This window comes from Streptosporangium sp. OZ121, assembly GCF_051918885.1.
GTDB lineage: Bacteria > Actinomycetota > Actinomycetes > Streptosporangiales > Streptosporangiaceae > Streptosporangium.
In genome coordinates, this window is record NZ_JBPXMC010000021.1 from 112,459 (window position 1) to 164,374 (window position 51,916).

The 51,916-nt window shown below is 68.9% G+C and carries 47 protein-coding genes and 1 pseudogene (1 of these 48 cut by a window edge); 22 read left to right on the top strand and 26 right to left on the bottom strand.

The window, feature by feature from the left end; translation table 11 throughout:
* From folP to dacB, 7 genes are all read right to left on the bottom strand, one after another.
* Nucleotides 1-300, bottom strand: the 5' end (the start) of a protein-coding gene (gene folP, locus ACTOQ1_RS30250) for a dihydropteroate synthase (RefSeq protein ID WP_440071357.1). Its footprint begins 552 nt before the window's first position; only the first 300 of its 852 coding nucleotides appear in the window; it begins with the start codon at nucleotides 298-300; its stop codon lies off the left edge, out of view.
* A 470-nt stretch (nucleotides 301-770) separates the two neighbouring features.
* Complete coding sequence (gene folE / locus ACTOQ1_RS30255; protein WP_440071410.1) at nucleotides 771-1,361, bottom strand: GTP cyclohydrolase I FolE; 591 nt, start codon at nucleotides 1,359-1,361, stop codon at nucleotides 771-773.
* On the bottom strand, nucleotides 1,358-3,367 hold the full coding sequence (gene ftsH, locus ACTOQ1_RS30260) for an ATP-dependent zinc metalloprotease FtsH (protein ID WP_440071358.1): 2,010 nt from the start codon (nucleotides 3,365-3,367) through the stop codon (nucleotides 1,358-1,360). The genes folE and ftsH overlap by 4 nt, the downstream gene beginning before the upstream one ends.
* A 280-nt stretch (nucleotides 3,368-3,647) precedes the next feature.
* Nucleotides 3,648-4,205: a hypoxanthine phosphoribosyltransferase gene (gene hpt / locus ACTOQ1_RS30265; RefSeq protein WP_440071359.1), complete on the bottom strand. Its 558-nt coding sequence runs from the start codon at nucleotides 4,203-4,205 to the stop codon at nucleotides 3,648-3,650.
* A gap of 12 nt (nucleotides 4,206-4,217) precedes the next feature.
* Entirely contained in the window at nucleotides 4,218-5,231 is a 1,014-nt protein-coding gene (tilS, locus tag ACTOQ1_RS30270; protein WP_440071360.1) for a tRNA lysidine(34) synthetase TilS, read from the bottom strand.
* A gap of 270 nt (nucleotides 5,232-5,501) precedes the next feature.
* Nucleotides 5,502-6,596 carry a zinc-dependent metalloprotease gene (locus ACTOQ1_RS30275; RefSeq protein WP_440071361.1) on the bottom strand — a complete coding sequence of 365 codons (1,095 nt, stop codon included), beginning with the start codon at nucleotides 6,594-6,596 and terminating at the stop codon, nucleotides 5,502-5,504.
* A 51-nt stretch (nucleotides 6,597-6,647) separates the two neighbouring features.
* Nucleotides 6,648-8,024, bottom strand: a complete 1,377-nt coding sequence (gene dacB, locus ACTOQ1_RS30280) for a D-alanyl-D-alanine carboxypeptidase/D-alanyl-D-alanine endopeptidase (protein WP_440071362.1) — start codon at nucleotides 8,022-8,024, stop codon at nucleotides 6,648-6,650.
* 122 nt (nucleotides 8,025-8,146) lie between these two features.
* On the opposite strand from dacB, the gene ACTOQ1_RS30285 reads away from it, so the two are divergent.
* Nucleotides 8,147-8,644, top strand: a complete 498-nt coding sequence (locus ACTOQ1_RS30285; protein WP_329087576.1) for an inorganic diphosphatase — start codon at nucleotides 8,147-8,149, stop codon at nucleotides 8,642-8,644.
* A 187-nt stretch (nucleotides 8,645-8,831) separates the two neighbouring features.
* On the opposite strand, the gene ACTOQ1_RS30290 is transcribed toward ACTOQ1_RS30285, so the two are convergent.
* From ACTOQ1_RS30290 to ACTOQ1_RS30325, 8 genes are all read right to left on the bottom strand, one after another.
* On the bottom strand, nucleotides 8,832-10,118 hold the full coding sequence (locus ACTOQ1_RS30290) for an NlpC/P60 family protein (protein WP_440071363.1): 1,287 nt from the start codon (nucleotides 10,116-10,118) through the stop codon (nucleotides 8,832-8,834).
* A gap of 471 nt (nucleotides 10,119-10,589) precedes the next feature.
* Nucleotides 10,590-12,530: a hypothetical protein gene (locus tag ACTOQ1_RS30295; RefSeq protein ID WP_440071364.1), complete on the bottom strand. Its 1,941-nt coding sequence runs from the start codon at nucleotides 12,528-12,530 to the stop codon at nucleotides 10,590-10,592.
* 291 nt (nucleotides 12,531-12,821) lie between these two features.
* Nucleotides 12,822-13,640 carry a hypothetical protein gene (locus tag ACTOQ1_RS30300; protein ID WP_440071365.1) on the bottom strand — a complete coding sequence of 273 codons (819 nt, stop codon included), beginning with the start codon at nucleotides 13,638-13,640 and terminating at the stop codon, nucleotides 12,822-12,824.
* Nucleotides 13,641-13,703: 63 nt separating this feature from the next.
* On the bottom strand, nucleotides 13,704-15,314 hold the full coding sequence (locus tag ACTOQ1_RS30305) for an ABC-F family ATP-binding cassette domain-containing protein (RefSeq protein WP_440071366.1): 1,611 nt from the start codon (nucleotides 15,312-15,314) through the stop codon (nucleotides 13,704-13,706).
* A gap of 245 nt (nucleotides 15,315-15,559) precedes the next feature.
* Nucleotides 15,560-15,763 (bottom strand): DNA-binding protein, encoded by a 204-nt coding sequence (locus ACTOQ1_RS30310; protein WP_440071367.1) that lies wholly within the window; start codon nucleotides 15,761-15,763, stop codon nucleotides 15,560-15,562.
* Nucleotides 15,764-15,911: 148 nt separating this feature from the next.
* A complete protein-coding gene (locus ACTOQ1_RS30315; protein ID WP_440071368.1) occupies nucleotides 15,912-16,679 on the bottom strand; it encodes an alpha/beta fold hydrolase in 768 nt (255 codons plus the stop codon).
* A 55-nt stretch (nucleotides 16,680-16,734) separates the two neighbouring features.
* Complete coding sequence (locus ACTOQ1_RS30320; RefSeq protein WP_440071369.1) at nucleotides 16,735-17,220, bottom strand: nuclear transport factor 2 family protein; 486 nt, start codon at nucleotides 17,218-17,220, stop codon at nucleotides 16,735-16,737.
* 12 nt (nucleotides 17,221-17,232) lie between these two features.
* The gene (locus ACTOQ1_RS30325; RefSeq protein ID WP_440071370.1) at nucleotides 17,233-17,709 is read right to left on the bottom strand and encodes a sigma-70 family RNA polymerase sigma factor; all 477 of its coding nucleotides are present in this window, start codon (nucleotides 17,707-17,709) and stop codon (nucleotides 17,233-17,235) included.
* A 223-nt stretch (nucleotides 17,710-17,932) separates the two neighbouring features.
* Between ACTOQ1_RS30325 and ACTOQ1_RS30330 the strand changes: the two genes are divergently transcribed.
* From ACTOQ1_RS30330 to ACTOQ1_RS30350, 5 genes are all read left to right on the top strand, one after another.
* On the top strand, nucleotides 17,933-19,843 hold the full coding sequence (locus ACTOQ1_RS30330; protein WP_440071371.1) for an ABC transporter ATP-binding protein: 1,911 nt from the start codon (nucleotides 17,933-17,935) through the stop codon (nucleotides 19,841-19,843).
* Complete coding sequence (locus ACTOQ1_RS30335) at nucleotides 19,843-21,669, top strand: ABC transporter ATP-binding protein (RefSeq protein WP_440071372.1); 1,827 nt, start codon at nucleotides 19,843-19,845, stop codon at nucleotides 21,667-21,669. The genes ACTOQ1_RS30330 and ACTOQ1_RS30335 overlap by 1 nt, the downstream gene beginning before the upstream one ends.
* 102 nt (nucleotides 21,670-21,771) lie before the next feature.
* On the top strand, nucleotides 21,772-22,590 hold the full coding sequence (locus ACTOQ1_RS30340; RefSeq protein ID WP_440071373.1) for an alpha/beta fold hydrolase: 819 nt from the start codon (nucleotides 21,772-21,774) through the stop codon (nucleotides 22,588-22,590).
* A complete protein-coding gene (locus ACTOQ1_RS30345; RefSeq protein ID WP_440071374.1) occupies nucleotides 22,587-23,024 on the top strand; it encodes a GbsR/MarR family transcriptional regulator in 438 nt (145 codons plus the stop codon). Before ACTOQ1_RS30340 ends, ACTOQ1_RS30345 begins: the two co-directional genes overlap by 4 nt.
* 702 nt (nucleotides 23,025-23,726) lie before the next feature.
* On the top strand, nucleotides 23,727-27,056 hold the full coding sequence (locus ACTOQ1_RS30350; RefSeq protein WP_440071375.1) for a hypothetical protein: 3,330 nt from the start codon (nucleotides 23,727-23,729) through the stop codon (nucleotides 27,054-27,056).
* 253 nt (nucleotides 27,057-27,309) lie between these two features.
* On the opposite strand, the gene ACTOQ1_RS30355 is transcribed toward ACTOQ1_RS30350, so the two are convergent.
* Nucleotides 27,310-27,717: a RidA family protein gene (locus ACTOQ1_RS30355; RefSeq protein ID WP_440071376.1), complete on the bottom strand. Its 408-nt coding sequence runs from the start codon at nucleotides 27,715-27,717 to the stop codon at nucleotides 27,310-27,312.
* A 143-nt stretch (nucleotides 27,718-27,860) separates the two neighbouring features.
* On the opposite strand from ACTOQ1_RS30355, the gene ACTOQ1_RS30360 reads away from it, so the two are divergent.
* Nucleotides 27,861-28,241 (top strand): winged helix-turn-helix transcriptional regulator, encoded by a 381-nt coding sequence (locus tag ACTOQ1_RS30360; RefSeq protein ID WP_440071377.1) that lies wholly within the window; start codon nucleotides 27,861-27,863, stop codon nucleotides 28,239-28,241.
* 113 nt (nucleotides 28,242-28,354) lie between these two features.
* On the opposite strand, the gene ACTOQ1_RS30365 is transcribed toward ACTOQ1_RS30360, so the two are convergent.
* Both ACTOQ1_RS30365 and ACTOQ1_RS30370 read right to left on the bottom strand, forming a co-directional pair.
* On the bottom strand, nucleotides 28,355-28,672 hold the full coding sequence (locus tag ACTOQ1_RS30365) for a hypothetical protein (RefSeq protein ID WP_440071378.1): 318 nt from the start codon (nucleotides 28,670-28,672) through the stop codon (nucleotides 28,355-28,357).
* Nucleotides 28,669-29,043 carry a hypothetical protein gene (locus tag ACTOQ1_RS30370; protein WP_440071379.1) on the bottom strand — a complete coding sequence of 125 codons (375 nt, stop codon included), beginning with the start codon at nucleotides 29,041-29,043 and terminating at the stop codon, nucleotides 28,669-28,671. Before ACTOQ1_RS30370 ends, ACTOQ1_RS30365 begins: the two co-directional genes overlap by 4 nt.
* An 831-nt stretch (nucleotides 29,044-29,874) precedes the next feature.
* On the opposite strand from ACTOQ1_RS30370, the gene ACTOQ1_RS30375 reads away from it, so the two are divergent.
* The 5 genes from ACTOQ1_RS30375 (at nucleotide 29,875) to ACTOQ1_RS30395 (ending at nucleotide 33,805) form a co-directional block, all read left to right on the top strand.
* On the top strand, nucleotides 29,875-30,129 hold the full coding sequence (locus ACTOQ1_RS30375) for a GntR family transcriptional regulator (RefSeq protein ID WP_440071380.1): 255 nt from the start codon (nucleotides 29,875-29,877) through the stop codon (nucleotides 30,127-30,129).
* Nucleotides 30,130-30,316: 187 nt separating this feature from the next.
* A complete protein-coding gene (locus ACTOQ1_RS30380) occupies nucleotides 30,317-31,159 on the top strand; it encodes a helix-turn-helix domain-containing protein (protein WP_440071381.1) in 843 nt (280 codons plus the stop codon).
* 11 nt (nucleotides 31,160-31,170) lie between these two features.
* Complete coding sequence (locus ACTOQ1_RS30385; RefSeq protein WP_440071382.1) at nucleotides 31,171-31,371, top strand: DUF397 domain-containing protein; 201 nt, start codon at nucleotides 31,171-31,173, stop codon at nucleotides 31,369-31,371.
* A 377-nt stretch (nucleotides 31,372-31,748) separates the two neighbouring features.
* Nucleotides 31,749-32,891 carry a helix-turn-helix domain-containing protein gene (locus ACTOQ1_RS30390; protein WP_440071383.1) on the top strand — a complete coding sequence of 381 codons (1,143 nt, stop codon included), beginning with the start codon at nucleotides 31,749-31,751 and terminating at the stop codon, nucleotides 32,889-32,891.
* Nucleotides 32,892-32,941: 50 nt separating this feature from the next.
* Nucleotides 32,942-33,805, top strand: coding sequence for a hypothetical protein (locus tag ACTOQ1_RS30395; protein ID WP_440071384.1), 864 nt, complete (start codon nucleotides 32,942-32,944; stop codon nucleotides 33,803-33,805).
* 89 nt (nucleotides 33,806-33,894) lie between these two features.
* On the opposite strand, the gene ACTOQ1_RS30400 is transcribed toward ACTOQ1_RS30395, so the two are convergent.
* The 3 genes from ACTOQ1_RS30400 to ACTOQ1_RS30410 all read right to left on the bottom strand — a co-directional run bounded on the left by ACTOQ1_RS30400 (nucleotide 33,895) and on the right by ACTOQ1_RS30410 (nucleotide 38,029).
* A complete protein-coding gene (locus ACTOQ1_RS30400; RefSeq protein WP_440071385.1) occupies nucleotides 33,895-36,114 on the bottom strand; it encodes a transglycosylase domain-containing protein in 2,220 nt (739 codons plus the stop codon).
* A gap of 140 nt (nucleotides 36,115-36,254) precedes the next feature.
* The gene (locus tag ACTOQ1_RS30405; protein ID WP_440071386.1) at nucleotides 36,255-37,022 is read right to left on the bottom strand and encodes a MerR family transcriptional regulator; all 768 of its coding nucleotides are present in this window, start codon (nucleotides 37,020-37,022) and stop codon (nucleotides 36,255-36,257) included.
* 167 nt (nucleotides 37,023-37,189) lie between these two features.
* Complete coding sequence (locus ACTOQ1_RS30410; RefSeq protein WP_440071387.1) at nucleotides 37,190-38,029, bottom strand: oxidoreductase; 840 nt, start codon at nucleotides 38,027-38,029, stop codon at nucleotides 37,190-37,192.
* A gap of 123 nt (nucleotides 38,030-38,152) precedes the next feature.
* On the opposite strand from ACTOQ1_RS30410, the gene ACTOQ1_RS30415 reads away from it, so the two are divergent.
* Complete coding sequence (locus ACTOQ1_RS30415; RefSeq protein ID WP_440071388.1) at nucleotides 38,153-38,698, top strand: TetR/AcrR family transcriptional regulator; 546 nt, start codon at nucleotides 38,153-38,155, stop codon at nucleotides 38,696-38,698.
* A gap of 182 nt (nucleotides 38,699-38,880) precedes the next feature.
* Here ACTOQ1_RS30415 and ACTOQ1_RS30420 read toward each other — a convergent pair whose 3' ends face one another.
* Nucleotides 38,881-39,324: an ester cyclase gene (locus ACTOQ1_RS30420; RefSeq protein WP_440071389.1), complete on the bottom strand. Its 444-nt coding sequence runs from the start codon at nucleotides 39,322-39,324 to the stop codon at nucleotides 38,881-38,883.
* Between the two features lie 438 nt (nucleotides 39,325-39,762).
* Between ACTOQ1_RS30420 and ACTOQ1_RS30425 the strand changes: the two genes are divergently transcribed.
* From ACTOQ1_RS30425 to ACTOQ1_RS30435, 3 genes are read left to right on the top strand one after another with little or no spacing between them, the layout of a single operon-like run.
* Nucleotides 39,763-40,248 carry an STAS domain-containing protein gene (locus ACTOQ1_RS30425; protein ID WP_440071390.1) on the top strand — a complete coding sequence of 162 codons (486 nt, stop codon included), beginning with the start codon at nucleotides 39,763-39,765 and terminating at the stop codon, nucleotides 40,246-40,248.
* Nucleotides 40,248-40,967 carry a GAF and ANTAR domain-containing protein gene (locus ACTOQ1_RS30430; protein ID WP_440071391.1) on the top strand — a complete coding sequence of 240 codons (720 nt, stop codon included), beginning with the start codon at nucleotides 40,248-40,250 and terminating at the stop codon, nucleotides 40,965-40,967. Before ACTOQ1_RS30425 ends, ACTOQ1_RS30430 begins: the two co-directional genes overlap by 1 nt.
* A gap of 55 nt (nucleotides 40,968-41,022) precedes the next feature.
* Nucleotides 41,023-41,778 carry a GAF and ANTAR domain-containing protein gene (locus ACTOQ1_RS30435; RefSeq protein ID WP_440071392.1) on the top strand — a complete coding sequence of 252 codons (756 nt, stop codon included), beginning with the start codon at nucleotides 41,023-41,025 and terminating at the stop codon, nucleotides 41,776-41,778.
* A 128-nt stretch (nucleotides 41,779-41,906) separates the two neighbouring features.
* On the opposite strand, the gene ACTOQ1_RS30440 is transcribed toward ACTOQ1_RS30435, so the two are convergent.
* The 3 genes from ACTOQ1_RS30440 to ACTOQ1_RS30450 all read right to left on the bottom strand — a co-directional run bounded on the left by ACTOQ1_RS30440 (nucleotide 41,907) and on the right by ACTOQ1_RS30450 (nucleotide 44,973).
* A complete protein-coding gene (locus tag ACTOQ1_RS30440; protein WP_440071393.1) occupies nucleotides 41,907-42,275 on the bottom strand; it encodes an STAS domain-containing protein in 369 nt (122 codons plus the stop codon).
* Between the two features lie 424 nt (nucleotides 42,276-42,699).
* Nucleotides 42,700-43,221 (bottom strand): ATP-binding protein, encoded by a 522-nt coding sequence (locus ACTOQ1_RS30445; protein ID WP_440071394.1) that lies wholly within the window; start codon nucleotides 43,219-43,221, stop codon nucleotides 42,700-42,702.
* 537 nt (nucleotides 43,222-43,758) lie between these two features.
* Entirely contained in the window at nucleotides 43,759-44,973 is a 1,215-nt protein-coding gene (locus ACTOQ1_RS30450; protein WP_440071395.1) for an XRE family transcriptional regulator, read from the bottom strand.
* A gap of 246 nt (nucleotides 44,974-45,219) precedes the next feature.
* Between ACTOQ1_RS30450 and ACTOQ1_RS30455 the strand changes: the two genes are divergently transcribed.
* From ACTOQ1_RS30455 to ACTOQ1_RS30475, 5 genes and pseudogenes are all read left to right on the top strand, one after another.
* Nucleotides 45,220-45,597, top strand: a complete 378-nt coding sequence (locus ACTOQ1_RS30455) for a hypothetical protein (RefSeq protein ID WP_440071396.1) — start codon at nucleotides 45,220-45,222, stop codon at nucleotides 45,595-45,597.
* A 2-nt stretch (nucleotides 45,598-45,599) separates the two neighbouring features.
* Nucleotides 45,600-45,854, top strand: coding sequence for a hypothetical protein (locus tag ACTOQ1_RS30460; RefSeq protein ID WP_440071397.1), 255 nt, complete (start codon nucleotides 45,600-45,602; stop codon nucleotides 45,852-45,854).
* Nucleotides 45,855-46,430: 576 nt separating this feature from the next.
* Nucleotides 46,431-48,182 (top strand): annotated as a pseudogene (locus tag ACTOQ1_RS30465) (IS481 family transposase); the annotation flags it as partial.
* A gap of 153 nt (nucleotides 48,183-48,335) precedes the next feature.
* Entirely contained in the window at nucleotides 48,336-48,881 is a 546-nt protein-coding gene (locus ACTOQ1_RS30470) for a hypothetical protein (RefSeq protein ID WP_440071398.1), read from the top strand.
* A gap of 167 nt (nucleotides 48,882-49,048) precedes the next feature.
* The gene (locus tag ACTOQ1_RS30475; RefSeq protein WP_440071399.1) at nucleotides 49,049-49,423 is read left to right on the top strand and encodes a hypothetical protein; all 375 of its coding nucleotides are present in this window, start codon (nucleotides 49,049-49,051) and stop codon (nucleotides 49,421-49,423) included.
* A 33-nt stretch (nucleotides 49,424-49,456) separates the two neighbouring features.
* On the opposite strand, the gene ACTOQ1_RS30480 is transcribed toward ACTOQ1_RS30475, so the two are convergent.
* Nucleotides 49,457-50,329 carry a GntR family transcriptional regulator gene (locus ACTOQ1_RS30480; RefSeq protein ID WP_440071400.1) on the bottom strand — a complete coding sequence of 291 codons (873 nt, stop codon included), beginning with the start codon at nucleotides 50,327-50,329 and terminating at the stop codon, nucleotides 49,457-49,459.
* Between the two features lie 112 nt (nucleotides 50,330-50,441).
* Here ACTOQ1_RS30480 and ACTOQ1_RS30485 point away from each other — a divergent pair.
* On the top strand, nucleotides 50,442-51,916 hold a 1,475-nt coding region (locus ACTOQ1_RS30485), incomplete at its 3' end, for a replication initiator (RefSeq protein ID WP_440071401.1).

The window sequence follows — 51,916 nt, forward strand, 5'->3', positions numbered from 1 at the left end:
CTCGGCCCGCATGGTGTCGACGCTGACGGTGACGCCCTCGCGGCTCAGCTCCCGGATGACCGGCTCGACCCTGGCCAGTTCCTCCTCCAGAGGCACCCGCGCGGCGCCGGGCCTGGTGGACTCGCCGCCGACGTCGACGATGTCGGCGCCCTGCTCGACCAGCTCCAGGCCGTGACGCACGGCCACCGCCGGGTCGAACCACCTGCCGCCGTCGGAGAAGGAGTCGGGAGTCACGTTGACCACGCCCATCACGAGGCACCGGCCCGCGTCCGGCAGCCCGGGCACACTCCACGTAGTCATGGCGACAAGCCTAGGCGTTGCGCCCTGTACGCCCGTCTCGTGGGTCCGGCTTGCGCCATAACGAATCCGCACACCCGTCACAGGGCGGACGGTCCTCGGCCGGTGTCCCGCCCGGGACGTCTGGCTGGCATGCGTTCTCCTCCACTCGGAGTCGGCGGCTCCGCGAGACCCTCGGGCGTGGCCGTCTCGATCCGAGAGTCGGAGAGAACCCGATCGGGACGCCCGGCCCTGCCGGGTGTGGCGATATTAGCCCGACCAAGGTCGGCTTGGGGGACTTTCCCCGCCCCGCAGCCCTTTCCGGCCGCCGGCCGGGCCACGGGTCCGGCCGCGGGCACGGCCACCGTCCGGCCGCCGGACCCGCCACACCCCCTCCAGCCCCTCCACAACGCGGAAACCCCGCCCGGACCGCCGATCGGCGGTCCGGGCGGGGTCACGTCCGTACGGGCTCTCGAAAGCACGCGGGACGGCGATCAGCGGATGATGAGGGCCATCGCCTCGGCGCGGGTCTTGTCGCTGTTGCGGAAGTCCCCGCGCACGGCCGAGGTGATCGTCTTGGCCCCTGGCTTGCGGACCCCCCGCATGGTCATGCAGAGGTGCTCGCACTCGATCACGACGATGACCCCCCGCGGCTCCAGCACGTTCATGAGCGCGTCGGCGATCTGGGAGGTCATCCTCTCCTGCACCTGGGGGCGCCTGGCGTACACGTCGACGAGGCGGGCGAGCTTGGACAGGCCGGTGACCTGCCCCTTCGCGTTCGGGATGTAGCCGACGTGGGCCACGCCGTGGAACGGCACGAGGTGGTGCTCGCAGGTCGAGTAGACCTCGATGTCGCGGACGAGCACCATCTCGTCGTGGTCGACGTCGAAGACCGTGGTCAGGACGTCCTCCGGGGTCTGCCCCAGCCCGGCGAACTGCTCCGCGTAGGCGCGGGCGACGCGGGCGGGGGTGTCCTGGAGCCCGTCACGGTCGGGATCCTCACCGATGGCGATGAGGATCTCCCGGACCGCGCTCTCCAGCCGGGCCGCGTCGACCTGGAGCGGCTTGGCACCCCCCACGTTCAGTTCACGTCCTTGGGCGAGGCGTCGGGGTGACCCGTCCCCGCCGGAAGGGCGCCGTTGCCGCCGGCCGCCTGCTCGCCCGTGGGGAGCGCGCCGTTGCCGGACTGCTCCTTGCGAGACAGGATCGGCGGACGGTTGGAGGGCAGCCGCTTGCCGTAGCCGGAGTAGGAGGGCCTCTTCTCCTTGACGACGACCGGGGCGAAGATCTGCAGCACCTGGTCGCGGGAGAGGGTCTCCTTCTCCATCAGCTCCAGCACCAGGTTGTCGAGCACGTCGCGGTATTCGACGAGGATCTCCCAGGCCTGGTCGTGGCCGGACTCGATGAGGCGGCGGACCTCCTCGTCGATCGTGGAGGCGATCTTCTCGGAGTAGTCGCGCTCGTGGCCCATCTCGCGGCCGAGGAAGACCTCACCGTTGCCGCTGCCGAACTTGCGGGCGCCGAGCTGCTCGCTCATGCCGTACTCGGTGACCATGCGGCGGGCGATGGAGGTGGCCTTCTCGATGTCGTTGGAGGCGCCGGTGGTGGGCTCGTGGAAGACGAGCTCCTCCGCCGTACGGCCGCCGAGGAGCATCGCGAGCTGGTCCAGCATCTCCGAGCGGGTCGCGAGGAACTTGTCCTCCATCGGCAGCGTCATCGTGTAACCGAGGGCGCGTCCGCGGGACAGGATCGTGATCTTGTGGACCGGGTCGGAGTTGGGCAGCGCGTGCGCGACCAGGGCGTGCCCGCCCTCGTGGTACGCGATGATCTTCTTTTCCTGGTCCGACATGACGCGGGACTTGCGCTCGGGGCCGGCCATCACGCGGTCGATGGACTCCTCGAGCAGCTCCATCGTGATCAGCTTCTCGTCGGCCCGCGCGGTGAGCAGCGCGGCCTCGTTGATCACGTTGGCCAGGTCGGCACCGGTGAAACCGGGCGTCCGGCGGGCGATGATGTCGAGGTCGACGCCCTCGGCGAAGGGCTTGCCGCGGCCGTGCACCTTGAGGATGCCCTTGCGGCCCTCGAGGTCGGGGCGGTCGACGGTGACCTGGCGGTCGAAACGGCCGGGACGCAGCAGCGCCGGGTCGAGGATGTCGGGCCGGTTGGTCGCGGCGATCAGGATCACGCCGCCCTTGACGTCGAAGCCGTCCATCTCGACGAGGAGCTGGTTCAGCGTCTGCTCGCGCTCGTCGTGGCCGCCGCCGAGACCGGCGCCGCGGTGGCGGCCCACCGCGTCGATCTCGTCGATGAAGATGATCGCCGGAGCGTTCGCCTTGGCCTGCTCGAACAGGTCGCGGACCCGGGAGGCGCCGACACCGACGAACATCTCCACGAAGTCGGAACCGGAGATGGAGTAGAACGGCACCCCGGCCTCACCGGCGACGGCCCTGGCGAGCAGGGTCTTTCCGGTTCCGGGCGGGCCGTAGAGCAGGACGCCCTTGGGGATCTTGGCGCCGATCGCCTGGAACTTCGCCGGGGCCTGCAGGAACTCCTTGATCTCCTGGAGCTCCTCGATGGCCTCGTCGGCACCCGCGACGTCGGCGAAGGTGGTCTTCGGGGTGTCCTTGGTGATGAGTTTCGCCTTCGACTTGCCGAAGTTCATCACCCGGGAGCCGCCGCCCTGCATCTGGTTCATGATGAACAGGAAGAACAGCACGATGAGAACGATCGGCAGGAAGCTCACCAGGAGCCCGAGAAGGAAGTTCTCCTTGGGCACGTCGACGTTGTATCCGCCGGGCAGCTTGTTGGCGGCCTCGGCCGTCTGGAGCCTGTCGGCGAGCTGCACGCCCTGGCCCGTCACCCACGAGGAGTAGTAGCGCTTCTTGTCGGTCAGAGTGACCTCGATGCGCTGGTCCTTGTCGATGATCTTGGCGTTGGAGACCTTGCCCTCGTCGATCCAGCTGATGATCTGGGAGGTGTCGCGTCTCTCGAAGTTGCCCTCACCGCCCCACATGGTGGTGACGAGAAGAAGCAGAACGACGATGCCCAGGATCCACAGCAGTGGCCCACGTGTAAATCGCTTGAGATCCATCCGATGCGGAACCCCGGCGGGCCCGTCCCTTCCTGACCAGAGCCTGGCAACCCCGGGCGAACCCGGGGTTCGCGGTATCCCTAACCGCTCCAACTGACTACCCAGAGACGGCGGGAGGCCACCTCTTCGGTTGTCCGAAGGTACACCGGCGTGGCGCGCGGGGTCACCGCGCGGACAGACCGGCTTTGCCCTACCAACGTACGTCAGGTAGGTCCGTGTTCCCCGCCGCTATGGGCAATGTCGCGTTTGTGGATGGCTCGCTTCGCGCAGGGCGTACTTTTCAGCCCGCTCCGTATACGTGAGGGGCGAGAGTTCCGATGAAGGGAAGGTTGCGGTAGCGCTCGGCGTAGTCGAGGCCGTAACCGATCACGAACTCGTTGGGGATGTCGAAACCGACGTACTTCACGTCGATCGGCACCTTGACCGCGTCCGGCTTGCGCAGCGCGGCGCAGATCTCCACCGAGGCGGGGTTGCGCGACTTCAGGTTGTGGACCAGCCACGACAGGGTCAGGCCGGAGTCGATGATGTCCTCGACGACCAGCACGTGGCGTCCGGCGATGTCGGTGTCGAGGTCCTTGAGCACGCGCACGACGCCCGACGACCTGGTGCCCGCCCCGTAGGAGGAGACGGCCATCCAGTCCATCTGCACGGGCAGGTGCAGGGCCCTCGCCAGGTCCGCCATCACCATGACCGCGCCCTTGAGCACGCCCACGATCAGCAGGTCCTCGCCCGCGTAGTCCTCGTCGATCCGGCTCGCGAGCTCCTTGATCTTGGCTTGGAGCTCTTCCTCGGGAATGAGGACCTTCGAGAGGTCCCGGCCCATATCGGCTGCGTCCACCTGGGATTTTCCTTACGAAACGGGGCTGGCTGGCTGTCTGGCGAGTATCAGGGTGTCATACCGCCGAACCGCGCCCACCCCCCCGGGCACCTCTACGCGCCGCTGCCCCCGCCACGCCGTGACCAGACGGTCGACCTGCAGGACGTGCGAGGCCGCCAGCGTGCCCGGCGGCGATCCCGCGTCGATCGCCGCCCTCCGCAACACCCTCCGCCGCACGGCGGCCGGGAGCTCCTCCAGGTCCCGTACGGCCACCGTCACCGTGCTGATATCGCTAAGAGCGCAATCCCGTACGGCGACGCGGGCGTAGACCTCCCCGGCCCAGGCGTCCAGCGCGTCGGCGTCGTCGCGGCACAGGGACGCGGTCCTGGCGAGCGCCTCGGCGACGCCGGGGCCGAGCTCGTCCTCCAGGGCGGGCAGCAGCCGCTCCCGGACCCGGACCCGGGTGTATCGGGGGTCGAGGTTGTGCGGGTCGTCCCACGGGGTCAGGCCGAGCGCCGCGCAGGCCGCCGCGGTCGTCGCCCGGCCGAGCTCCAGCAGCGGCCGCCGGTAGATTCCGGCCCGCGCGGGCATCCCGGCCAGTGACCGGGTGCCGCTCCCCCTGGCCAGCCCGAGCAGCACGGTCTCCGCCTGGTCGTCCCTGGTGTGCCCGAGCAGCACGGCCGCCGCCCCCAGGCGCTCCGCCGCCTCGGACAAGGCGGCGTACCTGGCCTGCCTGGCCGCCGCCTCCGGCCCTCCCGAGGTGCCGACGGAGACGGGCAGCGCCTCGGCGAGGTCGAGTCCCAGGCCGGGCGCGAGCCGCACGACGGCGCCCGCGCGCTCGCCCGAACCCTCCTGCAGGCCGTGGTCGACGCTGAGCAGGCCGGCGCGGAGCCCGGCGCGGGGCGCCGTGAAGCCCAGCGCGGCGGCCAGGGCCAGGGAGTCGGCGCCGCCGCTGCACGCGGCCAGCACCAGAGCGCCCGGCTCCAGGTCGCCCAGCGCGAGCCGTACGGCGCGCCGGATGTCGGCGACGGCGGGATGCGGACCCATGCCCGCCATTGTCCAGGCCCCGGACGGGACGGCGACACGACCACCCCGCTCACGGCCCGGCGTGACCGGCGGGGTGAGCGCGGCCAACGGAGTCAGCGCGGTCGGCGAAGTGAGCGCGGTCGGCGGAGTCAACGGGGTGAGCGCGGCCAACGGAGTCAGCGCGGTCGGCGAAGTGAACGCGGTCGGCGGAGTCAACGGGGTGAGCGCGGCCAACGGAGTCAGCGCGGTCGGCCGGACGGCCCGATCGGATCGGGCCGTCCGGCCGACCGGTCAGCCGACGGTGCCGCTGGCCTCGGGAATGGCCGGGGTGCCGATCACCCTGGCGATCCAGCGCTCCGGCTTGGCGATCTCCGCCTGGGTGGGGAGCGTCTCCGGCGAGGTCCAGATCTTGTTGAAGCCGCCGATGCCCACCTGCCCCACGACCGTGCGGACGAAGGCCGATCCCTCGGCGTACTGCTTCATCTTGAGGTCGAGGCCGAGCAGCCTGCGGATCGTGCGGTCGAGCCGGGAACCGCCCTCGCGGCGGTGGTGGAACTTGGCGCGGATGTCGGCGACCGAGGGGACCACCGAGGGGCCCACCGCGTCCATGACGTAGTCGCCGTGCCCCTCGACCAGGGTCATCACCGCGGTGAGCCGATCGAGGATCACCTTCTGCTCGGGCGTCTGGATCGCGTCGATCAGGTTGCCCTCCCCGCCCCTGACGACGTCCGTGAACGTGCCGGCGGCCGAGCGGAGCCGCTCCAGCAGCGCGGACAGATCGATGTCGGAGGCGAGCAGGAAGTCGGTCGTCTGCGTACTGACGTACTCGCGCAGCCAGGGCACGCCGGTGAACTGCACCCGGTGGGTCTCCTCGTGCAGGCAGACCCAGAGACGGAAGTCACGCGGGTTGACGTTGAGCTCCTGCTCGGCGTGAACGATGTTGGGCGCGACCAGGGTGAGACGTCCCGTGGGCGCCTGGCCGGTCGGGTCGGGCGGCAGGAACAGCTCGTACTGCCCCAGGACGCGGGAGGCGAGAAAGGCCAGCACCGCGCCCACCTCGACCCCGGTGACGCGCGAGCCCACCGCGCTCACGATCGCCGGCGTCTGGTTCCCCCGGGCGGCCATCCGCTCGGTGAGCGGCTCCAGCACCACCCGGAAGCCGTCGACGTTGGCCTTGATCCAGCCGGGCCTGTCGACGATGGTCGCGGGTTGCGGCGCGGTCTCGGTGTCGATTCGGGTGAACTCGCGGACGTGCCCCTCGGCCTCACGCGAGAGCCGCCGTAGATCGGCGACGGCCTGCCGGGCCTCCTCTCGGCTGACTTGCGGCCCGGGGCGCACCAGGCGCGTTCCGGTCGCTACGGCAAGATCCCAGTCGATCACCTGCATACCGTCCACCGTACGTGCTCTCCCGTCGACTCGCGCACCCGGAACCCGTGATCAGCCGGCGGCGACCGCGGCGGCGAGCCTGTCGAGGGCCGCCTCGGCCTTGCCCCAGCCCGGCGGGACCCTGTCCGCCATGAAGGCGAAGGTCACCATGCGTCCGCCCCGCGTGGTGGTCATGCCCGCCAGGGTGTTGACCCCGTCGAGGGTGCCCGTCTTGGCGCGGATCAGCCCGTAGGCGGAGCGGAGCTTGTCGAACCGGTGCCCGAGGGTGCCGCTGAAGCCGGCGACCGGCATGCCGCTGATGATCGGGTGCAGGCCGGGATTGGCCGGGGAGGCCGCCGCCGCGACCAGGCGGGCGAGCGCCTCGGGGGCGATGCGGTTCTTCGGTGACAGCCCGCTGCCGTCGAACACCCGCACGCCCTTCGCCGCGCCGAGCCGGGTCAGCACCTTGCCGACGGCCGCGGCGCCGCCGTCGAAGGAGGCGGGCTCCCCCTCCTTGATCGCCACGTGCCTGGCCAGCGCCTCCGACAGGTCGTTGTCGCTGAGCGTGAGGGCCCGCTCGACCAGGGCGTAGACCGGAGCGGAGTCGACCCGGGCGAGCTCCTGCGCACCGGCCGGGGCCTTGGACCGCCTGGCGGACTTGGAGACCGTGACCCCGTACTTCGACAGCAGTGACACGAACGCGGCGTGCGCCGTGCGGGAGGGGTCGGAGACCCGCTGGTCGCTTCCCCGCGAGACCCTGCCCTCGTCGATCATGAGCGCCGTGACGGGGGCGACGCTGCCCTCGGGGACGTAACCGGGCTTCCAGGTCGCGGCGGTACGCGGTCCCGTGTAGAGGGAGTCGTCGTAGGCCACCGTCACCTTGGACACGCCGGCTTCCTTGAGCGCCCTGGCGGTACGCGAGGCGAGGGTGGCGAGCGAGGCGGGCCGGGGATAGACCGTGTTTCCCGTGCTCCCCGCCGTCCTGGGACTCGCCAGGGTGGGATCGCCGCCGCCGACGAGGATGATCGAGCCGGGAGAGGAGCCCCGCACCACGCGGGTGCTCAGCCTGGTGTCGGGTCCCAGCGAGGCCATCGAGGCGACCGCGGTGACGACCTTGGTGGTGGAGGCGGGGGTGATGCCCGTGGCCGCGCCGCTGCCGAACAGCAGGGCGCCCGTCTCCGCGTCGAGGACCGCGGCGCCGACACTTCTCCCCAGGGCGGGGTCACCCAACGCCTCGGTCAGCCGCTCCGCCAAAGTACCCTTGGCGGGGAGAGGGCCGTTCCCCCCCGCGGCCAGCACCGGACCCGCGGTGATGACCGGGACGGGGGGCGGCTCGGCCGACGCGACGATCGTCTCGGGCTCACCTTCCACCAGCACATCGCTGGTGAGCAGGTGTGCCCCGGCCGCGACGACGAAGATCTGCAGCAGGACGAGAGTGACCAAGGCCACCCACCGCTCACGCCGCATTATCGTCGCCGTCCTCTCATCATCGGTATCCAAAAGGCATAAATCGCCTACGAGACATTAACGCCCAACCGGGGGTGCCCGGGGGCCTGAGTGGAGGAACCGCGGTGGAGTTCGACGTTCTCGTTGAGATTCCCAAGGGGCAACGGAACAAGTACGAGGTGGACCACGAGTCAGGCCGCATCAGGCTCGACCGCATGCTCTTCACCTCCACGCAGTACCCCGCCGACTACGGCTTCATCGAAGACACGCTCGGCGAGGACGGTGATCCACTCGACGCCCTGGTGCTGCTCCAGGAGCCGACCTTTCCCGGCTGTCTGATCAAGTGCCGGGCGGTCGGCATGTTCCGCATGACCGACGAGAAGGGCGGCGACGACAAGGTCCTGTGCGTCCCCGCCACCGATCCCCGGATGGAACACATCCGCGACATCCACCACGTGCCGGAGTTCGACCGCCTGGAGATCCAGCACTTCTTCGAGGTCTACAAGGATCTGGAGCCCGGCAAGTCGGTCGAGGGCGCCAACTGGGTCGGCAGGGTGGAGGCCGAAGAGGAGATCGTCCGCTCCATCAAGCGCGCCAAGGACGAGGTCCACGGAAAGCACTGATTCGTGACCGGATCATTGCCCGGTCTTCGGCCGGCCGCCCCTTGGCCGGTCGTCTTCCGGACGGTCGTCCTTTGACCGGTCGTTCATCGGATGATCGGTTTTCAGCCGGTCGTTCGTCGAACGGCCGGCCTTTGAACGGTCGCCCATCGGACGGTCGGTCCTTGGCCGGTCGGTCCTTGGCCGGTCGTCACGCGGGACGGGTCGCGCCGACGAGGTCGCTGCGCCACATCGGCGCGACCCTGACCACATCCCCCGTCTGCGGGGCGTGCACCATCAGCCCCCGGCCGATGTAGATCCCCACATGGTGGATGTCGCCGGGGTTCTGGGTGATCTGCCCGTAGAAGAGCAGGTCGCCCCGCTGGAGCTCGCTGAGCCGCACGTGCGGGCCCGCGGTCCACTGGGTGCCGGTCCAGTGGTCCATGACGACCCCGACCCGCTCCCAGGCCCGCATGGTCAGCCCCGAGCAGTCGTAGGCGGCCGGCCCGTCGGCCGCCCACACGTACGGCTTGTCGAGCTGGGTGAGCGCCCAGTCGGCGGCGATGTCGCCCCTGGCGGAACCGGCCGTCACGTTGAGCGCCCAGCGTGACGCGGGCTCTCCCGAGGCCACCGCCATCCGCGCCGCCTCGCGGCGCGCGGCGGCCGCCTGATACCGAGCGCGCTCGGCGTTCTCCCTCGCGATCCTGGCCTGCTCCAGGGCCGCCTCACGCTTCCTGGCGAGCAGGTCGGCGGCGCCGCGCGCCTCTTCGGCCAGCTTCTCCAGCCGCGCCTGCTCCTCCTTGATCCGCCGGGTCTCGTCGACCTGCCTGGCGACGGCCTCCTGTGCCGCGAGCTTCGTCTCCTCGGCCCTCGCCTGCGCCTCCCGTTGCACGGCGTAGGCGTCGTCCGCCTGCGCCTGGAGGATGGCGAAGACCTCCTGGGCCTCGCGTAGCTGCTTGAGCGTCTCCGCCTGCCCTCCGCCCATGTGGGCGAGGATGCTGGCCCTGCGCAGGTAGCCGTCGTCCGTGGGGCCGCCGCTGTCGGTCATCATGGCCATCATGGGCTGGGCGATGTCCAGCCCGCCGTAGTTCTGGGCGGTGATCGCGGCCACCGCCTCCCGGGCCTCCCCGACCTCGGAGCCCGCCGTCCTGGCCCGCTCGGCCGCCTGCTCGGCGAGCCTCTTGGCGCGAGCCGTCTTGACCAGCTCCCCGTTGTACGACTCGACGAGCCGCTCCGCCTGGGCGACCAGCTCCTCCAGCCTGGCCTGCGCCTCGGCGACCAGGACCGTGGTCGAGCCGAGCCTCTCCCCGCGCTCGCGGGCCAGTGCCCGCGCTTCGGCCACCTCGTCGGCCGACGGGCCCGACACACCGCCCGGCGCGGCGTCGCCCGGCCCCGGCCGGCCAGGAACAGCGCCGGCGGGGAGCCCCGGCCCGGCGATCAGGCAACAGGCGAGGCCCGCCACCGCGGCGGCATGACGGCGCCGTCTGACTGAATGCATGCGTCTCCCCCCGGAGTCCCCTTGAATACCGCGTGTCGCGGTCTCACCGCGTGTCGCGGTCCCGCCGCACGACACGGCGCGTCGCCGCGTGCCAGGCGGCGGCCTACCTCAACATTCCCGCTCGTCACTCTCCGCACACATGTCACTCACACCCCGTAGTCACCGCCCGCCACAATACCCCCGTCGGCAGGGGCCTCGGCCCCCGTATCTCACACCCGATCTCCTGTACGGCGGGTGCGCGGCGGTTTTCTCCCCGGACGTCCGTACGGCCCGCCCGGCGAAGGTCCGGGGCGGGCCGAGAGCAGGGGCCGGAGAACAGAGAACAGAGTTCGGAGTTCGGAGTTCGGAGGAGGCGCAGGCCGGGGAACGGGGACGGCAAGGGGCGGAGAACAGGCGGAGAACGGGGGAGGCAGGGACCGGGGAACGGGGAACGGGGAGGCGGCGGCAGACCGGTGAAGCCGGTCAGATCGATCAGGCCGGTATGGCAGCCGTCCCGGAGGGGGCGGGAGACTCCGGCCGCGAGGGCGGGGCGGCGGGATTCGTACCGGTGGAGGCCGATGGGGAGCCCCCCGAGGACCGGCCCCGACCTGGATCGCCCGACGGCCGCCCCTGACCCGCGCCGTCCGGGGTCCGCCCACGGCTCGCGCCGTCCGGGGTCCGCCCATGGCCCGAGCCGTTCGAGATCCGTTCCGGGCTCCGGCCACCCGGGCTCCCCCCGCGACCCGCGCCGTCCGAGGTCCGCCCCGGACCGGCGGGAGCCGGTCGGGAATCGTCGGGGACCTGCCGCGGACCGGACCTCGGGTGGCCGGGGTTCGCCCGCGGGCGTCGCGGATCGGCGTGCGACGGCCGGGGGTTCGCGCGCGGCGGCTCCGGATCGGCCCGCGGCGGCCGAGGGACCGCGCGCGGAGGCCTGTGCTCCCCTCTCGGGGGCCTCGGATTCGCCCGCGGAGGTGTCGGGTCCGCCTGTGGGGAGCCGGGATTCGCCCGTGGGGGCGCCGGGTCCGCCGGTCGGTGGGTGATCCCGCAGCGGCGGGAGGAGTGTCCGTGGTGGTCGCGGGACGGGGGGTGCCGGTCCGGCGTGCCGATCCCGGAAGATCCCGGCGACACGGGTGACACGGGCGACACGGGCAGGGACGGCTGGGCCGGGTTGTCCGCCGGAGCGGCCGGCCGGTCGGCCGGCCCGTCGGCAGAAGGTCCCTCACGGGCGGGATCGGCCGCTCCGTCGCCGGACGAGCCGTCACCCGGCCGCCGGGGCGAGGCCTCCGTCCAAGGGCCGGTCAGGTCCGGCATCCCCTTCTTGTCATCCCCGAAGGCGGGCCCGGTGGCACTGACCGGCGCCGTCATCCCGAGCGAACCGATCCGCTCGACGGCCACGCCCTCCCCGACGGGATCCAGCGGCGCGGACGTGCCGCCCCGCCGGGACTCCCCCGGTATCCGGGTGTCCGGAGGCTCCGCCACCGCCGGGAACGTACCCGAGGCGACGCCGGAACCCGAGCCTCCAGGGTCGACCACCGACTGGGCGAGGACCAGGGCCAGGGCCACCACCGCGGCGGCCGCGGCCGCCGCGCCGGCCAGCGCGTGGGGCCGGCGACTTCCGCGCCCCCTGCCGACGGGGAACCCGGCACCGTCGAGGGGGCCGGCCAGGCGGGCGACGTCGCGCCGGTAGGGGACCCGCTCGGGGTCGGTGAAGTGGCTCATCACCCACGCGCGCAGCGTGGGCGGGAGCGCGACCAGGGGGAGCAGGTCGAAGACCTTGGCCGCGGAGACCTGCCTGACCCGGTGCGGGGCGCAGGTGTCGCAGCGGTTCACGTGGCGGATGACCCGCTCGCGCGCCTCCGGCGTGAGCTCACCGGTGAAGCCGGTGAGCATGCGGGCCCGGCTCGCGCAGTCGTAGGGCCCCTTGCGGACGAGGACCTCCGCGGTGACGACGTCGCGCAGACGCTCCCTCGCCGACTCGTACAGCGCACCGGCGACCTTGGGGGTGACGTCCAGGACCGCGGCGAGGTCGATGGGCCCGAAGCCGTGCCGGCAGCTCAGGTCGAGGACCTCACGGTCGTCGGCCGACAGGCTCCGGGTGGCGTTCCACGCCATCACCCGCAGGTCCGCGTCGCCTCCGGCGGCGAACACCGGGGCGGGGACCGGCGAGTCGCGCCCCCCGGCGAGATGACGCCGTACGCACTCCCCCCGAGCGAGTGCGTACAGCCACGCCTCCAGCCGACGGGAGTCGGCGAGCGCGTGAATATGGGCCTCGGCGGCGATGAAGGTGCCGAGGAGCGCCGAATCCGCGGCGTCGGAGGTGGCGAGCATTGAGCGGCAGTATCGGTAGACGCTTTCCGCGTATGAGTCGTAGAGATCGGCGAGGGCTCCGGGGCTCCTCGCGCACAACGCCGCGACCAGGACACTGTCAGTCATGTAATCGAAGGTAAACGCCGGGTAACCGGAAATTCCAGCGATTCGCGTACGGTGACTCCGACTGTCTTCGCCATGTCAACGATTCGAGTAAAAACCTGCCACTAATAGCAATCATAAATATTGATGAATAGCCATTTAATCGAACTAATCATGCCTATTGGTACGCCAAGGAAGGACCGCCGGCCGTGGGCGGACGGTCACGGACGAGCGGTCACGGACGGACGGCCCAGGACCGACGCACGGACAGGCGGTCACGGACGAGCGGCCCAGGACCGACGCACGAACGAGCGGTCACGGACGAGCGGCACCCGCGAGGGGCGCCTGCCTGCCCCGGTCCTTGACGAACGGCGGCATCTTCGGCTTGACCGTGTTCAGGGGCAGCGAACCGCCGAGGGCGAGTTGTTCGAAGGGGCGGCTGCTCGACCCCCAGGTGCGCGCGGTCACCTCGGCGGAGGCGATGTCGCGGGTGTCCTCGACGCTCTTGATCTGCAGGATGAACCGGCGCTTCTGGCCCGCCTGGACGTTGTCCACGAACGTGCTCCCGCCGCCGAGCAGCTTGCCCCGCTTGTCGCGCAGCAGCGCGGTGACGGCCAGGCTGCGGGCCGGTATCACGTACGGGGTGCCGACGTAGCCGGTGACGAGATAGTCGCCGTCGGCCGTGCGGTCGGTCAGCACCTCGCGGACCGGGAAGGGCTGGAAGGCCGAGACGATCCGGCCCGCCTGGTGCCAGCGCGCCGGGCGGTACGCGATGCTCACGGCGGCGGGCTTGTCCTGGGTCACCACCTGGCCGGTGAAGGGGAGCGTCCCCGCGGGGGGCACGGCGTCCAGTGGCTGCTCCAGCCGGACGACCTCCTTGCCCTCGGAGTTCTTGGCCACCACGGTGGCCACGACGTGCTCGCCGAAGTGCCACGGGTTGGTGTTGGCGAGCACTCCGGCCCAGTTCACCACGTACCCATCATCGCCCTTGATGATGGACGAGGCCTGCTCCCTGACCGCGATCGGCTGGAGCGCGGCGGCCTGCTTCGTCTCCTCCTGGTCGTCGGTGCATCCGGCGCATCCGACGAGGAGGAGAAGGGCGAGGGCGCCGACGATTCGGGTGCTGTGCGTCACCTAGCCGTGATAACCGGTGACGGTCTCCCGCCCACCTGGACACGCCGGGAACGGCCCGAGTCTTTACCTCTGCCGGACAACCCTGGCCTCGTCCCATACCGGTTCGGATGATTCGTAGACCTTCCCATCCGCGCCGAAGACCAGATACCGGTCGAAGTCATCGGCGAACCAGCGGTCGTGGGTGACGGCGACCACGGTCCCGTCGAAGGCGTCCAGCCCTTCCTGGAGAGCCTCGGCACTGGCCAGGTCGAGGTTGTCGGTCGGCTCGTCCAGCAGCAGCAGGGTGGTGCCCGACAGTTCGAGCAGCAGGATCTGCAACCGGGCCTGCTGGCCGCCGGACAGCGTCTCGAAGCGCTGCTCGGCGATGGTCCCGGCCAGCTCGTAGCGGGACAGCACCTTCATCGCCTCGTTCTTGAGCCGGGCGTGCTCGGTCATCACGATCTCGCAGGGCGTCCGGCCGATGAGCTCGGGGCGGGCGTGCGTCTGGGCGAAGTGGCCGGGGACGACCCGGGCGCCGAGCCTGGCCACGCCGGTGTGCCTGACCTCCTCCCCGGCGATCAGGCGCAGGAAGTGCGACTTGCCCGAGCCGTTGGAACCCAGCACCGCGACCCGCTCGCCGTACCAGATCTCCAGGTCGAACGGCTTCATCAGGCCGGTGAGTTCCAGCTTCTCGCAGATCACCGCCCGCTTGGCGGTCCGTCCGCCCTTGAGCCGCATGCTGATGAACTGCTCCTTGGGCGCCGCCTCCGGAGGCCCGGCCTCCTCGAACCTGCGCAGCCGGGTCTGGGCCGAGTGGTAGGCGGCGGCCATGGTGTCCATGTACTTGGCCTTCTGCTTCAGCATGAGGACCAGGCGCTTGATCTTGGCGTGTTCCTCGTCCCAGCGCTTCTTCAGCTCGTCGAGGCGCTCGTTGCGCTCCCTGCGCGCCTGCGCGTACGAGCGGAAGCCCCCGCCGTGGACCCAGATGTTGCCCGACTCGACGGTGATGATCCGGTCGGCCGCGTTGGCCAGCAGCTCCCTGTCGTGACTGACCAGCAGCACCGTCTTGGCCGTCTCGCGCAGCGCCCGCTCCAGCCAGAGCTTGCCCGGCACGTCCAGGTAGTTGTCCGGCTCGTCGAGCAGCAGCGTCTGGTCGGGCCCCCGCAGCAGCGCCTCCAGCACCAGCCGCTTCTGCTCACCGCCCGACAGCGTGTTGACCTCGCGGTACTTGCAGTCGTCGTACGGCATGCCGAGGGCGGCCATGGTGCAGGTGTCCCAGAGCACCTCGATGTCGTAGCCGCCCGCGTCGGTGTAGTCGGTGATGGCCTGCGCGTAGCGCATCTGCGCCTTCTCGTCCTCGCGCTCCATCATCACGAGCTCGGCGGCGTCGAGCCGCTCGGCCGCCTCCCGCACGCGGCCCGGGGCGACGCTGACCAGCAGGTCGTGCACGGTCCTGCCGTCGCGGATGCTGCCGATGAACTGCCGCATGATGCCCAGGCCACCGGAGCTGGCGACGCTCCCGTCGACCGGCTGCAGGTCGCCCGCGATCAGCCGCATCAGGGTCGTCTTGCCCGCCCCGTTGGGCCCGACGAGCGCCGCCTTGACCCCCTCGCCGACCCGGAAGGACACGTCGTCCAGCAACGGCCGCCCATCCGGCAGGACGTATGTCAGATGGCCAACCTCAACGTGCCCCACGACGATTCCTCTCCAAAGGTCCTCGCGCAGCGTACCTGCCGTTTTCACTCACCGGCATCCCGATTTCCGCCGGGTACGGCGCGGCTCGGTGTCCCGGCAGGAGAGGGAACGCCGGGACCTGGGCCGGACGTCTCGCGTGTCGAGTGTGAACACCTCTGTGGCATACGGGCGTTCCGCGACAGCCGACCCGGGCGGCGATCCAGCGACGCGGGGGAGCGCCGCCAGATCACGGCTTCTCGCTCGGGTCAGCCGTCGCGGAACGACAGTCCACGCTCTTCGAGGGCCGCGCGGAGCGTGTTCATCGCTTTCGGCCCCATGCCGTGCAGCTGCATGACCTCGGCCTCTTTGAGCTCGGCGAGTTGCTCCAGGCGTGCGTAACCGGCTCCGGCGAGTGCCCGTCGCGCCGGAGCGGGCAGCTTGGGCAGATCGGCTTCATCTTCGGTTCCCATCGAGTCACTCCCTGTACTGAAGCATCTACTGACCTGTGTTTTCATCTGAGATATCTGGGTTGGGGCAGACCAGGGCGCCTTGTCGTGATCGCTCCCGACGGGTTTCCCCGGCCCGACACCCCAGGTCCCTGCCACGGCAAGACCTGAGTCAGGGTGCTCGCCTGATCGGCACGAAGGTGGGCACCGGATCCTTGGTCAGGAAGTCGGCGGCCAGTCGCGTGCACAGCTCCGGCTTCTCGTGCAGGAGCACGTGCGAGGTACCGGGTACGACGGCCAGTTCGGAGTCCTGGACGGCCCGGTAGAGCGCCAGCGTGTGCTCGAGGTGGATGATGTCGTCGTCGCCGGCCATCACCAGCGTTCTGCTGCTGATAGTGGACAACTCCTCCTCGCTCAGCGAGAAGGAGTCGCCGGCGGCCTCGACGATCTTGGCGACCACGACCGGGAAGTGATCGCGGCCGTCCGGTGAGACCTCGGCGTACGCGGCGACGACCTGCTCGGGCATCTCGCCTCCGGCCGACGGCGTGAGAATCCAGCCGCTGTGGTGGAAGCCCCCGCTGATGAGCACCAACCTGCGGACCAGGTCAGGACGGCGCAGGGCGATCACCAGCGCGACCATCGCGCCGCTGCTGTATCCGGCCAGGTGCACGGGCTCGCCGACGACCTTGTCGATGAAGGCGATCATGTCATCGACCATGAGGTCGAGGGTGATGGGACCCTCCACGTCGGGGGTGTGGCCGTGACCGCGGCGCTCGGGTGTGAAGATCTTGAAGTGGTCGGCGAGCGTGTCGAGGTTCCCCGTGAAGTCTCTCGCATCGCTGAAACCGCCGTGCAGCAGCACCAGCGGCTCTCCCCGGCCGTGTTCGTCGTACCACGTGCGCACGCCGTTGACCTCGACGTAGTCAGCCACTGTGATCATGTCCTCTCCGTGTCGTCCGACTGTCGACAGGTGATACGACGCGGACAACCGAAACTCATCGCGGAGCCGGCGGCAGGTCGAAGAGAGAGAACAGGCGCGGATCGTCGAGGTAGGAGGTCAGCCCGGTGAGCCGGCCCCGGGAGATCTCGATGACCTGGAGCGCGAACGGCCGGTACCCTCCCTCGCCGTCGGGTAGGTAGTGCCCGAACGCGGGCGTGCCGTTCGCCACGGTGGGGACGAGTCGCGAGCCCCTGCAGGGGCCGGCCGAGCCGACCAGCGCGCGGCGGATGTCCTTCCGGCCGCGAAGCCACCACCCGAACGGCGGCATCGACATCGTGGCGTCTTCGTGGAGCAGCGAGACGAGCGCCTCGACGTCGTAACGCTCGAACGCGTCGACGTAGCGGGCCAGCAGTGCCCGCTGCTCGCCATCCAGTGGCCGGTACGGTTCGGCGGCGGGCGGCCCGGCCTTTCCGAGCGTCGCGCGGGCCCGTTGCAGGGCGCTGTTGACCGAGGGAACGGTGGTGCCGAGAAGTTCGGCCACCTCGGCCGCCTGCTAGCACAGCACGTCGCGCAGGATCAGCACCGCTCGCTGGCGGGGCGGCAGGTGCTGCAGGGCGGCGACGAATGCCAGGCTGACCGTTTCCCGCGATACGGCGAGCTCGGCAGGGTCACCGTCCTCCGCCAGAACACGGCGGTCCGGGATCGGCTGCACCCAGGCGTGCTCGGGAAGGGGCGCTCCAAGAGCCGGCCCCGGGGACGAGGCAGGGCCGAGGTCCATGGCGCGGGCACGCCGCTGCGCCCCCTTGAGCATGTCGAGACAGATGTTGGTCGCGATGTGATGAAGCCATGTCCGTAGCGATGCCCTGCGCTCGTCGAAACGGTCGAAACCGCGCCAGGCGCGAAGCAAAGTCTCCTGGACCGCGTCCTCCGCCTCGAATGCCGACCCCAGCATCCGGTAGCAGTAGCCGGTCAGCTCCTTTCGGTGCCGTTCCAGCCGCGGCTCCCCCTCCGACGGCACGAGATCGCTCACACCACTCCCCTTCGCGGCCCGTTCCGCTCCAGGCTAAGTGCGAGGGGCATGCCGATCGTTGGGGATCCGCGGCCGACTACATCGAACGCAGAGTTCCCCCGCGCAGGGTGCCCGCCAACCGGTCTCTCGGACATGGGGTGGGGCGGGGTAGGCCGGGTCGGGCGAGGCCGGAGCGGAGGCGGGGCGGGGGCCGGAAAATGCGATGGGAAACGGTCGGTGCCCGGTGATAGAAAACAAGTTCGATCCCATCATCGATCCGCTCGGGGGCGAGCTCGTGGTCACCAGCAGTTCGGAGTTCTCCGTATCCGGCCGCCCGCACGACAGGCGGGGTCCGGTGCGCTGGCTCTGGTCCCATCTTCGCCGCCATCCGCTCCAGCTGACCGGTTTCCTCGGCGCATCACTGATCATGGTCGTGCTCAACGCCATGGTCCCCGGGCTCACCGGCGCGGCCTTCGACGCCGTGCTGGGTGAGGACGGCGGCGGGGCACGGGCACTGGGCGCGATCTCGCTGGGGCTGCTCGCGGTCGTGCTGGCGCGCGGCGCCTTCGACCTCGTGGCGCGGCTGGCCAGCGAGGTCCTGGCCAAGCGGCTGGAGCGGGACGCCAGGGACGAGCTCTACGTCAGCCTGCTCGGCAAGAGCCAGACCTTCCACAACAGGCAGCGGGTCGGCGACCTGATGGCGCGTGCGGCCAACGACATCCGGCAGCTCTCCACCATGATCAGTCCGGGCGTCGACCTGATCGTCGACTCCGGCCTGAGCGGCCTCGTGCCCCTGGTCTTCATCGCCGCGATCGATCCGCGGCTGCTGCTGGTGCCCGGTGTCTTCGCGGTCGCCTTCGTGGCCGCGCTCTGGCACTACATGAGACGGCTCAACCCGGTGGCGACCCGCATGCGGGAGCAGTTCGGCGATCTCAACGCCGGGCTGAACGAGGCCGTCCGCGGCATCGAGGTCATCAAGGTGACCGCTCAGGAGGAGCAGGAGCGGCGGCGGTTCCGGACACGGGCGCGGCGCTATCGCGACTCCTTCGTCCACAACGGCCTGGTCCAGGCCCGCTACCTGCCGACCCTGCTCTTCGCCTTCGCGATGGCCGGCTCGCTCTGGCACGGCCTCCACCTGCACGCCGCGGGCGCCGTCACGATCGGCGAGCTGGTCGCCTTCATGGGCCTGGTGGCCATGCTGGGCTTCCCGACCAGCATGTCGATCTTCACCTTCTCGCTGGTCCAGATCGGCATCGTGTCCTCCCGCCGGATCCTGAGCATCATGAACACCGAGACCGAGCTCGGGCAGCGCGCCGACGGCCACGCCGCGCCGATCGGCGGGGCGATCGTCTTCGAGAACGTGACGTTCGGCTACGGGGAGGACGAGCCGGTGCTGCGCGATGTGACGTTCACCGTGCGGCCGGGCGAGACCGTGGCGATCGTCGGCGAGACCGGCTCCGGCAAGAGCACCCTGGCGAAGCTGGTCCCCCGGATCTACGACGTCACCGCGGGCCGGATCCTGGTCGACGGCGTGGACGTCCGCGAGTGGGACCTCGACTCGCTGCGCTCCCAGATCTCCACCATCGAGCAGGACATCGTGCTGTTCTCCCGGTCGGTGGCCGAGAACATCGCCTTCGGGCTGGGCCAGCGGGCGGATCGGGACGCCGTCGTCCGGGCGGCCGAGGAGGCCCAGGCCGCCGAGTTCATCGGCGAGCTCGACGACGGCTACGACACGGTCATCGGTGAGCGCGGCATCACCCTCTCCGGCGGCCAGCGCCAGCGCCTGGCCATCGCACGGGCCCTGCTGACGGATCCGGCGATCCTCGTGCTCGACGACTCGACGAGTGCGATCGACTCCGCCACCGAAGACAGGATCCAGCAGGCCATCGGCCGCGTTCTCGACGGGCGCACCACCCTGCTGATCACCCACCGGCTCTCCCAGATCCGCTGGGCGGACAAGGTCCTGCTGCTCCGCCGCGGCGAGCTGGTCGACTACGGCACGCACGACGAACTGCTCACCCGGAGCCGTCTCTACCGGCGGATCTTCGCCCACTACGACGAGGTCGACGTGGCCGACGGCACCGACGGCACCGTGTCCGGCAACACCACCGACCCGGCCGTGGTCCTCGCGGGCGAGCAGGGAGCGCAGGGCTGATGGGCTTCATCATGGACGGCCTCGACGCCGAGGACTACGACCGCACCTACAGCGATCGTGACCTCCTTCGCCGGATCATGTCCTACTTCCGGCCGAAGCTGGGATCGATGATCCTGGTCGCGGTCATGATCGTGCTGTTCTCACTGAGCCAGGCGGCCATGCCGTTGCTGGTCAGCTGGGGTGTGGACGGGATCGAGGACGGCACGATCGGCGACGTGGGCTGGCAGCTCACCGCCGGTCTGCTGCTCGCCGGGGTGCTCGGCTGGCTGTTCAACTTCGTCCGCCAGTGGCACAGCGCGAAGGTGACCGGCGACGTCGTCCTGCACCTCCGCCAGGACGCGTTCGACGCCGTGCTCGAACGTGACCTGTCGTTCTACGACGAGACCCCGTCGGGAAAGATCGTCAGCCGGGTCACCTCCGACACCGATGACTTCGCCACCGTCTCCACCCTGACGATGGACCTGATCAGCCAGGTGCTGATGGTCGGCTTCGTCACGGTCCTGCTCTTCCTGCGCAGCGTCGAGCTAGCCCTGCTGACCCTGCTCGTGGTGCCGATCGTGACGGGCATCGCCCTGCTGTTCCGGCGGGTCGCCCGGAGCAGCACCCGCAGGGCACAACGCTCGCTGAGCCGGGTGAACGCCACCCTGCAGGAGACCATGGGCGGCATCACCGTCGCCAAGAACTTCCGCCAGGAGCAGCGGGTCTACGAGGAGTTCCGCCCCATCAACCAGCAGAGCTACCAGGTGACGCTCAGGCAGGGGTTCGTCTTCTCCGGCATCTTCCCCGTGCTCTTCCTCGTCGCCGGGCTGGCCACGGTCGCGCTCGTCCAACTGGGCGGCACCACCGTGCTCGGCGGCGGCCTGTCCGGCGGCGACTGGTTCCTCTTCCTGCAGGGCGTCTCGCTCTTCTGGTTCCCGCTCACCTCCATCGCCGCGTTCTGGTCCCAGTTCCAGCAGGGCCTGTCCGCGTCGGAGCGGGTCTTCGCCCTGATCGACGCCCCGCCCCGGGTCGTGCAGACCGACCCCCAGCCGGTCGGCAGGCTGGCGGGCCGCATCGAGTTCCGCGGCGTCACGTTCGGCTACGAAGCCGGAAGCCCCGTGCTGCGGGACTTCGACCTCACCATCGAGGCGGGCGAGAGCGTCGCGCTGGTCGGCCACACCGGTGCGGGAAAGTCCACGCTCAGCAAGCTGATCACCCGGTTCTACGAGTTCCAGGACGGCCGGTTGATGATCGACGATCGCGACGTCCGCACGCTGGACCTGGCCGGATACCGGCGGCAGATCGGCGCGGTGCCGCAGGTTCCGTTCCTGTTCAGCGGCACCGTCGCCGACAACATCCGCTACCCGAGGCCGGAGGCGGGCGACGAGGAGGTGCTCGCCGCGGCCGCGGCGGTCGGCGGGGGCGACTGGATCGACGCCCTGCCCGACGGCCTGCGGACCGACGTCGGCGAGCACGGCCGCGCCCTGTCCATGGGCCAGCGCCAGCTCGTCGCGCTGGCCCGCCTGCTCATCCAGGATCCGGCGATCGTGGTCCTGGACGAGGCCACCGCCAGCGTCGACCCGCTGACCGAGGCCCAGATCCAGGAGGGCCTGGACCGGGTGCTGGCCGACCGCACCTCCATCGTCATCGCGCACCGGCTGTCCACGATCGAGCACGTCGACCGCATCATCGTGCTCGATCACGGCCGGATCGTCGAGGAGGGCGACCACACCACGCTGCTGGCTCGCGGTGGTCACTACTGCCAGGTCTACAACACCTACTTCCGGCACCAGTCTCCCCACTACCGGCCCGGTTCCGGGTTCGTCTCCGTCGCGGGCTCCGCGTGATCCAGGCCGCTCGAACCGGGAGTCCTTCCGGCGTCACCATGACCCTCCACGAGCCTGAAGGGGTGATCTGCGTCGAGGAGATATATTCACTATATTTAGTAGATGGTGAATATATCGTCGGTGCTCCCACTGCACGGTTGCGCTCTCCACTACGCCGACAGCGGTGGCGACGGTGTGCCCCTGGTGTTCTCGCACGGCGCCGGAGCCGATCACGTGATGTTCGACGCCCAGAGCGAGTACCTGCGTGCCCGGGGATACCGGGTCGTCACCTGGGACATGCGCGGCCACGGCCTGTCTCGCCCGGCCGGTGTCCGGTTCACCGCCGAGCGGGCGATCGCGGACCTGTGCGCGCTCATCGAACACCTCGCGCTCGACCGGCCCGTGCTCGTGGGGCAGTCTCTCGGCGGCAATCTCAGCCAGACCGTTGTCCGGCGGCGTCCGGACCTCGCCCGGGCGCTGATCGTCATCGATTCAACCTGGAACACCGCACCGCTGTCGTGGAAAGAGCGTCTGCTGGTGAAGGCGGCCGCGCCGAGTCTGTCGATGATCTCGGCCAGGCGCCTTCCGGGCATGATGGCCGAGGCCTCCGCGGTGACGGAGGGCGCGCGGGCAGACGCGCGACGGGCGTTCTCCCAGCTGTCGAAGGAGGAGTTCGTCCAGGTGTGGCGGGCGACCGTGGAGTTCCTCGACCCGGACCCCGGCTATCGCACGCCGGTACCTCTGTGCCTGATTCGCGGTGAGCGAGACCGTACCGGCAACATCACCTCGGCGATGCCCAGGTGGGCCACGGCCGAAGGCGTCGAAGAGGTCGTCGTCCCCGGCGCGGGTCATATCTCCAACCAGGACAACCCTCATGCGGTGAATGCGGCGATCGAGGCGTTCCTGCGGAGGATCTCGGCGTCGAAGCGGACACAGCGGTGAGCGCGGCCGGGCGTCGCGCGTTCATCACCTCGGTGGGTGACCTGCTGGCCTCATGGAACCTCCCCCACGCGACCGGCCGCGTCTACGGGCTGCTGCTGGTGACGGAGGAGGCGACCTCTCTCGACGTGATCGCCGCCGAGCTCCAACTGAGCAAGGGAGCGGTGAGCACCGCGGTGCGGCAGCTGGACTCCTGGGGACTCGCCAAGGTGATTCCGCAGCCCGGCAGCCGCAGGCTCCTGGTCGAAGCCACGGGAGGGATCGAGTCGCTGCTGGAGGCGAGCCATGCGCGGGCCAGGACCCTGATCGCCGCCCTGCGCGACGGCGAGGCCCTGGTGAATCCCGGTCCCGCGCAGGACCGGCTCCGAGATGTGATCGGGCTGTTCGCCGGATATGTCGATGTCGGCAGCCAGATGCTCGAGAGATACCGCAGTTGACGCGCTCCCCGGCCTGAAGGCCGGAGCACTGGCCCGCATTTCGGTAGCGCCGGGCCGGACCACCCGGAGGCCGGGCGCGCGTAGAAGGGCCACCCCGCGCCCTCCCGTACGAACAAGGTGAGCGGCCCGTGGTCCTCGGCCCTGGCCTCGCGTCGCGGAACCGCGTCGTAGTAGTGCTCGATCAGGTCCAGCAGGGCCCCCGAGCCTTCAGTGGCAATCATGACCCGCATCCAAACAGGGGCTCATGGACCGGCGCCACTTCATTACGCGATGATCGCCGCGATCGCGGCGCGGGACAATGCGGAACAGCGTGGGCACGGGGCGGTGCGGGGGGCAGGGCGGCGGCAGGGCTTTCCACCGGCAGGCAGGGCTTTCCACCGGCGGGCACCGACCCATTCGGCACGTCCGGCCTGTTCCACAGGTCCGGCGGGTTCGGTGGGGCCTTCGGATTCGCTCGCCAAGCCCGGAAATATCCCCTGAACATGCGCTGAAAACGTCTAAATACCCATTATCGGTTCATACAGTGGAAAGGTCCCTTTCCGCATCGACGACTCCGATCCAAGCACGTCCCACGAGCACCATGCCATCGGGAAACCGGCCTTCGCTTACAAAAGAAGCATATTTGTCACCATATTATTGTCGATCTACACCTTTCGCAGGCTCCATAGAGAGCGATGATGTTGCGATGAGTGGCGAGAAGAAATGAAGAACGGCGATGAGAACGGCGGCGACGTACGGCGACGGCCGCTCCCGTTCGTCCGCTCGCAGCCCCCTCAGGGACCGCTCCGTGACCTCGGGGACCTGCTGCACGAGCTGTACCTGGAAGCCGGAGCCCCCACTCTCGACGACATCGCCGAGGGAATCACCGGCGACCTCCCCGGCCCCGATGCCCCCGGAGGCGAGACCGTCCGCCGGATGCTGGCCTCGGCGGAACTGCCTCCCAGCCAGGCCGACCTGACGGCCGTCATCACCGTGCTGGCCCGTCTGGCCCGGCGAGACCCCGTCGAGGCCGCCGGCCGAGGTCGCGAGCTGTGGAGGAGGGCCCGCCTGGCCTCGGCGGCCGGGCTGCCGATCCGCTCGCTCGCCGACCCGTTCTCGCTGGGGGTGCACCGGGCGATCGACGCGGGCGCGGAGGCCGCTGGGATGCCCGGCCTGCCCGCCTACGTGCCGCGCCCCCACGACGACCGCCTGGCCGCCGCCGTACGGCGGGCGGTGGCCGGGCACAGCGCGGTCGCGATGCTGGTCGGCGACTCGTCGACCGGCAAGACCCGGGCCTGCTGGGAGGCCGTGCGGCTGCTGCCCGGCGGGTGGCGGGTGTGGCATCCGGACGATCGCGGCCGTCCCGAGACGACCGTCCTGGCCCTGGGCTCCATCGCGCCGCGGACCGTCGTGTGGCTCGACGAGGCGCAGTCCTACCTGCTCACCCCGGCCGACGGCCTGGGCGAGCGCGTCGCCGCCGGGCTGCGGGCCCTGGTGGGCGACCCGGAGCGCGGTCCGGTGCTGCTCCTGGGCACCCTCTGGCCCGAATACTGGGCCGCCCTCACCGCGACTCCCGCGAGCGGCGGCGCCGACCCCCGTACCCAGGCGCGGGCGTTGGTGACCGGCGCGGCCATCCACGTCCCCGATCATTTCGCCGGCTCCCCTCTGGAGGCGGTACGCGACGCGGCGGGCGGCGATCCGCGTCTGGAGCGCGCGTACGCCGGGGCCCGCGAGGGCCGGATCGTCCAGTACCTGACCGGCGTGCCCGGCATGGTGGAGCGGTACCGCAACGCGCCCGCCCCGGCCAAGGCCGTGATCGAGGCCGCCATGGACGCCAGGCGCGTGGGGCACGGCCCCGCCCTTCCGCACGCCCTCCTGAAGACCGCCGCGTTCGACTACCTGACCGGCTACGAGTACGGCTCCCTGCCCCGGGACTGGTTCGAACGGGCCCTGGCCTACGCCTGCGGTGTTCACGGTCCCCTCACGCGCGTCCGCCCCCGCCGCGACGAGCCGTCCGCGTACCCCCGCTACCGGCTGGCGGACCACCTGGAGCAGCTCGGTCGCGCCGAGCGCCGTACACGTCCCGCTCCCGCGGCCCTGTGGGACGCGCTGGTCTTCCACGCCGGCCCCGAGGACCTGCCGCGCCTCGCCGCCCAGGCCCGGGCCCGCGGTCTCTACCACCACGCCCTCCTGCTGTACGGGGCCGCCGCCACGGCCGGTGACCCCGACGCCCCTCGGCAGGCGATCGCCCTGCTCGGGGAGGCGGGCCGTACCGAGGAGGCGCTCACCTGGCTGCGGATCCACGGCGGGCCGGACAACGCCCAGGCCATCGGCCGGCGTGCCGCCGTCCTTCTCAGGGCCGGACACCGCGAGAGGGCGATCGCCGCCTACCTTCGCGCCGCGGAGGCGGGAGACGCCGATGCCCCGAGGGAGGCGATCGCCCTGCTCGTGGACGGGGGAAGGGTCAAGGAGGCGCTCACCTGGCTGTGGGCCCACGACTGGTTCGGCGACGCCGGCCTTCCCGTCTGGACCGCGGCGCTCCTCGACAGGGCGGGACACCACGAGGAGGCCCTCACCGCCTACCTGCGCGGCGCGAGGACCGGGAACGTCGACGCCCCGGAGTGGCTGGCGTCCCTGCTGTACAGGGCCGGCCGCAGGGAGGAGGCGATCGCCGCCTGCCGTCGCGCCGCGAGAACCGGTGACGGCCACGTCCTCAAGCAGGCCGTCGCCCTGCTGCGGGAGATGGGCCGGACCGAGGAGGCGATCACCTGGCTGCGGATCCGCGCCGAGACGGGTGACACGGGCGCCCTGTGGGAGGCGGTCGAGCTGCTGCGGGAGTCGGAACGGGCCGAGGAGGCGATCACCTGGCTGAAACCCCGCGCGGAGAAGAGTGACCACCGCGCGATCTCGAAGATGGTCGAGCTGCTCCGGTACACGGGCCGGACCGAGGAGGCGATCACCTGGCTGAGCGCCCGTGCCGAGACCGGCGACACCTACGCCTACTGGCGATCGATCGGCCTCCTCCGGCGGACGGGACAGATCGAGGAGGCGATCACCCGGTTGAGCGCCCGCGCCGAGACCGGCGACCGCCTCGCCCTCGAAGAGGCGGTCGAGCTGCTGCGGGAGTCGAACCGGTTCGGGGAGGCGATCACCTGGCTGTACGCCCGCGCGGAGACCGGTGACCGTCCCGCCCTCGATCTGCTGCCGCACCTCCTGGAGAGGGCGGGGCGGACCACGGAGGCGATCGCCGCCCACCGGCGCGCCGCCGAGGCGGGAAACACCGTTTCGCACTGGTCGATGGCAGCACTGCTGCACCGGGAGGGTCACCTGGAGGAGGCCCTGGCCGCGTACCGGCGCGCCACCGACGCCGGGCACACCGGCGACGACCGGCGGATGGCCGAGCTGCTCCAGGAGACGGGCCGGACCGAGGAGGCCCTCGCCGCCTACCGGCACGCCGCCGACGCAGGGAACGCCGACGCCGGCTGGCGGATGGTCGAGCTGCTCCAGCGGGCGGACCGGACCGCGGAGGCGATCACCTGGCTGCGGGCCCGCGCCGAGACCGGCGACACCGATTCCCTGTGGAAGGCGGTCGAGCTGCTCCAGGAGACGGGGCGGGCCGAGGAGGCGGTCACCTGGCTGCGGGCCCGCGCCGAGACCGGCGACGTCGGCGCCCTCGGGCGGCTCACCGCCCTGCTGTACCAGCTGGGCCGTTCCGAGGAGGCGATCACCTGGCTCCGGGCCCGCGCCGAGACCGGCGACACCGACGCCCTGGACCACGCGGTCGACCTGATGTACGAGACAGGCCGGGCGGAGGAGGCCCTCACCTGGCTGAGCGCCCGCACCGAGGCGGGCGACATCGGCGCCCTGACCTGGACCGCCGTCCTGCTGCGCGAGACCGGCCACCCGGACAGGGCGGTCCTCGCCTACCTGCGCGCCGCCGAGCTGGGACTCCCCGGCGCCCTGCGGCAGGCAATTGGCCTGCTGAGACGGCTGGGCCGCGCCGGCGAGGCCGAACGGCTCCGGCGGTACGGGATCACCCCCGGCAGGACGTGACCCCCGCTGGAGCCCGCAGGAGCCCGCAGGAGCCCGCCATCATTGAGAACTGACTGAGAAGCGTGGCCTGGATACCACTTCTCAGTTGGCCTCAGTGGCCGTGGGTGGTTCGACGGGGCCGCGCTCGACCGGCTGCTCGACACGGACGGTCCCGACAGCACCCTGCGCCGCGACGACCTCTCGGTACGCACCGAACGCACCGTCTGGGCCGCACGCCGCACCTGACCCTCGACTCACACGGAGAAGCATCTGTTCAGTCGATGATCGCGGTAGCTTCGACCTCGACCAGGTGCTCGGGCACGGACAGGGCCGCGACGCCCAGCAGCGTGCCCGGGGCCATCGGGGTGACCCCCAGCTTCGCGGCCGCCCGAGCGCGCCCCTCCAGGAACAGCGGCATCTTGTCGGGGGTCCAGTCGACGACATAGACGGTCAGTTTCGCCACGTCGTCGAAGGAGGCACCGACCTCGGCCAGGGCCGTTCCGACGTTGAGGTAGCACCGCTCGACCTGAGCCGCGAGGTCACCTTCGCCGACCGTGACCCCGTCGGCATCCCAGGCGACCTGCCCGGCGACGAAGACCAGTTTCGACCCGGTCGCGATCGACACCTGCCGGTAGACGTCGATCTCCGGCAGTCCGGCGGGGTTCACCAGGGTGATGGCCATGTTGTCCGCTCCCTCGTCGGGAGAGCCATCGGGCTCCGCTTCCAGCGACCCAAGGCGCTCCCGGTCTCTTGTGGTTACTTGGAAACCATAAGAGAGTGTCCACTGACATGGAAGAACGCACTTTTCAGTGACTGGGGAACCTCATGGTGACCAAGCAGTTCAGCGGCTCGCCCCGGGAAGCGGACCTGACACGCGCGGACTCGTTGGCGCGGGAGATCTTCTCGGACATCGCCAACAAGTGGGCGCTCCTGATCATCGAGACCCTGGGGGAACGCACCCTGCGCTTCGGCGAGTTGCGGAACGAGATCGAGGGCATCAGCCACAAGATGCTCACCCAGAACCTGCGCATGCTGGAGCGCAACGGCCTGGTCGAGCGGAAGGTGCACCCCACCGTGCCGCCACGGGTCGAGTACACCCTCCTCGAGTCGGGCCAGGCGCTACGGAAGACGGTTGACGGCATGTGCGACTGGACCAGCCGCTACCTCGGCCACATCGAGGACTCCCGCCGCCGCTTCGACGCATAACCCGAGCAAGCGCCGGCTCACCCCCGTCACATACCGCGCCTCATCCTTACGCGATACGGCTTCGACGGCACGGCGCCCCCGGACCGGGGAAGGGATGGGGTCGCCATGCCCGCTCAGAAGTGGCCGACGGTGGCCGAGGTTGAGGTCAGTGCCCAGCGGTACAGCGCGCTCGTCTCAGCCTCCCGCATCTGCGCCTTCAGGCCCTCGACGGTCCGGTCACAGATGATCAGCGGCTCGGGGGTGGGCCAGGTGGCGATGGCGTGGAAGAGCCGGCTGCCGGTACCGTACAGGACCGCCCATCCCGGCCGGGTGATCTCCAGCATCGCGGCCTCGGCGCGGGCGTCGTGGTCCCAGGTGTAGCGCGGGACCGGGGTGATGCTCTGACCGTCGCGGTGACGCCCGCGCGCGGCGCTCAGGCAGCGGCGGATCACATGATCACCTGCTCGGCCTGCTCTGCCTGCTCCTGCGGGGCGTGCTCCTGTCGGGCCTGCTCCGGTGGGGCCTGTTCCTGTGGGGCAAGAGTCTCCTGCTCTCGTGCCGCCCGGTCCTGAACCTCCCGGTCCTGAGCCTCTCGTTCCTGAGCTTCCAAGGCGAGGGCCTCCTGCCGGTCGGCCTCGGCCCGCAGCGCCTCCAGGCTGTCGCCGTCGACGGTGCGTTCGGCTCCGGCGTCGCAGGCGGCCGGGGAGAAGGGCTCCTCCCGGCTGGCCCAGAGGCGGCCGGCGTCGCTGAGAATCAGCCGCCAGCCGGGGATCGTGGTCTCGGGCCTGGTCGGCTCCGGGTGGGCGGGCCTACCATCGTTCATTGATTGGACCTCCATCCGATCAAGGGCCCGTCCGGTCGTCGGTAGCGGTGGACGGGCCCGCTCTGTGAAGCAGGGAAGGATCTGGAGGGGTACGCCGCACCGCCCGGGAGGCCGGTACGGAGACGGGGTGAGCGAAACTCGGTTCGGTGCGCAGGTGGTTGCTCGTCTCGGACGGGGCACGAGATGGCGCCGGTGGCCGAGCCGGGACAGGTCGGTGGGGCCGGACCGGGGCATGTCTGTGAGAGCGGGTCTGGACGGGCGGGCCGATCTCAGGCGGCAGTGCCCCCGCCCGGATGACGACGCCGGTACGGCAGGCACGACCGGCGGGGCCTGCTCAGGACGGCGCTGGGCAGGCGAGGCCTGATCGGGACGGCGCTGGACGGGCACCGGCGGGATCGTCCCGGCCGGGGCCACGGGAGCGGGCGACTCGAAACAGGACAGCGAGCGGTCCCCGGTCCGGCGGACCCGCAACCGGACATCCAGCAGGGCGGCGGACGGCTGGGCGTACTCGTGGTCGGCGGGCCGGTCGGGACAGCCGTGCGCGTAGGGGGCGTGCCCGCAGGTGGCACAGCCCATCGGCATCGGCGGCGTATCGGCGAAACAGCCGCAACCACCGACCGCCTGCCTGTCGAGAACGGGAGCACTAGGGTTGCTCACGGGTCAGGACTGCCTTCCTGATCAAGGACCCGTCACGGTGTTCCAGCACCGGGCGGGTCCGCTTTATTGGTCTTGAAGCGGATTCCGAGCCTCCACAGCCCTTTTCCACACATGTGCTCGTCCATGCTCGTACTCATATGAGCGTCCATGAGCATGACCGTCTATCGTCTCTCCATGATCGAGTTCGAGCGCGATCGGCCGATATGGATCCAGGTCGCGGAAACCCTCACAGCGAGGATCGAAAGCGGCCAGTACCCGCCGCGCCATCTGATCCCCTCCGAGGTGCAGATGGTGCAGGAGTTCGGCATCGCCCGGGGCACGGCCAGGAAGGTGGTCGCCTACCTCCGTGACCAGGGGGTGGTCTACACCGTCCCGCAGATCGGGTCGTTCGTCAGCCCGGCGAGGACACCCGCCGACGAGAAGGACTGACCCCACCACGACCACATCGAACAGGCAGAGCCGTTGCGGGGGTCGACCTCCAACTGTCATGGTGTCCTCACTCTGAGTCATGGGGTGGTGGGTCCATAGTGAACCGTGACCCGGCCAACTTTCAAGCCTCAAAGTTTATTGCCTCAAAATATTTTCTCTCTGGAGACTTGATTGAGGGAGGTCCGGTGTGAAGAACAGTCCTACGGTGCGCCGACGGCAACTCAGCGCCGAACTCATCAAATTACGCAAAGCGGCTGGTCTCACCGCTGAAGAGGTCGTTCGGCACTTGGCGTGGTCGCCAGGGAAATTGACCTACATGGAGGGAAATAGGTGGGTAAGGCCTGATCTGGCGAACATTCGTGCCTTGCTCGACCTTTATGGCGTTACCGACAAGGCCATGCATGAAGCCGTGCTCACCCTTGCCCGCCAAGCCCGCGAAAAAGGCTGGTGGTCGAAGTACAGCGACGTGTTCAGGGGTTCACTCGCGGGGTTCGAGGCGGCGGCCATCGACATCCGCGCCTACCAGGCCCTGTTCATCCCCGGACTGTTGCAGGTGCCGGACTACATGACCGCCATCTTCCGAGGAGGCCGGGTCATGGACGAAACCCTCATTGCCCGGCGCGTTGAGGCACGTCTTGCCCGGCAGGAGATCCTCCGACAGGACAATCCGCCCAACCTGTGGGTCATCCTCGACGAGGCGGCGTTGCGCAAGGTGGTCGGCAGCCCAGAGATCATGATGCGGCAGTTGGAGCATGTGATCGAGCTATCAGCACGGGATCACATCACCGTCCAGGTCCTCCCTGATGCCGCTGGCGCACACGCCGCCATGGAGGGCTCGTTCATGATTCTCGATTTCAAAGAGGGAGATGGCTCGATCGTCTACGTGGAGACGGCCACAAGCGACCTGTACTTGGAGACCACTGAAGAGTTGCGTAGTTATACGCTCATATTCGACCATGCGCGTGCGTCGGCACTCAGTGCGGAGGTTTCCGCCACGTACCTGGCCAAACTCATTGATCACCTTAAGTAGAGGCGAGCATCATGGAATCCATCCATCCCGACCTCACCTGGATCAAAAGTAGCTACAGCGGCCCCAACGGAGACGACTGCGTGGAGGTCGCAACCAACCTGCCCGGCCTCGTCGCTGTCCGCGACAGCAAGGACCCGTCCGGCCCGATGCTGACCTTCTCCCCCACAGCCTGGAACGACTTCCTGACGGGCATCCGCAGCGGAGAAATCTGACCAGACGCAAGGGCCGAACGGCCAAGGCCGCCCAGGAGCCGTGCGGCAAGCGCAAATCTTCGCCTGAAAATCTCTATGGTGACCTTTTGTGGTCAATCCGTCACCTTTCGGATATATCGCAATTCCGGCATGCCGAATATAGAGAATGATCGAACAACGATACGGCCTGCCTTGACGAGGCCATCACCAACCCGTACATCAGCACCGGACTGAACCCGCCCCAGCGCCCGCTGAGCTTCCCTCGACTGTCCTGCAGCCGCCAAGGCCACCCCGATTGGTCAAAGTTGCCAGAGACGGGGAGTTGCCAACTTTTGGCAACTCGCCGTCTCTGGCAACTCGGCATGCATTCCCAACGCTTGCCATGTCACCCTGGAGTCATGACGCGCACCCCTGACAGTGGATTCCCCAGTACTCCAGAGCAACTTCTGGAGCTGGGAATCGACCGGTTGCGCAAGATGCTGGGACAGCAATGGCAAGTGACACTGGAAGCCGACTCCCTCCGGGCGGAGGACCTCGGACATGACGCGTTGGTCACCATCACGAGCCCTGACCGGAGCCTCACCGGGCGTGTCCTGGTAGAAGCCAAGCTGAGTTGGACCCCGGTTCTCCTGGAGCGAGAGCTACTGCCCCGGGTTTCGTTGATGCGCCGCCTCAGTCAGGACGCCGCTGTACTGGTCATCGCTCCATGGATCAGTCCGCAGACGCGCACCCTGCTGTCTCGCTGGGAGTGCGGCTACATCGACCTGACCGGCAACGTCTCCTTCCGGATGAATCAACCAGCCATAGTGCTTGAAACCCAGGGCGCCGCACGGAATCCACGACCACGTACAGCCGGTGCTCAGCGTGGGTTGAGCGGCGCACGCGCCGGACGCCTGGTCCGCGTCCTGGCTGATGTCCACCCTCCCTACCGGGCGATCGAGCTCGCGGAGGCGACCGGTCTGAGCGGCGCCTATGTCTCGCGTCTGCTGGACGCATTAGAAGAGGAGGCGATTATCAGGCGCCGAAACAGAATTGTCGTCAAGGTTGATTGGGAGGCCCTCCTACGCCTGCGCGCCTCTGAAACGTCCCTGCTGAGACCAGGGCGCTTCCTCGGGTTCCTCGCCCCCAACGGCTTGGACTCCTTCATCGGCAGGCTGCTTGAACACCAGAAGCTTCGTACCTCGATGGCCCTCACCGGACCGCTCGCAGCTGCGGCGGTGGCCCCCCTGGCCATCGGCGGCCAGGCGATGCTCTATGCCACCGAGGAGGCCACCGCTCGTCTGGTGGAAGGTCAGGGTCTCCTCCCGGTGAACCAGGGGGCCGACGTCTTGCTGCTTCAACCTCCCGATACGAGCGTTTTCTCCGGAATTCGCCAGGTCAACGGTCTGCCCCACGTGGCGTTGAGCCAACTGGTGCTGGACTCCCTGTCGGGGTCTGGTCGACTGCCCACCGCCGGGGAGGCGGTGCTGAACTACATGCGCGACCACGAGAAAACGTGGCGCTTGGATGACCTTGACGGCGTAGAGTTCCCTCTGCCTTGACCTCAGCCATAGGGATGAGCTGGGGTTTTAAAGAGCTGGAGGAACCTCACATGGCGCGTATCCCCGAGGGGGTTGATCTTAATGAACTCACCGTCGTGGCCCGTCGGGTCCTCCTGGACGCCTTACAGGCACTCCACGAACACTCCAATGCCATCGTCCTGGTCGGCGCCCAGGCAGTGCATCTGCGAACAACCGGCGTCGTGCTGGCCAGTTCCCCCTATACCAGCGACGCTGATCTGAGCCTCAATCCCAAGCTCGTCCTGGACGAGCCTCTGCTCAACGAGGCCATGCGCGGTGCGGGATTCGAACTGCCCGCCTCCGGTAACCCAGGACAATGGTTCCGCGCGGAAATGATCAGCGGCCAGAGCCACCTCATTGAGGTGGACCTCCTCGTGCCGGAGGCATTTGCCCCTGGCAACAAGAAGCGCCGCAGGGTGTCCCTGCCCCCACACGACGAGAAAGCCACCCGGCGTATCCTCGGGCTTGAGGCCACGCTGTTTGATCACTCCCCGTTGCAGGTGCCAAGCCTCGAACCGGGGAGGGACCCACGAGAACTCGCGATCGAGGTAGCCGGTCCGGCCTCGCTGCTCATCGCCAAAGCCTTCAAGCTTCGCGACAGGCTCAACGACCGCACTGCACTACCTCACCGCCTGGCCGACAAGGACGCCGGTGACGTCATGCGACTGATGATGGCCACTGGCGACAACCTGCGCCCGACGTTCAAACGACTGTCCCAGGAGGAGCAGATCTGCGACGTCGTAGCCGAAGGCTGCGAACTCCTGTGGGACCAGTTCGGCTCTTCACGTGCCGCCGGCGTGCAGATGGCCGTGCGCGCGCTGGCCGGCGACCTGGAGGAAGGACGCATCCGACTGCTGGCTCCCGCATTCGTCGAAGCCAATGTGCCAGAGCTGTAGCGAAGGACCCCTGCCTGCTGACGTCGCCCCTGACTCCAATCAGCCGCCGCCCCGCCTTCCAGTCAGCCGTCGCCCTCGCCAAAGGGGCTCTACCGGCCGCCGCGACCGTTGCCGCGACCGCCGGGACCGTCGTTCCGGCCGGGCCTGTCGAAACCACCGGGGTCGTCGGGGCCGTTGAGCTCGATGGAGTCCCCGTCGTCGTCCGACGGGGGCGGCGCGGGCTGGCAGCTCTGGCCGCAACCGCCGAACCGCTCCGTGTTGATGGGCGTGAACGACGTCGGCTCGACGTTCTTCAGCGCCGCCAGCATCGTGTCCTTCCAGATCGGACCCGGGATGCTGGCGCCGAAGACCGAGCCGTAGTAGCGGCCGCCGATCGTGACGCCGTTCAGCTTGTAGTCCTGCGAGCCGCGCGGGTCGCCGATGCTGACCGCGCCGGCCAGGTCCGGGGTGAACCCGGCGAACCACGCGGTGGCGGAGCTGTCGGTGGTGCCGGTCTTGCCCGCCGCGTCGCGGCCGATGCCGCCGACGGCCCGCATCGTGCCCTTGGTGAACACACCGGACAGCACGTCGGCCGCCGCGTCGGCGACCTCGGGGTCGAGCGCCTGGCGGCACTTGGGCTTGTAGTCGGTGACCTTGCCGTTCCTGTCGGTGATCCGGGTGATCGCCATCGGCGCGCAGTACTTGCCGCGCGCGCCGATCGCGGCGTACGCGTTGGCCACGGTCACCGGGTCCATCTCGTTGGTGCCGAGCGTGAATGTCGAGAACTCCAGGAGCTTGAGCCCGTCGGAGCGGTGGATGCCCAGTGACCTGGCGGTCTTGATGGTCTCGCAGAGCCCGACGCGCTTCTCCAGCGCCATGAAGAACGTGTTCACCGAGCCCCAGGTGCCGGTCTGCAGGGTCTTCCAGCCGGGGTTGCCCTCGTCGTTGGTGACGGTGTGGCTCAGGTCACCGATGTTCTCGCCCTTGCAGTTCTTGAAATCCGAGAGGCTCGAAGCGCGGAAGCCAGCCCCGGCCGACAACCCGTCATTCACCTTCATGCCCTGCTTCAGCGCGGTGAGCAGCGTGAACGTCTTGAAGGTCGAGCCGGCCTGAAGGCCGACGCCGCCGCCGTGCGCGGCGTCCGCGACGAGGTTGTAGGAGATCTCGTTCCTGGCCTTGCTCCGGCCGTACGGGCGGCTGGCCGCCATGGCCTTGATCGCTCCGGTACCCGGCTGGACCAGGGCCTCGGCCGCCACCGGCTTGTCGGAGGGGTGGACCCACTTCCTGATCGCCCTGTCCGCCGCCGCCTGCATGGTCGGGTTGATCGTGGTCCTGATCGTCAGGCCGCCTCGGTTGAGGAAGTCCTCGCGGGCCTTGGCCGTCTTGCCGAAGTCGGGGTTGCGCAGGATCTCGTTGCGGACGTAGATGCAGAAGTACGGGTAGTCGCTGGACTCGCAGCCGCCGGGAAACTTCGTCCCCTTGTAGCCGAGCTTGGTGGCCTTCGCCTCGGCCGCCTCAGCGGGGGTGATCTTGCCGAGTTCGGCCATCCGGTCCAGCACGACGTTGCGCCGGTGCAGCAACCGCTCGCGCTGCTTCCTGCCCAGGTTGGGGTCGGTGGCGTTGGGGTCCTGCACGGCGCCCGCCAGCGTCGCCGCCTGCGGCAGGGTGAGCTCGTCCGCCCCGACACCGAAGAACCGCTTGGCCGCCGCCTCCACCCCGTAGGCGCTCGCGCCGAAGTAGGCGATGTTCAGGTACTTGCCCAGGATCTCGTCCTTGGTGTACTTCTCCTCCACCGCCATCGCGTGACGCAGCTCGTTGAGCTTGCGCGCGTAGCTGGCCTCCAGCGCCTTGCTCTTCTCCTCGTCGGTGTCGGCGGAGTTGAGCAGGACCTGCTTGACGTACTGCTGGGTGATGCTCGATCCGCCCTGGCTCACCCCGCCCGCGTGCAGGTTCTTGGCGAACGCGCGGATCGTGCCCTCAAGGTCGATCGCGCCGTGCTGGTAGAACCGGTAGTCCTCGATCGAGATGATCGCCGTCTTCATGACCTCGGCGATCTGGTCGAGGTTGACGACCTCGCGGTACTCCTCGTAGAACCGCGCGATCTCCTTGCCCCCGGCGTCCTGCACGATCGAGACCTCCGCGGGCGGAGGTTCGACGAGGTCCTCGGGTTTGAGATTCAGCTCGTTGGTCGCCGACACGAAGCCGAGACCCGCGCCTCCCACGGCCGGCAACGCGATTCCCGCGACCAGCAGGCCCGCGGCCGCTCCGATGGCGGCGAGCCGCCCGATCTTGGACGCGACCCCCGACTGTCCTTCACCCCGTTCAGCCATAAGCCATAGATTATGGGGTTTTCAAGGTGCTCCTCGCACGCGATGCGCGATGCGTGGTCATCTTCCGGGGCGGCGCGGCGGCCCGGCGGCTCCGGCGATGGCCGAGGGATCTGCAGCTCCCTCGACTCATCCGGCGAGGATCAGCTCAGCCGGGCGTGCGCGTACGCGGCCATGGCGTCGCTCATGTATCCGGCCAGGCCCTCGGCGATCCGTTCGTAGTTCGCCCTGAACTGCTCGTCGTCGACCTGCATCCGGCCCAGGTGCGCGTACTCCGCCGCGGTCGGCGTCCAGAACCGGGTCATGTGCCGGTAGTGGACGTCGAGCTCGGCGAGAACCGCGGGGTCGTCGGCGGGCGTGCCGGCGGCCATGAGCTCGGCCATCCGGATCATTCCCGCCGTGGCCTCCCGCCCCATGCGGTCGATCTCCTGCGGAGTCACGGCGTCCAGGAGTTCCTGCTGCCCGGACCGCTCCCAGTGCTCCGGCCACCGCTCGCGGGCCTGCGCGCCGTACCGCGCCCCGTCGAACCCCTCGAACAGATTCTCCGGCCTACTGATTTTGGACATCTCACCCTTCCCTTCGCTCTCCTGAAGTTCGGTGATGGTGCGAGCCACTACGCGGGCCACCGCGTCCAGCCGGTCACGCTCCCCCAGCAGCCGCCGATGGTGCTCGCGCAGTGCCGCCACCGGGTCGGTGTGCCGGTCGACGATCTCCTTGATCTCGGCGAGACCGAGGCCGAGCTCCCGCAGTACCAGGATCTGCTGCAGTCGCAGCAGCTGATCCTCCTCGTAGTGGCGGTAGCCGTTCGCGCCGACCCAGGCGGGTGCCAGCAGCCCGATCTCGTCGTAGTGGCGCAAAGTCCTTGACGTCACTCCCGACATTCGCGCCACCTGTGCGATCGACCACGCCATGGCCTGCCACCCGTTCCCACCGTCACCGAGCCGGATCTTCCGGCTCGTCCATGACGGTAGATGTTGACGCGACGGCAAAGTCAAGCCGTGAGCGGCAGGTCAGGGAACGTGCGAACGTCATACCCGGGCCGGTGGGCTCGTGCCCTGGCCGGGTTGGCGGGGAGGGCTCACTCGCCGGGCGGGAAGTCCGCGGAGCGGCTCACCTCCGCCCACCGCGCGGCCTCGGCGGCGCGGGCACGGGACGACTTCTCGGCCAGGTCCACCGCGTCCGATCCGAGCAGCAGGCGCAGTGGCGGCTCGTCGAGGTCCACGGTGTCGAGAATGACACGCGCCGCTCGCACCGGGTCGCCCGGTGCCATCCGGTCGAAGCCCGCGCGCCGCCGGTTCATCGCGCCGACGGTCTCCTCGTAGTCCGGTCCCACGGCCGGGATGCGCATGGACGATCCCGCCCAGTCGGTGCGGAACCCCCCGGGTTCGATGATGGTGACCTTGACGCCCAGCGGCTTCACCTCGTTGTTGAGCACCTCCGAGAAGCCCTCGACCGCGAACTTCGCGGACTGGTAGGCGGCCAGGCCGGGGGAACCGCCCACGCGCCCGCCGATGGAGGAGAACTGCAGGATGTGCCCGGAGCGCTGGGCGCGCAGCACCGGCAGGGCGGCCTTCGTGACATTGACGACGCCGAAGAAGTTGGCCTCGACCTGCGCGCGGAAGTCCTCGTCCGGGGTCTCCTCGATCGGAGAGGAGTTGGCGTAGCCGGCGTTGTTCACCACCACGTCGAGCCCGCCGAACTCGTCGACGGCCAGCCGTACGGCGGCGCGTGCGGCCCCGGCGTCGGTGACGTCGAGGGCGAACGTACGCACGTGGTCGCCGTACTTCCGTACGAGGTCGTCTAGCTGTTCCGGCCGGCGGGCGGTGGCGACCACCCGGTTTCCGCGCTCGAGTGCGGCCACCGCGAGCTCGCGTCCGAAGCCGCGTGAACTTCCGGTGATGAGCCAGGTCCTGATCACTGTGCCTCCTTCAGGCAGTGTGTCGACTATCTGCCACACAAGTGTGACACTAAAATGAGTTTGTGCCTCACACATGTGTATGTCAAGTAGACAGATGTCACACCTCAGTACACTGGCGGGATCATGAGAGCTGATGCCGCCCGCAACCTCGCCGCGGTCCTGCGTACGGGTGCCCGCCTGCTGGCCGAGGACCCGTCGACCAGCATCGGCACGATCGCCGCCGAGGCCGGAGTCGACCGGCGGACCGTCTACCGGCGCTTTCCCACCAAGGAGGCCCTGCTCGCGGCCATCTTCCAGGCGAAACTCGACTCCTCCGAGCGGGTGCTGGACCAGGCCCGGCTCGTCGAGGCCCAGGTGGCGGTGGCGCTGCACCGGTACGTGGAGGGCATAGTCCCGGTCAGCCGGGAGTGGCCGGTGGACGTGCGCCGGATGATGCGCGCGAATCCGGACGCGAGCGCCCGCAGGGAGGAACAGAGCGCGCGGCTCGACAGGTTCGTCCAGCGGGCGGCCGGCGAGGGCCTGCTACGCACCGACGTGCCCGCCGACTGGGCCCGCGCCATGCTGGATCACCTCGTCGACACCGCCGCTCACCGGTTCCCCCTGCTCGAACCCCCTCAGGCCGCCGATCTCGTCGTCGACACGCTGCTCAACGGCGTCGGACGGCGATAGCCGCGGATCTTTCAGGTTCCGGCGGAACAGGGAGGAACAGCCCGGTGCCCGCACTGCACGGACACTCCGCCGCGGACTCCGGTCGAACCGTGAACCACGGTGACAACCTGGACCGGACCCCCTGCCCCGGCCTCGCACGGATGGGGTTCGACACCTCCCCCGGCCCGATGATGATGTCCGGCCTACGCGGAGACGGATGTGAGCTCCGTCAAGCCGTAGCCGAGCTGGCTGTACAGCTCCAACTGGTCGTAGTATTCCCGGTGCGTTTTTATCTTGTCGTTCTCGACGAAAGTCGAGCATGTGGAGCGGACAGTGATGCGACGACCGGTTCCTTCTATTTCGCGCCCATCCGGCAGGAGATAAGGTCCAGAATGCGTCCCGGTAACCGTCCATTCCGTGACAGCCGGGTTGTCGTGTTCATCGATCTCGAACCACGCTGTCAGGTGCAGGTCCGGGAAGCCGACGAACAACTGCTCGTAGAGCCAGGCGATCTGTTCATGGCCTTCCATCACGCCCGGCGGTGCGACATAGACGGCGTCCGGAGCGTAGCAGTCGAGCACTCCCTGTAGGTCGTGGGCGTTGATCGCCTCGCACAGTCGGTGCTTGAGGTCCCAGAAAACAGACATGGGCCGCGCCTCACTGGCGTTGGGGCCGCCCAACGCCCCTGGATGGATCGAGATGAAGACGCCTCAGCGCCTATTTGGCGAACTGAGCCTCATCGAACTCAACCGTCGACTTTTTACGCTATCCACCGAGGCGTCAGCCGCCGATCAAACCGTCGTCATACGTATGCCAAGGAACACGCCCCGGCCCAGGCCGACGGCAACAAGAGCGCAGGTGCTTGCCCCGGGGTGGACGGCGCCCATCAGCGCCATCGGCAAGCAGCCGCTTCCCGGTCAGGGGTTCTGGTGCGGCAATGGTCAGGCACCGCGCCGAAGAGTAGCCTGAGGACACGATGTCCTTCGCCGGTGGGCCACCTGGGCCTGTGGCGTCCTGCTTGCGCTGATGTTGTGCCGTCTTGACCTCGCGGCTTGTCTTTTTGGTGAGCCTTTGGAGGATGCGGCATGGACGGTATTGACGGCATCTCCTACGCACCGGTCCACAACAGTAGGACATACGGGATATTACGCATCACATCGACGATTCATCCGCTGGGAATACGGCTGGACGGAGAGCTGGACCGTAACGGCGTGCCCGCCGTGACGGCGGCGCTGGCTTCGACGGCGCATCGGGCGGCCCGCGGCGATGGCTCCTTTCACGTCGATCTGAGCGGGCTGGGTTTCATCGATGTGAGCGGCCTGCGCGTGCTGGTCAGCGCCGGTCTTGTCGCGGGTGGCGGCAGCACGGGTGTGATCCGGGTGGTGGCGGTCTCGGCGGCGGTACGCCGCATATTGGCGCTCACCGGCTGGGACGCGGTGCCCGGATGGGGCCAAGCGCCAGGAGGGGATCAGACACCCCCCGCGAGCCTGAACGAGGTGCGGCTCGATATCGGCGAAGGCAGCCCGCTCCGGGTCGCCAGGAACACCGGCGCCGTAGACGGCGGAGGTTGATGGACAGGCAACGCTCGGCGGCGGTGTGGGCGGCGATCAACGACCACGCTCGCGCTGAGGGCGGACAGGTCTCCATCGATGCTGTGTGCCTGATCGGTGCGCGGACGCTGCGCGCCCAAGGGGTGGGCGTGGCCCTCAGAGGCCGGCTCATGGGCTACGAACCGGTGTGCGCGAGCGGCCCGAACGCCTACCGGCTGATGGATCTGCACGTCACGCTGGGCGAGGGCCCGGGACGTGACGCGCTCGGCCAGGACCGGCCCGTGTTGGTCGGCGACCTGTCCGAGGACGATACGCGGCGGCGCTGGCCGATGTTCGCCCCGGCCGCCGTGCGAGCAGGTGCTCGGGCGATCTTCGCGTTCCCGCTGCTGCTGGGGGCGATCTCGGTCGGCGTGCTGGAGATCAGCCGTGCCGAGGAGGGGTGGCTGACTCCGCACCAGGCGGCCGATGCACTGGTGTTCGCCGATGCGGCGCTGCTGGTGCAGGTGCAGCAGCTGGCATCCCCTGACGGGGCCGTCGGAGAGGTGAAGGAACTGCGGTGGGGGAGCGCCGAGCGCTGGGCGCAGGTGCACCAGGCCACCGGCATGGTCGCGGTCCAGTCCGGTACCGACCTGAGTGCCGCATTCGTCCGGTTGCGCGCCCGCGCCTTCGCCGATGAGCGCAGCCTGCTGGAGGTGGCCCGCGACGTGGTGGCGCGGCGGCTGCGATTCGAACCGGACTGATGCGAACGACACTCGGCGTGAGGCGACCACAGATGATGAACCGCCGGATACGATCATGAATCACAGGACGAAGGTGAAGACAGTGCTCGACCGACGGACAGCTCAGACATTCGTGGAACTGGCCGACACACTGGTGGTCGGCTTCGATGTCATCGATTTCCTGCAGACGCTGGCCGAGCGCTGCGTGGACCTCCTCGACGTCGACGCCGCCGGCATCCTGCTGGCCGACCCGCGCGGATCCTTGACCCTGGTGGCGGCCTCCACCGAACAGGCCCGACTGCTGGAGCTGTTCCAGCTGCAGGACGAGGAGGGCCCCTGCCTGGACTGCTACCACAGCGGGCAGAGGATTACCTGCTCGGACCTGGCCGCCCACCCACAGCAGTGGCCGCGTTTCGCGACAGCGGCCCACCAGATGGGCTTCGCCGCGGTCCAGGCCTTCCCGCTGCGGCTGCGCGACCAGGTGCTGGGAGCGATGAACCTGTTCAGCGCCACCACCGGCCTTCCCTCCCCCCAGGCCACCTCGGTGGCTCAGGCGCTGGCGGACGTGGCCACCATCGGCATCACCCATGAGCGGACCCTGCGCCAGCATCAACTCGTCACCGAGCAACTGCAACACGCCCTCAACAGCCGCATCGTCATCGAACAGGCCAAAGGCATGCTCGCCGAGCGCGGCCAGATTCCCATCGTCGAGGCGTTCGCCCTGATGCGTGCCTACGCCCGCAACCACAACCGGCAACTGTCGGCCGTGGCCCGCCAGGTGATCGACCAGGACGCGGTCGTGGCCGAGCTGCTCGACTCCGCCCCGTCGTAGTCGGCGACGTTCATGTGGCAGGTTGTTCCTCGTCAGCGGCCTGTCCTGCCGGGCGTTCGCGGGTTTGGCCGGCCCGGCAAGTGCGGTCTCGCTTCCCGGGCCGGTCGCTCATGCGATGGGGTGGTCGCTCATGCGATGGGGGTGTAGGAGGTGGTCGGCTGGTGATCCGGGCCGGTCACGATGGTGAAGGAGGCCTCCAGGCGGGTCAGGCGCAGAAGCCGCTGGACGAGAGGCGGAAGCGCGGCGAGCCGGAGGGGGACCATGGCGGTGTTCGCGTGGGCTCTGATCGCGATGAGAGCGGTCAGACCGCGGGCGTCCATGAAGGTGACGGCGCCGAGGTCGAGGACGAGTGGGCCCGTGGCGCCGTTGATGAGCGGGGCGAGGTAGGCGTGCAGGCGGGGCGCGGTGGCCAGGTCCACCTCCCCGCCGACTTCGACCACGGTGTGGTCGTCGGGGTAGTCGTGCACGGGGCGAACGGCCAGATGAAACGGACCCATGGTGTCTCCCTGATGCATCACCTTAAGGACGCGAGGTCAAGACGGCCCAGGGAGATGGCGATGTACGAAACATGCCAAATACGATAAAAGCGACTCTGTGTAGATTTTCAAATACACTCCGTAGTGTACGACGTGGCGCCCTGCGAAACCAGCCCTCCCCGCGGCCGTTACGCCATCGCCGTCCGGTCTTGTCATTGATACCGATGATCCGGCATGCCTCTTCGTTGCTCAGGCCCTGCTACATGGGCTGGGAGTATGCCTCCCGCTCACGCGGCATCAAGTACGCCTTGAGGATGGCCGGCAGCACTTCACCCACCTTCAGACCTCAATGTGATCATGAGAGCTGTTAGCGAGGGTGTTGGCAAAAGGCCCCTACCGGAACCCGGACACTGTTGGGTGCACAGTTTTCGCGTGGGGGCGAACCTCAACTTTTGACGGCCTCTGCGATCTGCAGAGCGGCCTGGGCGGGCGTGAGGTGCGCGGTGTCGACAACCTCGGCCTCACCGTGTAGCCAAGTGCGGGCCGCCTCGGCGTAAGGCTCAAGGTATTTGAGACGGAAGGGGGACGGACCGAGAAGAGTGTCCCCCTCGATGCGCCTGCGGAGGGTGTCTTGGTCAGCGTGGAGGACGAAGTGCCGTACCGGAATGGCATGGTGGGCGAGGCCTGTGCTGATCTCGCGCCAGTACTGCTCGACCAGGACAGTCATGGGCATCACCAGAGTGCCACCGGTGTAGTCGAGTACGCGGCGGGCGGTCTCGACGACGAGTGGCCGCCAAGGCGGCCAGTGCTGGAAGTTGTCCGTCGCGGGCAGCCCTGGCGTGATGTCCATGAGTGTCTCGCCGACCTTCTCTGCGTCGAACACCCGTGAATCCGGGATCAGTCGCTGCACGAGTGCACTGGTCGTCGTCTTGCCTGCGCCGTGGGTGCCGTTGAGCCATACGATCACGGAACCCGATGCTAGTGCTGTGCGAGCCGTGGGAACGGACGCCGAGAAACAGGTCCTGGTGCCATGGCGGATGGCATGGGCCACCTCCGGTGAACGTTCCCGGTCACAGCCAGATCGCTACGCCGGAGCAAGGGAGCCCTTGCCCGTGATCACCGAGGCCTGTACGAGGCCCTACCTGTCGCGAACAGTTGGCACAGCTCCGTGCAGTCCAGAACGAGCACGGCTTGATCGGCGAGACTCCTGACAAGAACATGACCAGATCGGTCCCAGAACAGCTGACTCCGTTGCTGTGTCTCACTGCTGTACGGACACGAAAAAGGCCCTCCGGAATGATCCCGGAGGGCCTCTGACCTGGAGCCGCCTTGGGGAATCGAACCCCAGACCCCTTCATTACGAGGGAAACCAGGAGGGGGCGGGACCTTGGCTTACACCCGCCCCCACCTGCGCATACGGTCCACGGCGATCCACCGTCGTCCGTGGTTGTCCGGGGTCGTTGTCACGCAGTTGGTCACGCAGAGATTCACCTGTCCGAGCCGGTCAGAGCGCGCTTCCATCCGTACGACCAGCGGCTGTGAGCGCTTCCTTCAACGTGACGGCCTGTGGTGACTTGCGTCCGGCAAGCAAAACCGCGACGCCGACCAGTTCCTTGCTCGCATGGCGGTTCAACGTGACGGCGTCGACCACGACGGGAAGACTCACCTGTAGGGCCGCCGCCGCGTCTCCTGCCTCGGCGTGTGCCTTAGCCAAGCACGAGCCATACCAGGCGCGATCGCGCTTGTAGCTCTCCGGCAGACCGGACAGCCCTTCCGTCAGCAGGTCGATCGCCTTCGGCCAGTTGGCAAGGTGCAACTCGGTCATGCCGCGCTGAAGACGGAACCATGTCTCGTCGTAGAAGTACATCCACACCGGCTCGTCGTCGGCATGCTCGGCGGCTCGTCGGATCAGCGCCTCGGCCTCGTCCAGCAGCGTGCGAGCGGGCCTGGCGTCACCGGCGAGCGCGTGACCTCGGGCCGCCATTTGCGCGGCCATCCCCCGCACACCTGGCGTCACCTGGCCATCGTGCCAGCGGGCCGCGTCGGCGAGTCGAACACACCTGCGGGCATTGCCCGCGCTCCATGCTTGGTGGGCCTTCATGCTGAGCGTGGTAGTGGCCATGTTGACGTCACCGATCTCCAACGCCCAGTCGTGCGCGCGGTCGTACCAGGCCAGCGCGGCGGCCTGGTCGTCGACGTCCAGGGACATCCACGCGACAAACTGGGCGTACTGCGCGGCCAGGTCAACCACCGTGTCGGCGAGCGAACCGCGGGCGCCCTGGGCCAGCTCGACCACCACACCAAGCTGTTGCCGCACAATCCCGAGTAGGGGGCGGGAGCCGATAGTGTCCTCGACCTTGCGGTGTTCTGCCAAACAGGTCTCCAACCACTCCACAGTGCGCTGATCCACCCGGCTCGGCTGCTGAAGGGTGCGGGTGATCCGTTCGAACATGTCCGCGTCGGGAGCGATGGTCGGCAATGGCAACGCGGGGATCGGAACGCTCAGAACCTCGACGGACGTACGGTCCCGAACCGTTTGCCGATCGCCGAACAACTCGGTCTCGTCGATACCGAACGCACGGCAGTACAGGACGCGATAGGGGTCTTTGGGCTGGTGCCTGCCCGCCTCCCAGTCCTTGATCATGCGAACCAAGGACTCCCGTTCGGGGAAGCGCTCACGAGTGCGGGCGTCGGCGGCCTCAGTGAGTTGCTTGGCCATGTCTCGCTGTGTCCACAGCCGTTGCCGTCGTTCGGCGCGTAGCCGTACGGCCCAGCCCGGAAGATCGCGCATCGCGTACTCCTCAGGGGAGAGTCGGGGATCCGCTCGTCTCCCCCAGTCTCCCCTAGTCGCACTGTCAGCGGGCGTATCTGCGGCGATGTGATGGAGAGACCGCACAAATGGCGGGACCCGCAGGCGATCTCAGCGCCGTACGGGTCCCTTGATCGCACACTGGAGGTGCGACCCATGGACAACTGTAGAGCCGTCCCGCCCGTCGTTGATGAGGCGACGGTGGAGAGCCACGACAAGGCGCTGGCCGTCATTCAGCGGCTTCTCACTGAGCGGGGAATCCGCGCTCACCGCCACCACACGATCAGTCTCGGACTGTTCGCCAACAGTGCGGCTGCCTGGCCCGACCAGCCTCCGCTTCGGTCGTGGATGGAGCGACACCCGCCGGAACTGACCGTGAAGGGTCCGCAGGGCTGGCGCATGGCCACGGTGACCATGGGTCCGCGCTCGGGCAGCTACCTGGTCTCCCTGCGCGACGGCTCCGACCTCCAGGCGGTGCGAAGCGAGCATCCCGAACAGGTGGTTGCCCTGATTGTGGCTGCTCGGGGTGCGTGACCGTGTACGGCTGGGTCATCCTCGGCGATGCCGCCACGAAGCGCGTCAACGGCAAAGAGGTCGTCGTCACGGTCGGCAAGTCGGGCGACATCGGGTCGGCCATCAGGGCGTGGGAGGACGCTGAGCGCCACCGGATGCTGTACGAACTGGGCAACCTCGGTCGCCTGGTCGATGCCGCGATGGCCCGCCTCCAGGTCCACCACCGCACTTCGGACAGTCGCGGAAAACACACGCTGCAAACCGACGACATCAAATGATCACCGGTCGGGTGCGGCGGAAGACCTCCCGTGGTCGCGTTGCCGTACCCGGCTGGCAATGGCCGTGATCAGGTAGCCGTGTCATCCGGTGGCAACCTGACCCGGAGCGCAGTGCCGCCAGGCGCGAGCACCGGAAGCAGGGCGGCAGAGTCCTTGATCACCTCCATGGAGGCGTTCCCGATGATCACCGAGTGGAGACGGCCGGCGCAATGCCGAATGGCACCCCGTAGGGGCCGCGAAGCGGTTGGGCCGGCGGTCGGAGCGGCAGGCGGCAGCGCGTACCAGGGGCGGCGGGTGCGTTCGGTTCGGCGGATGCTCGGTGCGGCGGGCGGCGGGCTTACGCCGTGCCGTCCCGGCTGGCGCGGGCCGGGACCGGCCGCCAGGGCCGCACGCCCGGCCCGCTGGCCATGCCGGGGCGGCGGGGCGTGTCCCGCCGTGCGGCGGCGCGAAGCGCTGGCGCCTTGAACCAGTAAAGAAACTCTGAGCCACTAGTGATCAGTAGTGTGTCAGGTCTCATGATCTGCGTGACAGATCGTGCTCAGGACGTGTGTGACACTTCGCCGAGTGCTGGCGGAGTTGAGCGTGGTCGAGCAGCGGTACCAAGCCGTGCTGCAGGTGTCATCCGGGGCGAGCGTCACCGAGGTCGCCCGTAGGCTCGGAGTCTCCCGGCAGACGGTGCACCGGTGGCTGAGCCGCTATCGCACCCAGGGCCTGGACGGGTTGTCGGACCGCTCGTCACGCCCGCATACCTCCCCGGCTCGAACCCCGGCCGCGGTGGAGGCGTTGATCTGTGAGCTGCGCCGTAACCATCCCCGCTGGGGTGCTCGCCGCCTGGCGTGGGAGTTGACCCGTCGTCCCTGTCCCGGCCCGGTGCCGTCCCGGGCGACGGTGCATCGGGTGCTGGTGCGTCATGGCCTGGTGCAGCCCACTCCTCGGGGGCGGCGGCGCGAGGACTACACACGCTGGCAGCGATCTGAGCCGATGCAGCTGTGGCAGATGGACATCGTCGGCGGGATCATGCTGGCCGACGGCACCGAATGCAAGATCGTCACCGGCGTCGACGACCACTCCCGCTACTGCGTGGCCGCCACCGTGGTGGCCCGCCCCACCGGCCGGGCTGTGTGCCTGGCCCTGATCGACGCATTGGGTCGCCACGGCGTCCCCGATGAGGTGCTGACCGACAACGGCAAGCAGTTCACCGCCCGCTTCGGCCGCGGCGGAGAGGTGTTGTTCGACCGGATCTGCCGCGAGAACGGCATCACCCACCGGCTGACCCGCCCGCACTCGCCCACCACCACCGGCAAGGTCGAGCGCTTCCACCAGACCCTGCGCCGCGAACTACTCAACGACCACGAGCCGTTCGACAGCATCGAGCACGCCCAGCAGGTCCTGGATGCCTTCGTTGCCGACTACAACACCCACCGCCCCCACCAAGGGCTGGACATGGACCGCCCCGCCGACCGGTTTCGGCCCCGCAACGACGAGAAGCTGCCGCTGCGCCTGCCGGCGGACCTGCGCGCCGCAGGGGCACTCCTCGAACCTGAGACGGAACCGGAGACCGTCGCTGAACCGGCGGCGATGGCACCGGCACCGATCAAGACAGCGACGCCGGTGATGCCGGTGAACGGAAGCGATCTGCTGGATATGGCGGTTGAGTTCACGCGGGTCGTACCGGCCTCGGGCAACCTGACCGTCTGCGGGCAGCAGTTCTGGCTCGGCACCCACCGCGCCGGTCTGATGCTCACCCTGCGAGCCGACGCTGGCATCGTCGAACTGCTGGCCGCCGGGACCCGGATCAAGAAGGTGCCGTCCCGGCTCACCATGCAGCATCTGCGGCAGCTGATCGCCGAGGGCGGCACCCGCCTCCAAACGGCCGCCGCACCGGCCCGCCCCGGCGCCGTCGGGGCGGTCGAGGTGGAGCGGACCGTCAACGCCTCCGGCTCGGTCTCCCTCGGCGGCCGGCAATACCCAGTCGGCTCCCCATTCGCCGGACGCCGGCTGACCGTCCGCCTGGAGGGCACCGTGCTGCACCTGAGTGACGGGTCCACGCTGCTGCGCAGCCTGCCCAACCCGCTCACCGACGACCAGGCGGCCCGGCTGCGCGATGCACGCCCCGCCGGGCCCGCACCCCGACCGGCCGCCGAACCGGTGCGGGTGCAGCGGCGAGTCAGCAGCCGCGGCTGGATCGCCATCGCCGGACAACGCATCGGCGTCGGCATCGCTCATGCCGGAACGACCGTGACCGCCGAAGAAACCGACGCGACCTTCCGCATCACTCGCGCTGGCCAGGTCATCGCCGAGGTCGCCCGCACCACCACCAAACCGATCGCCCGCTTCAAAGTCCGCAGACCACAAAAGACCACGCGGGTCGGTGAATGCGACGATCCGACCCCGTTGCTCAAGACGGCCGAACCGCCTGCCCAGATGGGGTAGACAGGCCGGACGGCCGGGCCGTGATGCCGGCTTCAGTACCGTTGACGGATGCCTCCATCGCTTGATCACCACCGTTTCACGGTTCTTGCCGATCACGGCCAGTTCTATCTGCAGGATCTTGACGCGCATGGTGTGTGGATGAGATCGCATGCTGAGGATGACCTGGGCGCTCCCGCCGGGTGGACCGAGGAGGCCGTCTACGTCCATCGCATCGGCGTTCAGCCGCACTCGATCGCCATCGGAACCGCCCGAAGCGACATGGTGGAGACGACGCTGCTGTTTCACCCCACCGCCCCCATGGCAAGTCTTGAGGAAGCCGATCACGTCGTTGAGGCCGACATCGAGCTACCCACCGGTGACCTGGCGGTCTACGGTCCAGCCGACGATCTCGGCCAAGAACAGCACGTCAACGTCGTAGCTGGTCGCTACCGGGTGCGCGTGTCTTACACGCCTTCTGCTCCTCCGGTATCCGGACACGACGATGACGATTCCGAATTCGGCGACCACCTCCATTACCGCATCGACATCTGGCCGACCGACAGTCCTGCAGCCCTTGCCGTGCTGAAGCAAGGCCAACGCCTCTGGGCCGGCTGACTTCCTCAGGCCAGCCGCTCGCTGACCGCGCTCTGTCGCCGTTACGTCGGTCACGATATTGTCGTCAAGACATACCGAAGATCATCTAGCCGGAGTGTCACCCGCCTCCCGAGCCAGATCTGTCGCACGGGTCCTGAGCCCTGACAAGTGATCAGTAGTGTGGAGCCATGCCAGATGAGGAGACCCCGTTACCAAAGGTCAAGCCTGTATCTGAGTGGCGAGACGTGTACGGCCTCCTCGATGAGGTTCGACGTCGGCCAGGGCTGTGGATTCGCAACGGCTCCCTCCGAGATCTGGAAATGATGCTGGTCGGGTACAAGATCGCGCTGGAGGTTCACGGCGTCGATGAGCAGTTCGACTTGTGGCCCGATGGGCCTTTCTCCAAATGGCTGGCCCGCTATGGCCGGTCGAGCGCATTGGGCTGGGCGGCCGAGATCGAACGTCAGGTGGAACCGGGAGTCACACCACTGGAGTCGTTCTTCGCTTTCTTGGACGAGTACCGGGCTGAGCAGCGCACGGAGGACGGCTCCGAGGAGAGGTAGCGGGTTCGCCGAGGGATCTCCGTTGGTGTTGCGCTAGATCATGAGGGCGATGCCGTTGTCGGCGAGTTCTTCGGGGGTGAATACCGCGCTGGTGTCGTCGGCCAGCTCGGCGCTGTAGCCGATCTCGTAGCGGTTGGCGGGGGCTTTGACCTCGGTGACCTCGATGGGGTGGCCGTTGGCGTGAGCCATGGTGCGGCGAATGATGAGGATCGCTTCGGCGTAGTCCATGCCCAGGCGGGCGCGTTCGTCTTCGTAGGCGATGCGGGAGGTGGTCAGGGTCATCCAGCGGATGGGGCCGTGTTCGCGGATGAGGGACTGGTAGAAGAAGCCGGGTCGCTTGCGGTACTGGTCGAAGCGCTTGGGGGTGTCCCAGTCGGGGAGCATGTCAGCGTTGGTGTAGGAGTTGATCTCCAGGCGGGCTGAGGCGCCGTGGATGCGGGCGGTGTGGCCTCGGTGCCACATGCTGCGGCGGTGAATGACCGCATGTCCGGTGCGGACGCCGAGGATGATCGCGAGATCGCGGTTGGCGGTGATCTTCTCGCCGGTGAACAGCGGGGCCTCGGGGTCGACGTCGCGTAGGGCGAGGTCCCAGCCGAAGGCTTGGATGTCGGGGTGGTTGCCGGGGGCGGCCAGGTCGGGTCGGGTCTGGTGGCTGATGAGGATGACGTGGCGCTCGGGCATGGGGCGGACGAAAGAGCCGCGTCCGCGCATGACGTAGGCGAGTCCTTCGGAGACCAGGGTGTCGATGGCCTTGCGGACGGTGGGACGCGAGACCTCGTAGCGGCGGACCAGTTCCGGCTCGCTCGGCAGGGCTCCGCCGGGTGGGTAGCGGCCGTCCAGGATCGCGGTTCTCAGGTCGGCGGCGATGGTGCGCCAGCGGACGTCCTTGTCCTCGGTGGTCTCCATGGCTGCTCCTTCTCGGGAAGTTCCATAACTACTTGTACTACAGGTTGCATGAAACCCTCAACGCAAGGCAACATGTAGTACAGGCAGTGTTGCATGAGAGGGGGTGGTCACCATGAACCAACCAAACGAGCACGACCAACAAACACAACAGCACCCGGAGTGGATGACCGATCTGGTCCAGGTGCTCAACGCACCCGGCTACGACCGGTGGCGCTCCATGGTGGCCGCCACCGGCGGCTGCGCCAACCCGATCCACCTGGCCGGAGAATCAGCCATCGTCAACACCGACACCGGCGAGATCCTGCACACCTACCGCACCGCCGATGAGCCGTCCGGGCATCTGCTGGTGGCCTGCGGCAACCGCCGCGCCTCGGTGTGCGCATCCTGCTCGGAGGTCTACCAGGCCGACACCTTCCACCTCATCCGCGCGGGCCTGTCCGGCGGCAAGGGCGTCCCGGAAACGGTGAGCGCGCACCCTCGCGCGTTCGTCACCCTCACCGCTCCGTCCTTCGGCCCGGTGCACACCCGGCGGGAGAAGAACGGGACGGTGCGGGCCTGCCGTCCCCGCAACCGCGACAAGGTCTGTGAGCACGGACATCCGGTCGGCTGCCATGCTCGCCACGAGCCGAAGGACGGACGGCTCGGGCAACCCATCTGCGGTGACTGTTACGACTACGTCGGCGCGGTGCTGTGGCAGGCACACGCGGGCGCGCTGTGGCACCGCTTCACCTTGGAAGTACGGCGCACCCTCGCCAGCCAGGCAGGGCTGAGCCGCAAGGAGTTTGGCAAACAGGTCCGGGTGTCGTTCGCCAAGGTCGCGGAGTATCAGCGGCGCGGCCTGGTGCACTTCCACGCCATCATCCGCCTCGACGGCCCCGAAGGCGGGAGCGAACCCCCGCCGGACTGGGCTGATCACCACCTGCTCACCCGGTCGATCCCGCCAGCGGTGCGGCGGGTCACTGTGACCACGCCCGCGAGTGATCTCGGACGGCGGGATCTGGTCTGGGGTGATCAGCTGGACATCCGGCCCATCCTGCTCGACTCCCGCGCGGACGGGCTGAGTGAGCGGGCGGTGGCGGGTTACATCGCCAAGTACGCCACCAAGGGCGCCGAAGCCTCCGGCACCGTCGATCATCGGCTGTCGTGTCCGGCCTGTAGTGGTCGGGGGCGGCTGCGGCTGATGGCCTCCTGCGAGCGCTGCCACGGAACCGGCCTGAAACCGGGTCTGCACCTGGACGCGCTGCCGGTCACCGAGCACGCCCGGCGCATGATCCGCACCTGCTGGGAGCTGGGCACACGCCCGGAGTTGGCCACACTGCGGCTGCGGCCATGGGCGCACATGCTGGGGTTCCGGGGCCACTTCTCCACCAAGAGCCGCGCCTACTCCACCACCCTCGGCGACCTGCGGCAGGTGCGCTCCACCCACCGGGCCACCGAAGCACGCAAGCAGCGTGGTCTACCCGCCCTCGGTGACGAGACGACGCTCGTGCTCGGGCACTGGCGTTTCGCCGGGATGGGCTACACCCCCGGTGAGGCGATCATGGCCGAACACATCCGGCACCGCGTCTCCCAGGCCCGCGCCATCGC

What these genes read in the sequence shown, in the direction of transcription:
- ACTOQ1_RS30475 (WP_440071399.1), top strand. Translation starts at nt 49,049, where the DNA reads ATGCCAGATGAGGAGACCCCGTTACCAAAGGTCAAGCCTGTATCTGAG.
- ACTOQ1_RS30450 (WP_440071395.1), bottom strand. Translation starts at nt 44,973, where the DNA reads ATGGCCAAGCAACTCACTGAGGCCGCCGACGCCCGCACTCGTGAGCGC.
- ACTOQ1_RS30350 (WP_440071375.1), top strand. Translation starts at nt 23,727, where the DNA reads ATGAAGAACGGCGATGAGAACGGCGGCGACGTACGGCGACGGCCGCTC.
- ACTOQ1_RS30390 (WP_440071383.1), top strand. Translation starts at nt 31,749, where the DNA reads ATGACGCGCACCCCTGACAGTGGATTCCCCAGTACTCCAGAGCAACTT.
- ACTOQ1_RS30290 (WP_440071363.1), bottom strand. Translation starts at nt 10,118, where the DNA reads ATGCATTCAGTCAGACGGCGCCGTCATGCCGCCGCGGTGGCGGGCCTC.
- ACTOQ1_RS30425 (WP_440071390.1), top strand. Translation starts at nt 39,763, where the DNA reads ATGGACGGTATTGACGGCATCTCCTACGCACCGGTCCACAACAGTAGG.
- ACTOQ1_RS30415 (WP_440071388.1), top strand. Translation starts at nt 38,153, where the DNA reads ATGAGAGCTGATGCCGCCCGCAACCTCGCCGCGGTCCTGCGTACGGGT.
- ACTOQ1_RS30420 (WP_440071389.1), bottom strand. Translation starts at nt 39,324, where the DNA reads ATGTCTGTTTTCTGGGACCTCAAGCACCGACTGTGCGAGGCGATCAAC.
- ftsH (WP_440071358.1), bottom strand. Translation starts at nt 3,367, where the DNA reads ATGGATCTCAAGCGATTTACACGTGGGCCACTGCTGTGGATCCTGGGC.
- ACTOQ1_RS30295 (WP_440071364.1), bottom strand. Translation starts at nt 12,530, where the DNA reads ATGACTGACAGTGTCCTGGTCGCGGCGTTGTGCGCGAGGAGCCCCGGA.
- ACTOQ1_RS30275 (WP_440071361.1), bottom strand. Translation starts at nt 6,596, where the DNA reads ATGCAGGTGATCGACTGGGATCTTGCCGTAGCGACCGGAACGCGCCTG.
- ACTOQ1_RS30435 (WP_440071392.1), top strand. Translation starts at nt 41,023, where the DNA reads ATGAATCACAGGACGAAGGTGAAGACAGTGCTCGACCGACGGACAGCT.
- ACTOQ1_RS30455 (WP_440071396.1), top strand. Translation starts at nt 45,220, where the DNA reads ATGGACAACTGTAGAGCCGTCCCGCCCGTCGTTGATGAGGCGACGGTG.
- ACTOQ1_RS30355 (WP_440071376.1), bottom strand. Translation starts at nt 27,717, where the DNA reads ATGGCCATCACCCTGGTGAACCCCGCCGGACTGCCGGAGATCGACGTC.
- ACTOQ1_RS30310 (WP_440071367.1), bottom strand. Translation starts at nt 15,763, where the DNA reads ATGGGAACCGAAGATGAAGCCGATCTGCCCAAGCTGCCCGCTCCGGCG.
- ACTOQ1_RS30400 (WP_440071385.1), bottom strand. Translation starts at nt 36,114, where the DNA reads ATGGCTGAACGGGGTGAAGGACAGTCGGGGGTCGCGTCCAAGATCGGG.
- ACTOQ1_RS30395 (WP_440071384.1), top strand. Translation starts at nt 32,942, where the DNA reads ATGGCGCGTATCCCCGAGGGGGTTGATCTTAATGAACTCACCGTCGTG.
- ACTOQ1_RS30370 (WP_440071379.1), bottom strand. Translation starts at nt 29,043, where the DNA reads ATGAACGATGGTAGGCCCGCCCACCCGGAGCCGACCAGGCCCGAGACC.
- ACTOQ1_RS30480 (WP_440071400.1), bottom strand. Translation starts at nt 50,329, where the DNA reads ATGGAGACCACCGAGGACAAGGACGTCCGCTGGCGCACCATCGCCGCC.
- ACTOQ1_RS30430 (WP_440071391.1), top strand. Translation starts at nt 40,248, where the DNA reads ATGGACAGGCAACGCTCGGCGGCGGTGTGGGCGGCGATCAACGACCAC.
- ACTOQ1_RS30375 (WP_440071380.1), top strand. Translation starts at nt 29,875, where the DNA reads ATGATCGAGTTCGAGCGCGATCGGCCGATATGGATCCAGGTCGCGGAA.
- ACTOQ1_RS30360 (WP_440071377.1), top strand. Translation starts at nt 27,861, where the DNA reads ATGGTGACCAAGCAGTTCAGCGGCTCGCCCCGGGAAGCGGACCTGACA.
- tilS (WP_440071360.1), bottom strand. Translation starts at nt 5,231, where the DNA reads ATGGGTCCGCATCCCGCCGTCGCCGACATCCGGCGCGCCGTACGGCTC.
- ACTOQ1_RS30340 (WP_440071373.1), top strand. Translation starts at nt 21,772, where the DNA reads ATGGTGAATATATCGTCGGTGCTCCCACTGCACGGTTGCGCTCTCCAC.
- ACTOQ1_RS30385 (WP_440071382.1), top strand. Translation starts at nt 31,171, where the DNA reads ATGGAATCCATCCATCCCGACCTCACCTGGATCAAAAGTAGCTACAGC.
- ACTOQ1_RS30335 (WP_440071372.1), top strand. Translation starts at nt 19,843, where the DNA reads ATGGGCTTCATCATGGACGGCCTCGACGCCGAGGACTACGACCGCACC.
- ACTOQ1_RS30315 (WP_440071368.1), bottom strand. Translation starts at nt 16,679, where the DNA reads ATGATCACAGTGGCTGACTACGTCGAGGTCAACGGCGTGCGCACGTGG.
- ACTOQ1_RS30440 (WP_440071393.1), bottom strand. Translation starts at nt 42,275, where the DNA reads ATGGGTCCGTTTCATCTGGCCGTTCGCCCCGTGCACGACTACCCCGAC.
- ACTOQ1_RS30470 (WP_440071398.1), top strand. Translation starts at nt 48,336, where the DNA reads ATGCCTCCATCGCTTGATCACCACCGTTTCACGGTTCTTGCCGATCAC.
- ACTOQ1_RS30405 (WP_440071386.1), bottom strand. Translation starts at nt 37,022, where the DNA reads ATGGCGTGGTCGATCGCACAGGTGGCGCGAATGTCGGGAGTGACGTCA.